46 protein-coding genes (1 of these 46 running past the window's edge) are annotated in these 57,671 nt (G+C 71.6%); 21 read left to right on the top strand and 25 right to left on the bottom strand.

Features of this window, described 5'->3' with window-relative positions; translation table 11 throughout:
• The 4 genes in view from narI to ACFV7R_RS29950 are tightly spaced (at most 1 nt apart) and all read right to left on the bottom strand, a layout consistent with a single transcriptional unit that may run on beyond the window.
• On the bottom strand, window positions 1–45 hold the 5' portion of the coding sequence (gene narI, locus ACFV7R_RS29965) for a respiratory nitrate reductase subunit gamma (RefSeq protein ID WP_385268971.1). Its footprint begins 726 nt before the window's first position; 45 of the gene's 771 nt are visible here — the first part of the coding sequence; its start codon is at window positions 43–45; the stop codon falls past the left edge of the window.
• Window positions 42–833 (bottom strand): nitrate reductase molybdenum cofactor assembly chaperone, encoded by a 792-nt coding sequence (gene narJ / locus ACFV7R_RS29960; RefSeq protein WP_385268969.1) that lies wholly within the window; start codon window positions 831–833, stop codon window positions 42–44. The genes narI and narJ overlap by 4 nt, the downstream gene beginning before the upstream one ends.
• Entirely contained in the window at window positions 830–2,362 is a 1,533-nt protein-coding gene (gene narH, locus ACFV7R_RS29955) for a nitrate reductase subunit beta (RefSeq protein ID WP_385268967.1), read from the bottom strand. Before narH ends, narJ begins: the two co-directional genes overlap by 4 nt.
• Before the next feature lies 1 nt (window position 2,363).
• On the bottom strand, window positions 2,364–6,062 hold the full coding sequence (locus ACFV7R_RS29950; protein ID WP_385268965.1) for a nitrate reductase subunit alpha: 3,699 nt from the start codon (window positions 6,060–6,062) through the stop codon (window positions 2,364–2,366).
• 407 nt (window positions 6,063–6,469) lie between these two features.
• On the opposite strand from ACFV7R_RS29950, the gene ACFV7R_RS29945 reads away from it, so the two are divergent.
• The 7 genes from ACFV7R_RS29945 (at window position 6,470) to ACFV7R_RS29915 (ending at window position 14,880) form a co-directional block, all read left to right on the top strand.
• Window positions 6,470–7,303: a DUF2249 domain-containing protein gene (locus ACFV7R_RS29945; RefSeq protein ID WP_385268963.1), complete on the top strand. Its 834-nt coding sequence runs from the start codon at window positions 6,470–6,472 to the stop codon at window positions 7,301–7,303.
• 96 nt (window positions 7,304–7,399) lie between these two features.
• Window positions 7,400–7,903: a hypothetical protein gene (locus ACFV7R_RS29940; RefSeq protein ID WP_385268961.1), complete on the top strand. Its 504-nt coding sequence runs from the start codon at window positions 7,400–7,402 to the stop codon at window positions 7,901–7,903.
• 296 nt (window positions 7,904–8,199) lie between these two features.
• Window positions 8,200–9,474 (top strand): TIGR04053 family radical SAM/SPASM domain-containing protein, encoded by a 1,275-nt coding sequence (locus ACFV7R_RS29935; protein ID WP_385268959.1) that lies wholly within the window; start codon window positions 8,200–8,202, stop codon window positions 9,472–9,474.
• The gene (locus ACFV7R_RS29930; protein WP_385268957.1) at window positions 9,455–12,076 is read left to right on the top strand and encodes a cupredoxin domain-containing protein; all 2,622 of its coding nucleotides are present in this window, start codon (window positions 9,455–9,457) and stop codon (window positions 12,074–12,076) included. The genes ACFV7R_RS29935 and ACFV7R_RS29930 overlap by 20 nt, the downstream gene beginning before the upstream one ends.
• A complete protein-coding gene (locus ACFV7R_RS29925) occupies window positions 12,076–12,522 on the top strand; it encodes a hypothetical protein (RefSeq protein WP_385268955.1) in 447 nt (148 codons plus the stop codon). The genes ACFV7R_RS29930 and ACFV7R_RS29925 overlap by 1 nt, the downstream gene beginning before the upstream one ends.
• Before the next feature lie 34 nt (window positions 12,523–12,556).
• Window positions 12,557–13,576 (top strand): Acg family FMN-binding oxidoreductase, encoded by a 1,020-nt coding sequence (locus tag ACFV7R_RS29920; RefSeq protein ID WP_385268953.1) that lies wholly within the window; start codon window positions 12,557–12,559, stop codon window positions 13,574–13,576.
• A 302-nt stretch (window positions 13,577–13,878) separates the two neighbouring features.
• A complete protein-coding gene (locus ACFV7R_RS29915; protein ID WP_385268951.1) occupies window positions 13,879–14,880 on the top strand; it encodes an Acg family FMN-binding oxidoreductase in 1,002 nt (333 codons plus the stop codon).
• Window positions 14,881–14,952: 72 nt separating this feature from the next.
• On the opposite strand, the gene ACFV7R_RS29910 is transcribed toward ACFV7R_RS29915, so the two are convergent.
• Window positions 14,953–15,375 (bottom strand): pyridoxamine 5'-phosphate oxidase family protein, encoded by a 423-nt coding sequence (locus ACFV7R_RS29910; protein ID WP_385268949.1) that lies wholly within the window; start codon window positions 15,373–15,375, stop codon window positions 14,953–14,955.
• Between the two features lie 359 nt (window positions 15,376–15,734).
• On the opposite strand from ACFV7R_RS29910, the gene ACFV7R_RS29905 reads away from it, so the two are divergent.
• Entirely contained in the window at window positions 15,735–16,946 is a 1,212-nt protein-coding gene (locus ACFV7R_RS29905; RefSeq protein WP_385269172.1) for an MFS transporter, read from the top strand.
• Between the two features lie 48 nt (window positions 16,947–16,994).
• On the top strand, window positions 16,995–17,468 hold the full coding sequence (locus ACFV7R_RS29900) for a hemerythrin domain-containing protein (RefSeq protein WP_385268947.1): 474 nt from the start codon (window positions 16,995–16,997) through the stop codon (window positions 17,466–17,468).
• Window positions 17,469–17,609: 141 nt separating this feature from the next.
• On the opposite strand, the gene ACFV7R_RS29895 is transcribed toward ACFV7R_RS29900, so the two are convergent.
• From ACFV7R_RS29895 to ACFV7R_RS29860, 8 genes are all read right to left on the bottom strand, one after another.
• Window positions 17,610–19,349 carry a GAF domain-containing protein gene (locus tag ACFV7R_RS29895; RefSeq protein WP_385268945.1) on the bottom strand — a complete coding sequence of 580 codons (1,740 nt, stop codon included), beginning with the start codon at window positions 19,347–19,349 and terminating at the stop codon, window positions 17,610–17,612.
• A gap of 302 nt (window positions 19,350–19,651) precedes the next feature.
• Window positions 19,652–19,870, bottom strand: coding sequence for a hypothetical protein (locus ACFV7R_RS29890; RefSeq protein WP_385268943.1), 219 nt, complete (start codon window positions 19,868–19,870; stop codon window positions 19,652–19,654).
• The gene (locus tag ACFV7R_RS29885; RefSeq protein WP_385268941.1) at window positions 19,834–20,181 is read right to left on the bottom strand and encodes a hypothetical protein; all 348 of its coding nucleotides are present in this window, start codon (window positions 20,179–20,181) and stop codon (window positions 19,834–19,836) included. Before ACFV7R_RS29885 ends, ACFV7R_RS29890 begins: the two co-directional genes overlap by 37 nt.
• A 2-nt stretch (window positions 20,182–20,183) precedes the next feature.
• Entirely contained in the window at window positions 20,184–21,053 is an 870-nt protein-coding gene (locus ACFV7R_RS29880; protein WP_385268939.1) for a universal stress protein, read from the bottom strand.
• Window positions 21,054–21,314: 261 nt separating this feature from the next.
• A complete protein-coding gene (locus ACFV7R_RS29875) occupies window positions 21,315–23,429 on the bottom strand; it encodes a S8 family serine peptidase (RefSeq protein ID WP_385268937.1) in 2,115 nt (704 codons plus the stop codon).
• A 21-nt stretch (window positions 23,430–23,450) separates the two neighbouring features.
• On the bottom strand, window positions 23,451–26,612 hold the full coding sequence (locus ACFV7R_RS29870; RefSeq protein WP_385268935.1) for a hypothetical protein: 3,162 nt from the start codon (window positions 26,610–26,612) through the stop codon (window positions 23,451–23,453).
• Window positions 26,613–26,646: 34 nt separating this feature from the next.
• Complete coding sequence (locus ACFV7R_RS29865) at window positions 26,647–28,230, bottom strand: hypothetical protein (RefSeq protein WP_385268933.1); 1,584 nt, start codon at window positions 28,228–28,230, stop codon at window positions 26,647–26,649.
• Window positions 28,227–29,249, bottom strand: a complete 1,023-nt coding sequence (locus tag ACFV7R_RS29860) for a LamG-like jellyroll fold domain-containing protein (protein ID WP_385268931.1) — start codon at window positions 29,247–29,249, stop codon at window positions 28,227–28,229. Before ACFV7R_RS29860 ends, ACFV7R_RS29865 begins: the two co-directional genes overlap by 4 nt.
• 340 nt (window positions 29,250–29,589) lie before the next feature.
• Between ACFV7R_RS29860 and ACFV7R_RS29855 the strand changes: the two genes are divergently transcribed.
• Complete coding sequence (locus ACFV7R_RS29855; RefSeq protein ID WP_385268929.1) at window positions 29,590–29,799, top strand: hypothetical protein; 210 nt, start codon at window positions 29,590–29,592, stop codon at window positions 29,797–29,799.
• Window positions 29,750–30,571 carry a tyrosine-type recombinase/integrase gene (locus ACFV7R_RS29850; RefSeq protein ID WP_385268927.1) on the top strand — a complete coding sequence of 274 codons (822 nt, stop codon included), beginning with the start codon at window positions 29,750–29,752 and terminating at the stop codon, window positions 30,569–30,571. The genes ACFV7R_RS29855 and ACFV7R_RS29850 overlap by 50 nt, the downstream gene beginning before the upstream one ends.
• Window positions 30,572–30,609: 38 nt before the next feature.
• Here the strand turns inward: ACFV7R_RS29850 and ACFV7R_RS29845 are convergent, their stop codons facing one another.
• Complete coding sequence (locus ACFV7R_RS29845; RefSeq protein ID WP_385268925.1) at window positions 30,610–32,133, bottom strand: aldehyde dehydrogenase family protein; 1,524 nt, start codon at window positions 32,131–32,133, stop codon at window positions 30,610–30,612.
• A 171-nt stretch (window positions 32,134–32,304) separates the two neighbouring features.
• Window positions 32,305–33,573, bottom strand: coding sequence for a GAF domain-containing protein (locus ACFV7R_RS29840; protein WP_385268923.1), 1,269 nt, complete (start codon window positions 33,571–33,573; stop codon window positions 32,305–32,307).
• Window positions 33,574–33,785: 212 nt separating this feature from the next.
• Here ACFV7R_RS29840 and ACFV7R_RS29835 point away from each other — a divergent pair, with 212 nt between their 5' ends.
• Complete coding sequence (locus ACFV7R_RS29835; RefSeq protein WP_385268921.1) at window positions 33,786–34,160, top strand: transglycosylase family protein; 375 nt, start codon at window positions 33,786–33,788, stop codon at window positions 34,158–34,160.
• A gap of 8 nt (window positions 34,161–34,168) precedes the next feature.
• Here ACFV7R_RS29835 and ACFV7R_RS29830 read toward each other — a convergent pair whose 3' ends face one another.
• From ACFV7R_RS29830 to ACFV7R_RS29820, 3 genes are all read right to left on the bottom strand, one after another.
• Window positions 34,169–35,335, bottom strand: a complete 1,167-nt coding sequence (locus tag ACFV7R_RS29830; protein WP_385268919.1) for a glycosyltransferase — start codon at window positions 35,333–35,335, stop codon at window positions 34,169–34,171.
• Window positions 35,336–35,375: 40 nt separating this feature from the next.
• Complete coding sequence (locus tag ACFV7R_RS29825; RefSeq protein ID WP_385268917.1) at window positions 35,376–36,704, bottom strand: nucleotide sugar dehydrogenase; 1,329 nt, start codon at window positions 36,702–36,704, stop codon at window positions 35,376–35,378.
• A 63-nt stretch (window positions 36,705–36,767) separates the two neighbouring features.
• Window positions 36,768–38,216: a glycosyltransferase family 4 protein gene (locus tag ACFV7R_RS29820; protein WP_385268915.1), complete on the bottom strand. Its 1,449-nt coding sequence runs from the start codon at window positions 38,214–38,216 to the stop codon at window positions 36,768–36,770.
• 37 nt (window positions 38,217–38,253) lie between these two features.
• Here ACFV7R_RS29820 and wecB point away from each other — a divergent pair, with 37 nt between their 5' ends.
• Genes wecB through ACFV7R_RS29800 form a run of 4 tightly spaced genes read left to right on the top strand, consistent with a single transcriptional unit; the run spans window position 38,254 to window position 43,949 of the window.
• Window positions 38,254–39,342 carry a non-hydrolyzing UDP-N-acetylglucosamine 2-epimerase gene (wecB, locus tag ACFV7R_RS29815; RefSeq protein WP_385268913.1) on the top strand — a complete coding sequence of 363 codons (1,089 nt, stop codon included), beginning with the start codon at window positions 38,254–38,256 and terminating at the stop codon, window positions 39,340–39,342.
• Complete coding sequence (locus ACFV7R_RS29810) at window positions 39,335–39,964, top strand: class I SAM-dependent methyltransferase (protein WP_385268911.1); 630 nt, start codon at window positions 39,335–39,337, stop codon at window positions 39,962–39,964. Before wecB ends, ACFV7R_RS29810 begins: the two co-directional genes overlap by 8 nt.
• Complete coding sequence (locus ACFV7R_RS29805) at window positions 39,964–41,769, top strand: hypothetical protein (protein WP_385268909.1); 1,806 nt, start codon at window positions 39,964–39,966, stop codon at window positions 41,767–41,769. The genes ACFV7R_RS29810 and ACFV7R_RS29805 overlap by 1 nt, the downstream gene beginning before the upstream one ends.
• On the top strand, window positions 41,766–43,949 hold the full coding sequence (locus tag ACFV7R_RS29800; RefSeq protein ID WP_385268907.1) for a glycosyltransferase: 2,184 nt from the start codon (window positions 41,766–41,768) through the stop codon (window positions 43,947–43,949). The genes ACFV7R_RS29805 and ACFV7R_RS29800 overlap by 4 nt, the downstream gene beginning before the upstream one ends.
• Before the next feature lie 53 nt (window positions 43,950–44,002).
• On the opposite strand, the gene ACFV7R_RS29795 is transcribed toward ACFV7R_RS29800, so the two are convergent.
• Both ACFV7R_RS29795 and ACFV7R_RS29790 read right to left on the bottom strand, forming a co-directional pair.
• Window positions 44,003–44,713, bottom strand: a complete 711-nt coding sequence (locus ACFV7R_RS29795) for a class I SAM-dependent methyltransferase (protein WP_385268905.1) — start codon at window positions 44,711–44,713, stop codon at window positions 44,003–44,005.
• A 135-nt stretch (window positions 44,714–44,848) separates the two neighbouring features.
• On the bottom strand, window positions 44,849–45,286 hold the full coding sequence (locus ACFV7R_RS29790) for a hypothetical protein (RefSeq protein WP_385268903.1): 438 nt from the start codon (window positions 45,284–45,286) through the stop codon (window positions 44,849–44,851).
• Window positions 45,287–45,406: 120 nt separating this feature from the next.
• Here ACFV7R_RS29790 and ACFV7R_RS29785 point away from each other — a divergent pair, with 120 nt between their 5' ends.
• The 3 genes from ACFV7R_RS29785 to ACFV7R_RS29775 all read left to right on the top strand — a co-directional run bounded on the left by ACFV7R_RS29785 (window position 45,407) and on the right by ACFV7R_RS29775 (window position 46,980).
• Window positions 45,407–45,832, top strand: a complete 426-nt coding sequence (locus ACFV7R_RS29785) for a VOC family protein (protein WP_385268901.1) — start codon at window positions 45,407–45,409, stop codon at window positions 45,830–45,832.
• Window positions 45,816–46,265: a hypothetical protein gene (locus ACFV7R_RS29780; RefSeq protein ID WP_385269192.1), complete on the top strand. Its 450-nt coding sequence runs from the start codon at window positions 45,816–45,818 to the stop codon at window positions 46,263–46,265. Before ACFV7R_RS29785 ends, ACFV7R_RS29780 begins: the two co-directional genes overlap by 17 nt.
• A gap of 64 nt (window positions 46,266–46,329) precedes the next feature.
• The gene (locus ACFV7R_RS29775) at window positions 46,330–46,980 is read left to right on the top strand and encodes a DUF4360 domain-containing protein (RefSeq protein WP_129797980.1); all 651 of its coding nucleotides are present in this window, start codon (window positions 46,330–46,332) and stop codon (window positions 46,978–46,980) included.
• 338 nt (window positions 46,981–47,318) lie between these two features.
• On the opposite strand, the gene ACFV7R_RS29770 is transcribed toward ACFV7R_RS29775, so the two are convergent.
• The 3 genes from ACFV7R_RS29770 to ACFV7R_RS29760 are packed head-to-tail and all read right to left on the bottom strand — an operon-like array spanning window position 47,319 to window position 50,498.
• Entirely contained in the window at window positions 47,319–48,581 is a 1,263-nt protein-coding gene (locus ACFV7R_RS29770; RefSeq protein WP_385268899.1) for a sugar ABC transporter permease, read from the bottom strand.
• Window positions 48,582–48,595: 14 nt separating this feature from the next.
• A complete protein-coding gene (locus ACFV7R_RS29765) occupies window positions 48,596–49,378 on the bottom strand; it encodes an ATP-binding cassette domain-containing protein (protein ID WP_385268897.1) in 783 nt (260 codons plus the stop codon).
• Window positions 49,379–49,415: 37 nt separating this feature from the next.
• Complete coding sequence (locus ACFV7R_RS29760) at window positions 49,416–50,498, bottom strand: sugar ABC transporter substrate-binding protein (RefSeq protein ID WP_385268895.1); 1,083 nt, start codon at window positions 50,496–50,498, stop codon at window positions 49,416–49,418.
• Between the two features lie 674 nt (window positions 50,499–51,172).
• Here ACFV7R_RS29760 and ACFV7R_RS29755 point away from each other — a divergent pair.
• Complete coding sequence (locus tag ACFV7R_RS29755; RefSeq protein WP_385268893.1) at window positions 51,173–53,605, top strand: SpoIIE family protein phosphatase; 2,433 nt, start codon at window positions 51,173–51,175, stop codon at window positions 53,603–53,605.
• Window positions 53,602–54,684: a substrate-binding domain-containing protein gene (locus tag ACFV7R_RS29750; RefSeq protein ID WP_385268891.1), complete on the top strand. Its 1,083-nt coding sequence runs from the start codon at window positions 53,602–53,604 to the stop codon at window positions 54,682–54,684. The genes ACFV7R_RS29755 and ACFV7R_RS29750 overlap by 4 nt, the downstream gene beginning before the upstream one ends.
• Window positions 54,685–54,697: 13 nt before the next feature.
• Here ACFV7R_RS29750 and ACFV7R_RS29745 read toward each other — a convergent pair whose 3' ends face one another.
• A complete protein-coding gene (locus ACFV7R_RS29745; protein WP_385268889.1) occupies window positions 54,698–55,714 on the bottom strand; it encodes an MASE1 domain-containing protein in 1,017 nt (338 codons plus the stop codon).
• A gap of 99 nt (window positions 55,715–55,813) precedes the next feature.
• Window positions 55,814–57,091: a PP2C family protein-serine/threonine phosphatase gene (locus tag ACFV7R_RS29740; protein WP_385268887.1), complete on the bottom strand. Its 1,278-nt coding sequence runs from the start codon at window positions 57,089–57,091 to the stop codon at window positions 55,814–55,816.
• Window positions 57,092–57,671 lie beyond the last annotated feature (580 nt).

Genomic DNA, 57,671 nt, shown 5'->3' with positions numbered 1-57,671 from the left:
GAGCAGATCGGCGCCGCCCACCGAGGCGGAGAGCGAGGTGTTCATCGGGGCCCTTCCGTACGGCTGGTCGGGGCGGGTGGCACACGGGTCGGTGGGGCGGGCGTCGGCGGCACGAAGGTGCCCGGAGGGGCGAACTCCCCGTCCCCGTACGTCCCGTAGGGGTCGAGGCCGACCTCCTCGTTCGGCGGGCCCTCGGCGACGAGCTGGGCCACCGCCGCGCGGTCCGCCTCGGTGGGCGGCGGCAGCAGGGTGAGCAGCGCGGCCAGGACGTGCCGGTAGGGGGAGTTGGCGTCGGTCAGGGCACGGTGGATCAACTCAAGACCGCGCCGGTGCTGGCGCAGCGGTGCCTCGCCGCCCCCTGGGCCGGCGAGTGCGGCGAACTCCAGGACGACCGGGAGGTGGTCGGGAAGTTCGCCGCCGTCGGTGTTCCAGCCGGCGGCGCGGTAGCGCTGGTTGAGGGTGAGCAGGGCCATGCCCCGGCGGCGGGTGTCGCCGTGCAGGTAGTAGGTGAGGTACAGGCTGCTCTTGCGGCGCAGGTCGAACATCTCGACGTAGTGCTGCTCCAGTGCCTCCGGTTCCTGGTCGGTGAACCAGGAGACGAAGGCGGTCAGGTGCTCGGCGGCGGGCGAGGGTGGCAGTGCCTCGACGGTCGTGGTCAACACCGGGCGGGCGGTGGCCAGTTCGGCGTCCGGGTACTGCAGCAGCAGCGAGCACAGCCGCAGCAGCAGGGTGCGTGCCTCGGCCTCCTCGGGGGTGAGCCGGGCAGGGCGGCGTACGGCCGCACGGACGCGGGTGCGGACGAGGGCGGGGATCGTTGCGGGCAGGGGGCTCACGACCGACCTCCAGCGGTGCTGCGGCGCAGGGTGGGGATGCCGAGCATCACCCGTCGGCCACCGGCATCCGCTGGGTCGCCGGATGATTCGACCGGGCAGCGGTTCTCCATGGCGGTGAGCGCGGCGGCGTCCTCCTTGTGGGCGGCGGGGACGACGTACCGGTCGGCGTACTTGGCGACGGCGAGGAGCCGGTGCAGGTCCTCCGCCTCGCGTGCGGTGAGGCCGACGGCCTCGAGCGCGGTGTCGTCACCGGGTTCACCGAGGGTGCGGTCGCGCATGTACGAGCGGAGTGCGGTGAGCTTCATCAGCACGCCGGCGACCACGTCCGTGTCCCCGGCGGTGAACAGTTCCGCCAGGTACTCCAGTGGGATACGCAGCCGGGTGACCGTCGCGAAGACGTGGTCGGGGTCGTCCTGGTTGCCGCCCGCCGCGTCGACGGCGTCCAGCACCGGGGACAGCGGAGGCACGTACCAGACCATCGGCATCGTGCGGTACTCCGGGTGCAGCGGCAGGGCGACCTTGTACCGCATGACCAGGTCGTACACGGGGGAGCGACGGGCGGCGTCCAGCCAGTCGTCCGGGATGCCCGACTCGCCTGCTGCGGCGCGCACTTCGGGGTCGTGCGGGTCGAGGAACACCCCGCGCTGGGCGTCCAGCAGGTCCTGCTCGTCAGGGGTGGCCGCGGCCTCGCCGACCTTGTCCGCGTCGTAGAGCAGCAGGCCGAGGTAGCGGAGCCTGCCGACGCAGGTCTCGGAGCAGACGGTGGGCTGACCGGCCTCGATGCGCGGGAAACAGAAGGTGCACTTCTCGGCCTTGCCGGTGGCGTGATTGACGTACACCTTCTTGTACGGGCACGCCGTCACGCACATCCGCCAGCCCCGGCAGCGGTCCTGGTCGACCAGGACGATGCCGTCCTCGACACGCTTGTACATCGCCCCCGACGGGCAGGCCGACACGCAGGCCGGGTTGAGGCAGTGCTCGCACAGGCGGGGCAGGTGGAAGAGGAAGGTCTGCTCGAACTCGAACTTCACCTTCTCGGCCCACTCACCGGTGAGATTCGGGTCACCGCCCGCGTGCTCGGGTGCACCGCCCAGGCCGTCCTCCCAGTTGGCACCCCAGGTGATGGCGGTGGGCTTGCCGGTGAGGACGGAGCGGGGACGGGCGACGGGGATGTCCTTGCCGGCCGGGGCGTTGACCAGGTTGTCGTAGTCGTAGGTGACCGGCTCGTAGTAGTCCTCGATGCTCGGCAGGTCGGGGTTGGAGAAGAGGGACAGCAGGCGCTTGATCCGGCCGCCGGAGCGCAGGACGAGACGTCCGCGCTTGTCGAGCATCCAGCCGCCCTTCCAGTGTTCCTGGTCCTCGTAGCGGCGCGGGTAGCCGACGCCGGGCTTGGTCTCGACGTTGTTGAACCAGGCGTACTCGACGCCGGTGCGGTTGGTCCACGTCTGTTTGCAGGTGACCGAGCAGGTGTGGCAGCCGATGCACTTGTCGAGGTTCATGACCATGGCGATCTGGGCCATCACGCGCATGTCAGTACTCCACTTCCTGGCTGCGGCGGCGGATGACGGTGACCTCGTCGCGCTGGTTGCCGGTGGGTCCGTAGTAGTTGAAGGCGTAGGTGAACTGCGCGTAGCCGCCCGCGAGATGGGTGGGCTTGAGCAGCAGCCGCGTGAGTGAGTTGTGGATGCCGCCGCGCTTGCCGCTGACCTCGGTCTTGGGCACGTTCACGTTGCGGTCCTGGGCGTGGTACATGTACACGGTGCCCTCGGGCATCCGGTGGGTGACCACGGCCCGGGCGGCGACGACGCCGTTGCGGTTGTACGCCTCGATCCACTCGTTGTCCTTGACCCCGATCTTCTCGGCGTCGGCGGTGGACATCCAGATCGTGGGTCCGCCGCGGGACAGGTCGAGCATGTACTTGTTGTCCTGGTAGTTCGAGTGGATGGACCACTTGGAGTGCGGGGTCAGATAGCGGACGGTGACCTCGGCCCGGCCGTTCTCCTCGAGGTGCTCGTCGCCGTAGTGCTTGGGCGTGTTCAACGGAGGCCGGTAGACCGGCAGTTGCTCGCCGAGCTCGGTCATCCAGTCGTGCTGGACGAAGAAGTGCTGGCGTCCGGTGAGGGTGTGCCAGGGCTTCTGGTGTTCGGTGTTGATGACGAAGGGGGAGTAGCGGCGCCCGCCGGTCTCCGAGCCCGACCACTCATAGGAGGTCATCACCGAGCGGGGCTGGGTGCGGGTGTCGGCGAACGTGATCCGCTCCGCCTCGCGTTCGGCGGCGAGCTCGACCAGGCCCTCGCTGCCGGTCTGCCGCTCGAGCTCGCGGAAGCCCTCGGTGGCCAGTCGGCCGTTGGTGGTGCCGGACAGGGCGAGGATCGCTTCGCACATGTCGGTGGCGGTGGCGAGCGAGGGCCGTCCGGCGGCGACTCCGTCGCGCACGGTGCCGTTGCGGCGCCGGAGGTCGTCGATCTCCTGGTTCGGGTGGACGGTGACGCCCTTGGTGGTGGTGCCCAGGGTGTCGAGCAGCGGACCGACGGCGCGCATCTTCTGCGCGATCGCGGCGTAGTCCCGTTCGATGACGACCAGCTTCGGCATGGTCCGCCCGGGGACCGGTTCGCACTCGCCGGCCTTCCAGTCCCGTACGACCCCGCCGGGCTGGGCGAGCTCGTCGGGGGTGTCGTGCAGCAGCGGCACGGCGAGGACGTCGGTACGGGTGCCGAGGTGCTCGGCGGCCAGTTCGCTGAACCGGTCGGCGATGGTCAGGAAGGTGTCGTAGTCGGTACGGGCCTGCCAGGGTGGAGCGATGGCCGGGGTGAAGGCGTGCACGAAGGGATGCATGTCCGTGCTGGACAGGTCGTCCTTCTCGTACCAGGTCGCGGCCGGCAGGACGACGTCGGCGAGCAGGCCGGTGGAGGTCATCCGGAAGTCCATGCAGACCAGCAGGTCGAGCTTGCCCTCGGGCGCCTCCTCCCGCCACACCACGTCCTTCGGCCGGTACTCGGGCGGGGTCTCCTCGGAGCGGACGGCCGCGTCGGTGCCCAGCAGGTGCCGCAGGAAGTACTCGTTGCCCTTGCCGGACGAGCCCAGCAGGTTGGCCCGCCACACGGTCAGCACGCGGGGGAAGTTGGCCGGGTCGTCGGGGTCCTCGGCGGCGAACCGCAGCCGCCCGGACTTCAGTTCGTCGACGATGTGCTCGGCGACCGGACGGCCCGCCGCCGCGGCTTCGTCCGTCAGGTCGAGCGGGTTGCGGTTGAACCCGGGATGACCGGGCGTCCAGCCCAGCCGCACGGCCTGCGCCAGGCAGTCGGCGAACCCCTTGCCCTGGAACCGCCCCTTCCCGAGCGGGGAAGCCAGCTCGTCGGGCCCGAACGCCTCGTAGCGCCACTGGTCGGAGTTCAGGTACCAGTACGACGTGCCGGCCATGTGTCGGGTCGGCCGCTGCCAGTCGAAGGCGAACGACAGGTGCTGCTGCCCGGTGACCGGGCGGACCTTCTCCTGGCCGACGTAGTGCGCCCAGCCGCCGCCGTTGACACCCTGGCAGCCGGTCATCGTCACCAGCGCCAGGAAGGCCCGGTAGATGGTGTCCGAGTGGAACCAGTGGTTGGTGCCGGCGCCCAGCGCGATCATGGACCGGCCGTTGGTGCGCTCCGCGTTGCGGGCGAACTCCCGGGCGATCCGGGCCGCCTGCTCGGCCGGCACCGAGGTGACCGTCTCCTGCCAGGCCGGTGTGTATGGCTGCGCCGCGTCTTCGTACGACGACGGCCAGCTGCCCGGAAGACCCGGCCGCCGCACCCCGTACTGAGCGAGCATCAGATCGAAGACGGTGGTGACGAGACGGCCGCCGATCCGGCGCACCGGCACACCGCGCACCAGAACCGAGCCGCCCTCCGTTGCGCCCTCGTCGAAGCGGGGCAGCGTCACCTCCGCCGTCTCCTCGGCCCGCTCCAGCAGGCTCAACTCAGGAATCGTGTCGCCCAGTTCGAGATTCCAGCGACCCTGTTCCTCCTTCGCCCAGCGGAAGCCGAGCGAGCCGTTCGGGACCACGGGCTCGCCGGTGGCCGAGTCGAGGAGGACGGTCTTGGACTCGGCGTGCTCCGTGTCGTGTCCGAGGTCGGCGGCGGTCAGGAACCCGTCCGGGACGAGACCGCGGTCGTGCTCGCGCAGGGTCACCAGGAACGGGGCGTCGGTGAACTTGCGCAGATAGTCCTGGAAGTACGGCACTTCACGGTCGACGAGGAACTCGCGCAGAATCACGTGTCCCATGGCCATCGCTAGCGCGCCGTCCGTGCCGGGGTGCGGGGCCAGCCACTCGTCGGCGTGCTTGACGTTGTCGGCGTAGTCGGGACTGACCGCGACGACCTTGGTGCCGTTGTAGCGGGTCTCGGTCAGGAAGTGTGCGTCAGGCGTGCGGGTGACGGGGATGTTGGAACCCCACATGACCAGGTAGCCCGCGTTCCACCAGTCCGCGGCCTCCGGCACGTCCGTCTGGTCGCCGAAGACCTGCGGGGAGGCGATCGGCAGGTCGGCGTACCAGTCGTAGAACGACAACAGGGTGCCGCCGATCAGCGAGTGGAACCGCGCACCGGCCGCGAACGACGCCATCGACATCGCCGGGATGGGCGAGAAGCCGGCGACGCGGTCGGGGCCGTACGCCTTGACCGTGTGCACCTGGGCCGCGGCGATCAGCTCGCTGACCTCGTCCCAGTCGGCGCGCACCAGGCCGCCCTTGCCGCGCGCCCGCTTGTAGGCGCGCGCCTTCGCCGGGGCGGAGGTTATCTCGGCCCAGGCTGCCACCGGGTCGCCGAGCCGCTTACGGGCCTCGCGCCACAGCTTCAGCAACGCGCCCCGCACGTACGGGTAGCGCACCCGGCTGGGGGAGTAGGTGTACCAGGAGAACGACGCCCCGCGCGGGCAGCCGCGCGGCTCGTACTCGGGGCAGTCGGCGCCGATCGACGGGTAGTCGGTGGCCTGGTGCTCCCAGGTGATGATGCCGTCCTTGACGTACACCATCCACGAACAGGACCCGGTGCAGTTGACCCCGTGCGTGGAGCGCACCACCTTGTCGTGGGCCCACCGATCCCGGTAGAAGCCCTCCCACTTGCCGTCGTTCTCACCGAACACGGCGCGCCCGTCGGCCGACACCTCGCTGCGGGTCAGCAGTCTGCGAGCGGCCAGCGGCCAGGCTTCTGCACCGCGCGACGCCTGACGCCGTGCGTTCTGATCGTTCTCCATGGCCAGGAACGCTAGGTGGCGCGGACCCTGCTGCACCTGGGGCCGGCGGTCCCTGCCGGTCGGCCTTCCGGCCCAGTCCGGGCGGTCCCCACAGGGCCCAATGGTCCCTGCGCTGGGGCCGGTCGGCCGGGGAGTCGAGGGTGCCCGGAGTTGCATGCTGGGCATTGATCGAACCGCAGATGCCCATCTGTCAGGTATGACCGCATCCCGCGCCCGTTCTGGCGGCCGTTCCCCCGTCCCTGGCCGCGCAGGCGCAGCGCGTACGGCGCGTGTCGCCCGGTTCGGTCGTGCGTCCGGCCGCCCCTCGCGGCCGGACGCGGCCTCCGCATCCCCGCCGTCGGCACCCGGAGTGCCATTCCCCGCCGCATCGGCCGGCCGCGCCGGCCTGACCCGCTGGAGACACCGTCATGAGCGAGCTGACCCTCGCCTCGAACCCCGAGGACGCCACGGCCCTGCAATCAGCCGAGGCACACCACGCCCGACTGGCCGGGGAGCTGGCCGGACGAGTGACGATGCTGCTCACCGCCGTGGACCGCGACCCGAGCGCGGCCGAGAAGATCCACGCCGGTCTCGTGGCCTTCTGCGACCGCTCGCTCCTGCCGCACACCGCAGCCGAGGAAGCCGTGCTCTACCCCACCGCCCACCGCATGCGCGAGGCCCGCCTGCTGACCGAGAGTCTGATCGGCGAACACCGCTGCCTCACCGCGCTCGTCGACGCCCTGCGCGCCGCGCCCGATCCGGCGGACGCGGTGGCCGACGCCCGGGCCCTGCAGGTGCTCTTCGAGGAGCACCTGGCCAAGGAGAACGGCCTCGTGCTGCCGCTCCTCGCCATGACGCCCGACGTGAGCCTGGCGGAGCTGCTCGCGGACATGCACCACCGGCTCGCGAACGACTCGCCCACCAAGGGCGCCCCAGAAGATCAGCACAACGAGGAAGGGCACGACATGTACGAAGGGCAGATCGAGGAGACCGGCGGCTGCGGCGGACTGTGCGGCTGCGGCGGTGCGGAGGAGACGAACGAACCCGAACTGGACGTCAGGGACGTTCCGCACGCCCTGCGTCACGCCACGGTCTTCGGGGCGCTCGATGCCGTCCCGGCAGGCACCGCGATGGTACTGGTCGCCCATCACGACCCGCTGCCGCTGCTCGCGCAGATCGAGCAGCGCACCCCGGGGGTGTTCTCGGTGGAGTACCTGGAACGCGGCCCCGAAACCTGGCGGTTGCGCCTCAGCCACCGCTGACCCGACGCCATTCACCCCGCGGCGGCGTGCACATCGCTCCACCCGGCGTGCCGCACCGCCGTACCCCGCAAACCAAGGAAAGAAGGAAGACACGTCATGGACGGATCGCACCGTCGGGCCGGCGCCCTGCTCGGGACGGTCGGTAGAGCCCTGGTGGTCGCCGGACCGGTCATGCTGCTGCGCGGCCGCAGCGCCAGGAAGGAGATCCGCACCGAACTGGCGGCCCAGAAGATCACTTTCCCCGATCACGGGCTGCCCGCCGAACTCGCTGCCCACACCGGCCGTCGTGTGGAAACCGGCCCCGAGGCGCACGCCTACGCCGAGTTCATCAAGGGCAACCTCGCCCATGCCACCGGCGGTCGCACCTACGCCGAGATCACCGCGGAACTGCATGCCGCCGGAGGCGACGACGAGAAGCTCGCCAAACTGCGCCAGACCGCGTTCATGGGCCAGTCCCTGCGCGCCTCGCTGATGTCCGCCTACCAGGCTTGGCACCTCACGACCCTGGTCACGGGCCTGGGCGCCGCACTCACCGGGGTGGGAGCCGCGCTGGTGGCCACCGCGGACGCCCTGACACCCCGCTCCTCTCACCACTCCTGACCCTGGCGCGTCCCCGACGGCCCGTCCGGCCCTCGCACGAAGAGGGACTTTCGGCCCCGTTGGAGAAGACCATCGGCCGCCGCGCCGACCGCCGCCGCCGGTGGATGCTGACGGCGACCGATCCGGAGGTATCCCGTGTACGACCCCATCGACCGCGCCCGAGGCCGATTCCACCGCTGTCGCTCGCGGTGGGTGCCGCGCACGGTCCGGCCCGGTCATCGTCCGGCCGCCCGCCTCGTCTGCCCTGACTCCAGGGCGGCCGGACACACCCTCAGGGCGCTGGGAAGGGCCGTGCGATGAGCGCTCCCGCCCATGTCATCCGCCGCCAGCGGCACAACGCGGGGGAACGGCCGTTCATCGTCATCTGGGAGTCCACCCGGGCCTGCCCGCTCGCCTGCCTGCACTGCCGGGCCGAGGCCGTGCCCGAACGGGACCCGGGGGAGCTGGACACCGCTGCGGCCAAGGACCTCCTGCGCCAGGTGGCCGCCTTCGGGCAGCCCGCCCCGCTGTTCGTGATCACCGGCGGCGACCCGTTCCAGCGCCCCGACCTGACCGACCTCATCGCTTACGGCCAGGAGGCCGACGTCCGCGTCGCCGTCTCCCCCTCCGGCACGCCGACGCTCACCGAGCAGCGGCTGCGGGAGCTGCACGCGGCCGGGACGGTCGGCCTCTCGCTCAGCCTGGACGGGTCAACCGCCGAACTCCACGACGGCTTCCGCGGGGTGCCCGGTGTGTTCCGCTGGACCCTGGACGCCTGGGACGCCGCCCGCGCCCTCGGCATGAAGGTGCAGATCAACACCACGGTCGCCCGGCACAACCTGCACGACCTCCCCGACATCGTCCGCCTCGTCGCCGAGCACGGCGCGATGCTGTGGAGCGCCTTCTTCCTGGTGCCGACCGGCCGCGGCCGGAGCCTGGGCGCACTGACCCCCGGCGAGGTGGAGGACGTCCTCAACTTCGTCTACGACGTGGGCCTGACCGTGCCCGCCAAGACCACCGAGGCCCACCACTTCCGCCGCGTCGCCCTGCAGCGCCAGATCCTCGCCGACACCGGCGACGACCACGTCGCGATGCTCGGGCTCGGCCCGCTGTACCGGGAACTGCGCAAGCGGGCCGCCGAGTTGGGCCTGGACGCAGGAGCGCGCCGGGTACGGCGCCCACCCCTGGACGTCAACGCCGGCCGCGGTTTCGTCTTCGTCTCGCACACCGGCACCGTGCACCCCAGCGGGTTCCTCCCGCTGGGCGCGGGAAGCGTGCGCGAGACACCGCTGACCGAGATCTACCGCTCCTCGGAGCTGTTCACCGGCCTGCGGGACGCCGACCGGCTGGGCGGCCGGTGCGGGGCGTGCGAGTTCCGCCGGGTCTGCGGCGGCTCGCGGTCCCGCGCCTACGGGGTCACCGGCGACCCCTACGCCGAGGAGCCGTGGTGCGGCTACCGGCCCGGATCCTTCCCGTACCAGCGGCAACTGGCCGCGCTGCTGTCCGGCGGCGCCGGCGCGGAAGTGCCCGTTCGTCCTCGTCCGACCGCCGCCCCGGGCGGCAAGGAGCACCGTGTACAGCAAGAACGATGACCCGGCCGCGGGCGGTGGCCGCCCGCCCAGCAGGTTCAAGGCGTCCGGACTGCGCAGCCGGCACCTGGCCGCCCATGTCCTGGTCGCGGCCTGGGTGGCGCTCGCGCTGCTGGCGGCGAGCGCCCAGCAGACGCTGCCCGCGGCACGCTGGCTGGCCATCCACCTGTTCCTGCTGGGTGCCGCCACCACCGCCATCGTGGTGTGGAGCGAGCACTTCGCCGTCGCCATGCTCCACGCCCCGCTGCCCGACCGGCGCTGGAGCAACACCCGGCTGGCCGGCGTCAACGTCGGCGCCCTGGGCGTCCTCACCGGCATATGGACCGACCTGCACGTCCTGACCGGCGTCGGCTGCGGGCTGCTGATCACCGCGGTCGGCGCGCACCTGGTCGTCCTCGTCCGCATGGGCCGGGGCGCGCTGGGCGGACGGCTCGCCCCGATCGCCGACTACTACCGGGCCGCCGCGGCGGCACTGATCATCGGCGCGGTACTCGGCTGGCTGCTGGCCACCGGCAAGGCCGGCCCGCACCACTACAGCGGGCTGAAGCAGGCCCACGTGCACGTCACCCTCCTCGGCTGGATCGGACTGCCCGTCCTGGGCACGCTGTTCATGCTCTGGCCCACCGTGCTGGGCGTACGCATGGCCGAGCACACCACCCGGCTGGCGCGCTGGGTGCTGGTGCTGGCCGCGGGCGGCCTGCTGACCGCCGTCGCCGGACTGTCGGCCGACTGGCGCCCCGCCGCCGTACTGGGCATCGCCCTCTACGCGGCCGGTGTCGCCGTCGCGGCGCACCTGTTCGCCCGTACGCTGCGCCGACGGCCCGCGATCTCGGCGGCCGCCGCGTGGATGCTGGCCGCAGCCATGGGATGGCTGCTGGTCGGCGTGGTCGTGGACCTGGTGCTCCTGGCTGCACGGCCGCTCGCCGAAGTACGGGACGACTTCGGGTCCCTGGTCCCGGTACTGCTCGTCGGGCTCGTCGCGCAGGTCCTCATCGGGGCGCTCACCTACCTGCTGCCCATCGTGCTCGCCGGCGGTCCCAAGGAACGGGCTTCGCTGCGGGCGGTGCTGGAGGGGGGCTGGGTGCCGCGGCTGGTCGTGCTCAACCTGGGCGTGACCCTGTTGGCGCTGCCGCTTCCCGGCTCCGTCGGCTCGGCGGGCATGCTGCTGGTCGGGGCGGCCGGGGTCGCGTTCCTCGCTCTGGTGGTGCGTGTGCTGGTGCGCAGCGGGCGGGGGCTGTTCACGGACGGGGACGAGGCCGGTGTCTCGCGGCGGCCCGTCCTGTGGGGTACCGCCGCGGGGGTCGTACTGACCGTGCTGGCCGTGCTCGTGGCCAACAGCGGCGGGGACACGAGCAGCCAGGCGAGCGGTGCCGGGACGGCGGGCGCGGGCGCCGGGACCACCCGCACGGTCGCCGTCACCCTGGCCGACATGCGCATCCGCCCGGCCCGGATCGAGGTGGCCGCGGGTACCTCGATCCGGCTGGAGGTCACCAACACCGACGCCCAGCGCCACGACCTGAAGGTCGAGGACGGCCCTGCCACACCGATGCTCGCCAAGGGGCAGACCCGCGTACTCGACCTCGGACAGGTCACCAGGAGCCGCGAGGCGTGGTGCACCCTGCCGGGCCACAAGGCGGCCGGGATGACGATGGACATCGTCGTTACCGGCGACACCAGCGAGACCAGCGGCGCCAGTGCGCACGACGGCCACTCCGCGACCACGACCACACGCGGCCCGGACCTCTCCGCCGACTTCTCCTCGGGCTGGCAGCCACGCGATGCCGACCTGGCTCCCGCGCCCGGCGGGACGGTGCACAAGGTCGAGCTGCGCGCCGCGCACACCACGGTCGAAGTGGCTCCGGGAGTGAAGCAGCAGATGTGGACCTTCGGCGGGTCCGCACCCGGCCCCACCCTCCACGGCAAGGTCGGCGATGTCTTCGAGGTCACCCTCGTCAACGACGACGAAGGCATGGGCCACGGCATCGACTTCCACGCCGGCTCCCTCGCCCCCGACAAGCCCATGCGCACCCTCCAGCCCGGCGAGCGCCTGGTCCACCGGTTCCGCGCAGAGAAGGCCGGAGCGTGGCTGTACCACTGCAGCACCGCACCGATGCTCCAGCACATCGGCAACGGCATGTACGGCGCCGTCGTCATCGACCCGCCCGGGCTGAAGAAGGTCGACCACGAATACGTGCTGGTCTCCTCCGCGCTCTACCTCGGCACGCCGGGCAGCACCGCCCAGGTGGCGAAGACGACCAACGGCACCCCGGACGCCTGGGCGTTCAACGGCATCGCCTCCCAGTACGCCGAGCGGCCCCTGAAGATGAAGGCCGGTGAGCGGGCCCGCTTCTGGGTCATCGCCGCCGGGCCGTCCGACGGCATCGCCTTCCACATCGTCGGCACTGTCTTCGACACCGTGTACAAGGAGGGCGCCTACCTGCTCAAGCCCGACCAGCCCGGCGGCTCGCAGGTGCTGGACCTGGCCACGGCGCAGGGCGGCTTCGTGGAGACGACGTTCCCCGAGGCCGGCCACTACTCCTTCGTCGACCACGACATGCGCCACGCCGAAGCCGGCGCGCACGGCACCGTTGAGGTGAGTGACTGATGGACACCGTCGGCCTGTGGTCCCTGGTGCGGTTCGTGCACGTGGCCGGCGCCGCCCTGTGGGTCGGCGGGCAACTCGCCCTGTCCCTGGTGATCCTGCCGCTGGCCCGTCGCATGCTGGCACCGGAGGCAAAGGACCGCTTCACCGCCGCGGCGGGCCGCCGCTTCGGGATGCTGACCGGAGCGGTGTTCCTGCCGGCGCAGCTGGGCACGGGCTGGGCCCTGGCCTGGCACAAGGGCGTCACCTGGGCCTCCCTCACCGAACCCGGCTACGGCCGCACCCTCGCGGCCAAACTCGCCCTGTTCGTCCTGGTGATGCTCGCCGCGGCCGGTCACGGCATCGCCCACGCCAAAGGCCGCGCCGAACTCGCCCGCATCCTGGCGGTGGTCTCCCTCGTCGGCTCCCTCGGCGTCGTCCTGCTGGCCACCGCCCTGCCCGCCACCTGATGCGCGGCCACGACGAAGAGAAAGAGGAGGCATCATGCGCACCCAAGCACGGCTGGACGCCGCCACCGTGGAGCCGCTCCTGGCGGCGGCGGTGGCAGCCCCGTCGATCCACAACACCCAGCCCTGGCGCTTCCGCCTCGACCACGACAGCCAGGCTCTGGAGGTCCATTCGGCGCCGGAGCGCACCCTGCCGCTGACCGACCCGATGCACCGCGCCCAGTATCTGTCCGTGGGCGCCGCCGTCTTCAACCTCCGCCTCGCCGCCGTCCATCAGGGCCGGCGGCCGGAGGTGAGGCTGCTGCCCGATCCTCGCGAACCAGGATTGCTGGCCACCGTACGACTGACCGGCCCGCTCGGCGCCGACGACCAGCCCTCGGATCCCGGTCTCCACGAAGCCATCGCGCGGCGCCGCACCAGCCGGAGGCCGTTCACCGGCCGACCCGTTCCCGAGCCGATCGTGGCGGAGATGACGGCAGCCGCCCACGCCGCCGGCGCACGCCTGCACATACCGGACATCGCCGGAACACGGCGCCTGCTACGCCTGACCACCCAAGCCGAGGCACGCAACCACGCCCACCCCGACCGCACCGCCGAAACCCGCACCTGGCTCACCGCCCCGGGAGCAGACACCCCCTACGGCATCCCCGTCACCGCCCTCGGCCCGCCCGACGCGGCCCGGCGGATGCCGATGCGGGACTTCACCGGCGGGATCCCCGCCTTCCGCCTACCCGCCCTGTGGTTCGAACGCCACGTCCAGGTGGCCCTGCTGTGGACCCCCCACGACCGGCGGGACGACTGGTTGCGCGCGGGCCAGGCCCTGCAGTACGTCCTGCTCACGGCGACCGCGCACGGCCTGCGCACCTCACTCCTGCACCAGGCCATGGAATGGCCCGACCTGCGAGCAGCGACGGCCCTCCCGCGACACAAGCGGTGCCATCCGCAGATGCTGATCCGGTTCGGCTACGGACCGGACGGCGGCCGCACTCCGCGAGCACCCGGGTACTGCGCTGCCCGTCCCGCAGCACCGTCTGCGACCGATGCCGAAGCGAGTTGACCACGCGGTCTTCGCGGTGCTCCGCAGAAAAGGAACACGACGCGCTGGCCGCGTCGGCCCGCCGCAATGCGGATGGGCCTCCTTCCCGGGCCGTTCGGCCCTGCAAGGAACGGCACGGCTCGGACGTCGCCGATCCCACGCCACCAGCAGACGCAGGACGGCACCCGCGGACTCCTTCTGCGTCGACCTGCCCGCCGACCGAGGCCGCAAGGCCCGCAGCGGAGGGCCGGGCAACCCTCCCCCCGAACGGGACTGCGGGGCAGGGTTGACGCAACGGAGGAGAACCTGGCGAAGGAGCCGCGATGCAGACCCGGGAAGTCGACGCCCCAGCCGTTCAGGCCCTGCTGGCCGCGGCGGTGGCGGCGCCGTCGATCCACAACCCACAGCCCTGGCGGTTCGGCCTGCACCCGGACAGCAGGTCGATCCAGGTCCGCATCGACCGGGGGCGAGGGCTGCCGATAACCGATCCCCAACCGCGCGCCCAGTACCTGTCGGTGGGCGCGGCCGTCTTCAACATCCGGGTGGCCGCAGAGCACTTGGGCTGGAAGCCCACGGTCCGGCTGCGTCCCTCCGCGGACGATCCGGACCTGCTGGCCACGGTGCAACTGACCGCGACCGGCACGGACGGGCAGCCGTCCTTGCGGGATCTGTACGGGGCGGTCGAGCGGCGCCGCACCAGCCGGATGCCCTTCACGGGCCGCCCTGTGCCGGACTCCATCGTGACCGGGATGATCAGCTCGGCTCGGGCCGAAGGCGCGCACCTGGAGGTCCCCGGCATCATGGCGGCCCGGCGTCTGCTGCGCCTGACGGCGGCGGCCGAGGCCCGCAACGCCGGCCACCCGGCCCGCACGGCCGAGGTGCGTGCCTGGATCACCGCCCCGGGGGCGGACGCCGCCTACGGCATCCCCCTCACGGCCCTGGGGCCGCAGGATGCGTCCGGGCGGATACCGGTGCGGGACTTCACCGGCGCGCTGCCCGCGGCACGGCTGCCCGCCCTGCGCTTCGAACGCCATGCTCAGGTGGCCCTGCTGTGGACGTCCCACGACGGGCGGGAGGACTGGCTGCGGGCGGGGCAGGCTCTGGAGCGCGTGCTGCTGACGGCGACCGTGCACGGGGTGCGGACCTCGATGCTGCACCAGGCGGTGGAGTGGCCGGACCTGCGGGAGGCGATGGCCGGATCGAGGCAGCGGTGCAGCCCACAGCTGCTGATCCGTTTCGGGTACGGCCCGGACGGCGCGCGTACGCCCCGCGCCTCCGCAAACGGGGAGTCGGGTGACCAAGGGGTTATCGGGCGGGCGGAGTGACTTTGCGCCCTCGGCCCGGGCCCCTGCCTGCGCCGGAGGTGTCAAGACTCCGCGGTGGCCGGAGGCGGAGCCTCACTGCGTGCCGGGCGCTCCCCTGAGTTCGCGTCCGGTGACCATCTCGGACTCGATCCGTACGAACACCGACTCCCGCAGGGGCATCCAGGAACTCGGGCCGGTCTGCGTCAGGCGCTCGTGCTCGGCGGGATCGGTCACCACGGTGGCCCGTCCGGTGACGACCACGCTCCAGCCGGACCGGGTCGCCGCGTCGAACTCGTCCGTCTCGAAGGCGACCACGACGCCGTCGATGGCATCGACGAGATCCGAGGCCGGCGAGGTGCACAGCAGGACCGAGGCGTCCGGGCCCAGGGAGAAGTTGATGGGGAGGACCGCGGGCAGTGCCTGTCGGGTGTACACCACGCGACCGACCGGCACCTTGGCCAGCAGGCGCAGGCACTCCTGTCGGTCGAGTGCGCGAAAGCCGTCTGTCTGGAACATCAGTCCATCGTCCCCCGCCGGCGATGGGTGGGGTAGGGCCGACCGGCCCTACCCCCTCCGTGACAGCGGCTGCATGCGGCGGTCTCGGGTACGCGCGGCCGTGGGAGGGACGGACGGGTCCGCACCCGGGGCCTGTCCGGCCCCCTGCAGGGACTGATGGCCCATGCCGCCGGCGAACCCGGCCGCGGACAGTGGTCACGGGACGCCGTCGGACAGGCAAAGGGCCTGCCGCGCGCATGCGATCCCGGTGGCGCCGTACCACCATGCAGAGGAAAGGGACGGACAACATGGTCCAGCCGTTGAAGTCGAAAGGTGACGGCTCACCGTCAGGTGCTCCGGTGTCCGGCCGGGCATGGCTGATGCTGGCCCTGGCCACGATCGGTTTCGCCGTGAACTTCTGGGCGTGGGCGCTGCTGAGCCCGCTGGGCCCGCGGTTCAAGGACAACCTCGACCTGTCGTCGTTCGAGCAGTCGCTGCTGGTGGCGGTGCCCGTCGTGGTCGGCTCGCTGGGCCGCATCCCGGTGGGCGCGCTGACCGACCGGTTCGGCGGACGGGTCATGTTCCCGATCGTGTCCGCGGCCACCATCGTCCCGGTCCTTTACCTCGGCCTGGCCGGACACTCCTCGCTCGCCGCCCTCCTGATCGGCGGCTTCTTCCTCGGCATCGGTGGCACCGCCTTCGCCGTCGGCGTGCCCCTCGTCAACGCCTGGTTCCCGCCCGAGCGGCGCGGCCTGGCCATCGGCGTCTTCGGCGCGGGCATGGGCGGCACCGCGATCAGCGCGCTGACCACCGTGAAGCTGGTGGACGCGAACACCATGGCGACCCCGTTCCTGATCACCGCCGCGGTACTCGCCGTATACGCCGTGGCCGCCGCGCTGCTGCTGCGCGACGCACCCGGACGCACCGTGCCCACCGAGCCGCTGGGACGCCGACTGGCCGCCACCGCCCGCCTCGGCATCACCTGGCAGGCGTCCGCCCTGTACGCGGTGGCCTTCGGCGGCTACGTGGCCTTCTCCGTGTACCTGCCCACCTACCTCAAGACCGGCTACGGCCTCACCCAGGCGGACGCCGCGAACCGGATGGCCGGGTTCGTGCTGCTCGCGGTGGCGATGCGCCCGATCGGCGGCTGGCTGTCGGACCGGCTGGGCCCGGTCCGGGTGCTGGCCGGCTCGCTGGCCGTGGTCGTCGCCGGAGCGGTGGTGCAGTCGTTCACCCCGGCCCTGGCCCCGGTGGGCACGATCGCCTTCCTTTCCATGGCCGCCGCGCTCGGCGCAGGCAGCGGGGCGACCTTCGCCCTGGTGGCCCTGCTGACCCCCGCCAACCAGGTCGGCTCGGTCACCGGCGTCGTCGGCGCCGCGGGCGGCCTGGGCGGCTTCCTCCCGCCGCTGGTGATGGGCTCCCTGTACGGGCAGTACGGCACGTACGCCGCCGGCCTCGCACTGCTCGCGATCGTGGCCGCAGCGGCACTGGCCTACACCCTCACCGGTGTCCGCACCGCCGTCCACGGCGGCGACCGGGCTCCGCGTACCGGGCACGGGCGCCGGCACCGCACCGCGCACACCACTGTGTGAGAACACGCAGCTGAGAACGACGGACCGAAGAAGTAAGGAGCATCACCGGTGTGCGAGTACTGCGGCTGCCAGGCACTGGAGACCATCGACGAGCTGACCCAGGAGCACGAGAGAGTGGTGACGCTCATCAGCCACGTACGCGACGCCCGGCGCGACGGCGCGATCGCCCGGATGGCTGAGCTCGTGCGCGAGATCGCCTCCGTGCTGGGCCCGCACACCCAGGTGGAGGAGCACGGACTGTTCCCCGCGATGGCCGAGAAGTTCCCGGAGCAGATCGCCGCGCTGGAGGCCGAGCACCGCCGCATCGAGTCGGTTCTGGCCGAGGCGGACGGACCGTTCCTCACCGACCCGGGCTGGCCCGACCGGCTGATCGACACCCTCGACCTGCTGCGCGAGCACATCCTCAAGGAGCAGGACGGTGTCTTCCCGGCAGCGCTCGCCACCCTCGGCACCGAGGAGTGGGAAGCGGTGGAGAAGGTGCGCGCAGAGGCAGGCAGCGCCCTGTCCCGGCCGGCTGCCTGACCGCTCCCTCACGGCCCACCGCCGGACAGACCCGGCGGTGGGCCGCCCGTGCGCCGCACATCGGCCGGCCGGACTGCCCCATTGGTCGGCTTCGACTCCGAAGACGCCGGCACCAGCGCCCTGACTGCCCCACCATGGGGCTCAGGCTTCGCCCTGTGCGGGGAGGGGCACTGTCCATTCCACGATGGTGCCGGTGGGCTCGTTCGGCGTGAGGGTGAAGCTGCCGCCCAGGTCGGTGGCGCGCAGGCGGAGGTTGTCCAGGCCGCTGCGGCGGGTGACGGCCGGATCGATGCCCCTGCCGTTGTCGGCGACGCGCAGGTGGAGCCGCGTGCCGTCCGTCTCGGCGGTGACCTCGACGGAGGTGGCGTGTGCGTGCCGGGCGGCGTTCGAGAGCGTCTCGCGCACCACCGCCAGCAGCTGCTCGGCATGACCGGCGGGGACGTCGGTGTCCAGCAGGCCGGTCATGCGCAGGGCGGGAGTGAAGCCGAGTACGGCGGCCGCCTGGTCGGTCTCGGCCAGCAGTTTCCCGCGCAGACCGCCGCGGCCGTCGGCACGGTCGCGCTCGCGCAGTGCGTAGATCGTGCCGCGCACGGTCTTGATGGTGTCGTCGAGGTCGTCGACGACCCGCTGCACACGCTCGGCCACCTGGGGCCGGTCGGCGATGCGGCCCAGTACCGAGTTCAGCGTCAGCCCGGAGGCGAACAGCCGCTGGATGGCCAGATCGTGCAGGTCGCGGGCGATGCGGTCGCGGTCGGACAGGACCATGAGGTGCTCGGCCTCGCGCCGGTGCTCGGCGATCTCCAGCGCGAGTGCGGCCTGGTCGGCGAACCCGCTGATCATGCTCATGGTGGCCTCGGAGAACTCCGTGCCGCCGACCAGGTTGGCGACCTGCAGAACCCCGCGCACGTCCTCGCCACCGCCCAGCGGGAGCAGGAATCCCGGCCCCAGGCCGATCTTGGCCGCGGAGCCGCCCCCGGCCTGCGGCTCCTCCGACAGGGCAGTGCTCGTGATCCGCTCGTTGGACTGGTAGACCTTCGCGGCCAGCGTGGCCGTCGGCAGGACCAGCCCGCGCACCAGCTCGGCGCCTTCGCCCTCGGCAGCCTCGATCACCAGTTCGTCGCCGCCGTCGAGCGGTACCGCCAGCGTCACCAGATCGGCGCCCGACAGTGCCCTGACGGTGGCGGCGATCTGGTGCAGGACCCGGTCCGGGTCGGTGCCCGACAGCAGGCTGCGGGTCAGGTCGCTGCTCGCCGCCAGCCACTGCTCGCGGCGCCGGGAGTCCTCGTACAGGCGGGCGTTGTCGATCGCGACGCCGGCCGCCGCCGCGAGCGTGCGCAGCACCGCCTCGTCATCGTCGTCGAACTCCGCCCCGCCCCGCTTGTCGGTCAGGTAAAGGTTGCCGAAGACCTGGTCGCGCACGCGCACCGGCGCCCCGAGGAACGTGGTCATCGGCGGATGCCCCTCGGGGAAGCCCACCGAGTCGGGATGACGGCCCAGGGCGGACAGGCGCAGCGGCTCCGGTTCGCGGATCAGCAGCCCGAGGATGCCCTTGCCCTCGGGATAGTGACCGATCGCCTCGATGGTGCTCTCATCCACGCCGACCGTGATGAACTGCCGGATCTTCCCCTCTTCGCCGAGCACTCCCAGGGCCCCGTACTGGGCGTCCACCAGGGTGACGGCGGACTCGGTGATCCGGCGCAGCACCACGTCGAGATCCAGCTCGGTGCCTATGGAGAGGACCGCGTCCAGCAGCGTGTGCACCCGGTCCCGGGTCGCGCGGACCTGCTCCACCTGGGCCTGCAGACCCTCCAGCAGCTCGTCCAGCCGCAACTGGGGCGCCGCCCGGACGCCCTTCCGCCCCTGTGCCGGACTCTCCGCCATCCTCACTCCCTCCGGAAAAGGTGCCGCTGGCACCTCCCCATCATGCCCGAACGGCCCTGTCGGCACCCGAACGCCAGTGTTGAACGCGACCGTCCCGGCAGCCAGACCCTATGGCCCTGCGGCGCCTGTGACGGCAGCGCTGTACGAGCCGAGCCGTCGCCGTAGCCATGCCACCCACTGTCGGTTGACACCGACTCCGCGAAACGGGCATGCCGGCTTCAAGCGCTCTCCAGGTCTTCTGGGAGGGCAGCCGTGGACGACGTGCAGGGCATTCCCCTGCCACCAGCTGGTCGCACGGGCGGTCAGTTCGCGGTACCCGTGTCCGGCGCGTGGCCGAGCCGTGACCGTGCGGCACGCCAGGCGTGTTCGGCCAGGAGCACGGTGGAGGCGGTGGCCAGGCAGACGGCCCACTGCGCGCGAGTGATGGCCATCAGGCGGCGGATGTTGAGGATGCGTTCGCCGGGCGGGCGCGGCGGGCGGTGCATCACGTTGCTTCGTAGCGGGTCGATGCCCAGGGCCATGGCTGGTGGTCCGGCCATGATGATGTTGACCCAGAGAAGCTGGATCGCTGACATGGGGAGGGCAGCCCGGCCGGCACGGTGGCGAGCAGGGTGAGGATGGCGCCGGTGTTGGTGGACAGCTGGAAGCGGACGGACGTGACGATGTTGTCGTAGAGGGCGACGGCCGCCGAGGTCAGGCCCGCCGCCGGGTCTACGTCGAGCAGGCAGGCCACCTCGGTGGCCTGCCGCCGGTATGCGTCGGTCACCGGCTGCGGCGGCGGTGCGGAGGGAGGGGCGGAGGCCCGGGCGGGAGTGGTGGTCTGCTGAGGCACGGTCACTCCTTGCCGCGGACGACGGTGACGGGGCAGTGGGCGTGGTGCAGCAGTGCCTGGCTGACCGAGCCGAGCAGCAGGCCGGTGAAGCCGCCGCGGCCCCGGGCTCCGGCCACCACCAGCTGGGCGCTCCGGGTGGCGTCGATCAGCGTGCTGCGGATCCGGGAGCGCACCAGGCGCCGCTCCACGGCGACCTGGGGGTAAGCCTCCTGGCAGGAGACCACCGCCTGGTCCAGAAGGCGCTGTTCGGCCTCGCGGAGCCGGTCGGTGTCGGCCACGACGGCGGTCAGCGGGTCGCCGGGGCCTTCGTAGGCCCGTTCGCTCCAGGTGTTCCACACATGCAGCGCCACCAGCGGCGCCTCGCGCAGGGCGGCCTCGGCGAACGCGAACTCCACCGCAGCCTCACCGGCCGGGGAACCGTCCACGGCCAGCAGCACCGGACCGGCCGGATCGGGACGGCCTCGCACCACCATCAGCGGGCAGTGGCCGTGGGCGGCCAGATGCACCGCCGTCGAGCCCAGCAGCAACCCGGAGAAACCGGACAGGCCCCGGCTGCCCATCACCGCCAGCGCGGCCGAACGCGACTCGATCTCCAGCACCTGGAGCGCCTCACCAGCCACCACCGAGCGCGCGATCTCGATGCCCGGCGCAGCCGCGTGCGCCCGTCGCTCCGCCTCGGCCAGTCTCCCGTGCACCATCGGCTCCAGGCCATGGTCGGCCGGACTCCACGGTGGCGCACCGGACGGCACAGGCGCGGACGGACGTCCGAAGGCGTGCACGATCCGCAGCGGCGCCCCCCGAAGACGTGCCTCACGGGCCGCGACGTCGACCGCGTCGAGGCTCGAGGCGGAACCATCCACTCCTACGATCACCGGTGCACTCACTGCGCTCTCCCATCCCTGAGGCCGCCGACACGGGCCCCTCGGTCCCAGCCTCGGCTCGGCGGCCCGCCACAGCCAGGGGCCCACAAGGCCGCCTTCGGGGCCGCTCGGCCCTGCCGCACCCGTCGAGAGGTCAGAACACTGGTGATCCCTCCAACGGACCAGGTCGGGGCACCGGTGCTCGGGTGCCCGTCGGCGCGTGCCGCATACCCGGGTACGGCGGACCGCGGGCTCGGGTCCGCACAGATCGGTTCACGGCGCCGCCCGGGTCACCCCCGGCTGCACGCAGTCCACCGACTCCAGCTCCCACACGTCGTACGCCACCCGGACGTGCACCGCGTGCAGGCCGTCGTGCCAGGCGTGTACCACCGCGTCCAGGGACCGCCCGCCCAGGCCGCCCGGGCGCTGCACCGTGAACCCGCTGTGGCCGTTGTCCCGTGACTCGGCCGGTGAGCCTGTCGGCACCAGGGCCCCGTCCCGACGCACGTACTCCAGTCCCCGTACCGCGGCCACCGTGCACCCCTCCGGCAGCTCCCGGCCTGTGTTCACGGCCCGGTCCACCCGCTTGCCCAGGAAGAAGGACGCCTGCTCGGAGACCAGCTGATCCGAGTAGAGCGTGCGCAGCCGCACGCCGGCGGCGTGCACCCGCAGCGTCGCGGTCAGTGTCGAACCGTCGCACGAGTTCGTCACCGTCACGGTGTGCAGCCGGGAACTGCCGGACGGGCCGGCTTTCGCCGTGATCTCCTGCGAGGTCTCGCCGGTGTCCCAGAGGTACGTGAAGAACGGCTCGTAGCCGTTCATCGTCGCCGACAGCCGGTAGCGGGCACCGGGTGCGACCCGTTCCGGCCCCTGGACCGCCGCCCGCCGCGCCCCGCCCGCCGCGACATACGCGTCCGGGATACCCCAGCCGACTTCCGCACTGCGTCCCGCAGTCGCCCCCTCGCCCTCGATGCCGGCCAGGGACGCGGACGCGGCGAGCCGCCCGATCAGCTCCTGCCGGGACAGCTGCGGGATCCGCGCCCAGGCCAGCGCGGCGATCCCGGCCACCAGCGCGGCTGCCGAGGAACTGCCGCCCAGGGTGGTCAGCGGGGTCGCCGTGTTCCCCTGCGCGGGCGTCGCCCCCGGCCCGTTGACCGCGGCGAGATCGACGGCCGGACCGTAGGAGACGAGCTCCGAGAGGTACGACAGGCCGGCCTGCTTGCGGTACCGGTGCCGGGCGTCCGGGCGGAAGTCGACCAGGGTGACGGCGAGGGTCTCCCGGGTCATCGTCGCCGGGAACGTCACCCACGGCACATTGGTCCCGGCGGAGGCGACGAACAGCACCTCCGGGTGCGACGGGTCGTCGTGGACGCGGGTGATGTGATCGCGCACGTAGTCCGAGGCGTAGGGCATGCCGAGCGCCAGAGTGATCACTCGGGCGCCCGCCGCCACCGCCATGTCGATGCCGCGCACCAGGTCGAAGACGCTGGTCCCGGCATGCACGACGCCGTTGCCGACCTTCACCGACACCAGGTCCGCGCCCCACGCCACGCCCGCGTACCCGGCACCCGAGGCGGCCGGGCCCGCGGCGGGCGCGGTGGCGAGACCGGCCATCCGGGTGCCGTGCGAGCAGGTGACGGTCGGATCGCCGGTCGCATCCAGGCGCCGGACGGGGGAGCGGGTTCCCGGCGGGAGCACGAACGTCGCCGGATCCAGCTGCGGGGCGTCCGCGAACAGCCCGGTGTCGACGATGCCGATGGTCACCCCGCCGCCGGGCGCGCAGATCACCCCCGCGGGGTCCCGGAACAGTCCCCAGGCGTCCTGGATCCCCATGTGCCGGAAGCTCCACGCGACCCGGCTCTCCGGCTGCTTCCCCGGCTCCGGGCTGAACAGCTCGTCGGCCGGGTTCAGGGCGTAGACCGGGAGCGCGCAGCCGATGCCGTCGAGGATGTTCAGCGGCTCCACGTAGTCGACGAAGGACAGCGCACGCAGCTCGGACAGGGTGCGCAGATCGGGGAGTTCGACCCGGAGTGCCGGGTACGGACGGTCGTCGAGCAGCCGGGGGGCGGGCCGGTCGTCGTCGGCCCGGCGGACCCCGTCCAGGGCGAGGACCGCGGAGACCGCCCGGTCCCATGTGTCCCCGCCGACCAGGGAGCGGCCGCGCAGCACGCCGCGCGGCGCGCCCGGCTCCTTGAGACCGACCACCGCGAGGGGACGGTCCGCGGCGGACCGGGTCAACTCCTCCCAGAGGAGTTCGTCGGGCAGTCCGCGGTAGGAGAGGGTCGTCAGGTCCTCGGTACGCGGGGGAGGCGCGCCGTCGTGGTCGGCGCATTCGCCGGTGAGGTCGTCCACCGGGTCAGGGCGGCGGGAGGAGGAGTCGTCGGTCATGGTCGTCACCTCGGACGGCGGTCACGGATGCGGGTCGGGGTGCGGGGGTGGTGGGGGCTGCGGGTACAGGCGTTGCCGGCCGTCGATCTTCCCCGGGGTGTTGCCGAAGTAGGCGTCGCCGAAAGTGCCGGTGAGCCAGAACCCGAGGCGTTCGACGGCGCGCAGAAACCAGAAGCCGGTGTCCTCGTCCGGGACTTCGTAGTCCGGCACCGGCGGGATACCCGAGCCGGTGAACACCCAGGCTCCCGTGTACTCCTTCAGCTGGAGCTCGGCCTTCTTCTTCCAGGGGACATCGGCGTACGGGCGCGGGCCCTGCGGCAGCAGCGCGGCGTACTGGTCCAGGTCGAGGTCGGCGGTGAGACCGGCGGCCTCGACGCCGATGCCCGAGTCCCTGTCCGGGGCGTTCCAGTCGGATGTGTCCAGAGTCCAGAGGGTGAACCGGTGCAGCGCCCCGTCGACGGGCAGCAGCCGCACCACAGTCGCGGTGGCGAGGGACCACTGGTCGCGGCCGTCCGGATAGCTCGCGGTGGTGCCGTCCACCCGCGTGAGACGGCCCGGCCAGAACGACGCGTACACCAGACGCTGTACTTCGAGGGGCTCGTCGATCTCCACAGACTGTCCGGTGGCGGGCAACCAGCCGTCGGGCCGGGTCCACATCACCTGGCGTTGCGGTGTGGAGCGGCGCACCCGGGACGCCTCCCTGAGGACGATCCCGGTGCGCCGGGGGAGCTCCACCAGGTCGGCGGAGACCACGCCGGTCCCGACCGGCTCGCCGTTCCAGCGCGTCTGATCGGTGAGCATCCACAGCCAGCCACGCCCGCTGCCACCGATCCGGGTCAGCGCATACGCGACGGACGTGCCGTCGTACGACTGCCGCAGCACGACCTTGTCGGGCGCGTCGGCGAGGACCACTCGGGCGCGCGGCGCGTACGGGGGGTCGTCCTCGGGCAGCCGCTCCGGGACGATCACCCGGTGGTCCTCCGCGTAGCGCAGGCTCCGCCGGGGGCGGCCCGGGTCGAGGGAGACGTCCGCGGCGAGCGCACCCTGGCCGGGGCCGACGGGAGCGGGTAGCGCCGCCTCCAGGACGCCCTCCAGACGGGCCGCGAGCGCGTCGGTGACGGACGGGTCGGGCACGGTGCCGGTGCGGGTCGACCGGCGGCTGGTCAGGCGCAGGAGCTGAGAGTGGATGCGGGTGGCCGTGCGCCGTGCGGCGGACTGCGCCGCGCTCACCGACAGCGAGACGCCCTTGCGGGCGGCCGGGACGGCGAGACCACCGGCGCGCATCTGCATGCTCAGCGCGACCACGGTGTAGCGGTCGCCGGGATCCGGTGGCAACGGGAAGGGCAGGGTGGTCAGTTCACCACTCCCGACCGCCGTGATCTGCCGCGTTTCGCTCTGGTTGACGCCGGTGTCGTAGCGCACGCTCATCCCCGCCAGTTCCGGCGGAAAACCGCGCCCGGCCTGGTCCTTGAGCACCGAGGGTGTCGACCCGGCCGCGGCGGTGCCGTTCTCGAGCGGGAGCCGCGGCACCATGCCGACGTGCCCGCGTACGTCGGCATGGAGCATCAGACGCCCGGCCAGCCGCCCGAAACCGGCGAGTCCGCCACCGCTGCCGGTGGCCCGCCGGTCCACGGCAAGCGCCAGGGCGGTGTGCGGGGTGACCGAGAACCGCTGCGGCGACGTGGACCCGTCCCACTCGGCGGCCAGCCGGGGCGGGGTGGCCGGTGTCCACACCTCGGTGCGCGCGGTGTCGTTCTCGTGCCGCACCCGTAGATGCCGCAGCCGGCCGGTGAGCTGGGCCCGGACCGTCCCCGCGGCCGGGTCGACGCCGGTCAGGTCGACCTCGGCCGCGAGGGTTCCGGACCGGGTGTCCGGCTGGTCCGGATCCAGGCCGGAGGCGCGCACATCGAGGGTGAGGCGCCCGCCCGTCCAGACGGACGTCCGCAGGGAACGCGGGGCCACGCCCGCTCCGGTGGCCAGCGGGTCCGCCAGAGTGAGCGAGGCCCGCAGCAAGGTCGTGTCGTCGCGGGCCTCCCGGTTCACGCGCAGCGCGCCCAGCGCGTCCACCGCCAGCCAGGCCTCCCGGCCCTCGGTGAACTCGGCCACCAGCGCCTGCCCCGGCACGGGTGGCTCCGGCTGGAAGGCGACCGGACGCACCCCGGGCAGCAGCAGCGTGTTCAGCCGCAGCAGCGCGGGACCGGGATCGCCCTGTGCCGGACCCACCTCGACCCGGAGCGGATCACCGGCCCAGGCAGCCCGTACCGCCCGCTCCAGCGTCAGCTCCGCGGAGGCACTGGCGAACGGTGCAGGCAGGGGCAGCCCGGTGGCCCGCACGTCCGCGGTGAGCGGCGCGCCGGGAGTGACCATCAGCGATCCGTCGGCCAGGTTCGCATCCAGCCGCTGCGGCATGGCCTCCGTGGTGAACCGCACCTGCCGCAGGGTGCCCGCGGACCGCAGCTCCGCCTCGGCCGCGAGGACGAGGGGGCGCGGTGCGCCGTATCCCACCCGGACGACGGCCCCGCCCGTGCGCACCGTCACCCGGAGCGGATCCGCATCGGTCAGGGTGAACCGCTCGCCGCCACTGCCTCCCAACTGCAGGTGACCACCGGTGAGTTCGGTCGCCTCCTCGGCGCGGGCGGTGCGGATGTCGATGCTGCCGAGCAGTTGCCGAGCCTTCCTGACGGCGACCGGTCCGGTGGTCAGCCCGCCGTGCACCTGCAGAGGGGCGGGCGCGTCGGTCGCCTCCAGACTCACGACGAACTCGGTCTCCGGGCCGTCGGTGCGCCGCTGCACGGAGAGCCGCACTGTTTCCGGCGCTCTTTCCCCGTCCGGCCCCTGGAAGCCGACGTACGCGAACTGCATGCTCGCGGGCGGCGTCCCGGCCGGAGCCACGCCCTCGTCGACGCCGACGTACAGGCGGGCCGAGAGCCCGCGGAGCGCAGGGTCGAGCCGGGTGAAGGTGAGGGTGACGGTGTCAGGCGGCAGCGCCAGATTGGGCACGAACTGCACGTTGAGGTCGGGCAGTCCGGATCCGCGGGTCCGCAGCAGATTCGGTGACACCGGGCCGACCAGGAACAGTCGGCGTTCGTCCCCGACGGTGGTCTCCACGTAGCAGCGGTTCACCAACCGCTGGAGGTCGCCGACGACGTCGCCCACCCACTCGGTGAAGTCCTGCCATGCCATGGTCTCCCCCTGTCCTCGCCTGCCGGCCCGGCCGTCAGCTGCCGGGCCGCCGCACCAGGTCCTGCGCCCAGGCCCGGGCCAGGCCCACCGTGTTCCAGTAGCCGAGCGAGCGGCCGAAACGGTCCACCCGCTGCATCCCGGACGTCCAGGCCGTGGCGTTCGGTGCCACCCGCACGCCCCACAGCCCGGAGAAGTCCCACCAGTACGGGTATTCGACGTCCGGCGGCGGGGCACCGGGGGCGTCGTCGTCCGGCCAGGAGGTCCGCTGCGGGTCCCTGGGCAGCGCGTTGACCACCCGCAGCAGCGACGTCGCCGGGTCGTCGATCCGCCGCCCGTCCTTCAGGACCGCGCCGGGGCCCTCGGCCCCCGAGGGCGAGGCGATCGGCCCGGCGCCGTCCCCGGCCGGCGTGCTCACGTCGGCCGGAGGCCCGTTGGGGCCGTTCAGCGGCTCACCCCGGAGCACTTCGCTGAACAGGGAGATCAGCCATCCGAGGAGAGCCAGCGGCATGTTCAGCAGGAGCCCCATCACCAGCAGCTGCTCCGAGCCGGGGAAGTTGCCCTGCCCCGGATCCTCCGTGTCCAGGCGGGTGACGGCCGCCGCGCCCCCGCCGACCGGCGGCTGTCCGGTACCGGCCGGGTCGTCCGGCGCTGCGAAGAGCAGCCGGTGCTGCCCCCGCGACACGTACAGCCGCGGGCCGCTGCCATCGCGGACCACCTGGTCCCACGGCCTGCAGGAGTCCGGCGTGGTGGCCGAGGTGCGGTCGCGGGAGAGCGAGACCGCGAGCGGCGGCTCCACGACATCGAACTCGGAAGGGTCTCCGGAGGCGGCCGGCGTGCCCTCGAAGAACACCGTCGCGGCCACCCACTGCCCTTCCCGCAACCGGTCACCGGGGTTGCCCGTGCCGGGCCGGCCGGCCGCGCCCCGTGGATCGTCCTGCAGCGGGAAGAACAGGTGGTACGTGAGCGCCAGGACCCGGCTCAGGGAGTCCCGGTCCGGGCCCTGCGCGAAGTCCCGGAGCGCGGCGTCGGCCCGCTCCACCCGGTCGTCCGCCCGCCCGTAGTCCCCGCACCACGCGGCCTCGGCGTACACCGTCGGCGTGGTCGGCTGCTCCACCCACAGCACGGGGCGGTTGGGCAGGGACTCGAACTCCTCCCAGCGCTGACCCGGATCCATAGCGGCCGCCAGCTCCGAGAACGCCGCCACCAGGTACTCCGCGTCCCCCTCGGTACAGGCCGCATCCCGCCACCCGCCGAACGTGAGGAACAGATCCGGCGACGCCTTCGGGCCCCGGTACGCGGAGTTCCCGATCGAGTCCGCGTCGGCGCCGCGCCGTCCCAGCGGCGCCCCCGACGCGGAACGGCCCCCGCGCAGTACCCCCGGCGGCCGCCCGTCCATGATCGCGGTCCCGCGCCGGTGCGGCCCGCCCGGCACCTCCGGGACCACGCCCAGGTCCCGCACTGCGGTCTGCCCCGGCAGCGGCACCCACGGCGCCGCGGACACATGCGACAGATACGACTCGACCAGCGCGGGGAAGACCCGCTCCCCGCTGCTGAACAACAGGACCGGCTGGTACGTCCGGGCCAGCAGCCGTACGTGCTCATCGCTCGCCGCGGTCACGGCCGGCCGTCCGTCCGGCCGCCGGGCAGGTCGGGCACCCGCAGCTGCTCCGGGAGCCGCACCTCGTCCCAGGGGCCGCCCGGCAGCGCATCCGGGCGCGGATCGTCGTCCGGCGGCGGCCGGAGCCCGTCCAGACAGAGCGCCCGCAGTACCGCGTCGCGCTGCGCCGCCCCGAACCCCACGGATTGCGCGATCTCCTCCGACCGCTGTTCCCAGGCGTCCTGTGCACCGGGCGGGGAGTTTTCGGCGACGAACAACCGTAAACGATCCAGAGCGCCCGGCATTTTCCTGCGATCGCGACGCACGACAGCCTCCCACAATTCTCCGGCCAGCCGCTCCAATTCGCGCACGGTCTCCTCCCTGCCATTGCCCACCGCAAGGAAGAATTCCAGCGTCGCCGCCTGTGCGGCCCGCGCCGCCGTAATCACCGAATCGCCGATCTCATTCCTCTCCGCCAGAGTGGCGAGTACTTTTCCCAGCGGTGTCCGGTCCCGTCCGCAACAACGGTCGGTGATCTGCTGCACCGTGTGCACCGGGTCGTTCCGCCAGAGCTGCAGCTCCCCGATGTCGCCGCGGAAGATGTACTCGGGGGCGTCCGGCCACCGCCCGATCGCCACTCCGAACCCGCCGACGGGCCGTACGGGCCCCGGCACGTCGTGCCGCACCGCCACCACCCGGCCGTCGACGCTCAGCGCCAAGGTGCTCAGCCCGTTGTGCTCCAGTGCCGCCTCGTGCCACTGTCCTGCGGTGATCTGCCCGTCGACGTGGGCCCCGCTCCAGGTACCGGTCCTGTCGAGCACCGTCCCGGTGAGTCGCCCCTCGCCCTCCAGCATCAGCGCGAAACTGAGATGCCCCTCGACCAGGTTCCGGCGCGCTTTGTCCCACGGATCGGACCGGAACCGCACCCGCACCCGCACTGAGTCCAGCTGTCGCAGCGACGGGGACGACGGCACGGTGATGCCGCTGTCGCGCGCCGCGAACCGGTAACTCCCGGCCGTGTCCCCCGAACCGGCGGCCACCGCATGGGGAATTCCGTGATTTCCCTTTCCCGAGACATCGAAAGTGCTGCCGCCGATGTATGTGTGATGAAGTATGAGCTGCTGCATATGGGCCGCACTTTCGGACGTCCGCCGAAATGCCTCGAAGAACGTCAGTCGGAGCCGAAACACCCGAAGTGTCTGCGGAGATCCTCGTGAGCGCACTCCGGGTAAGTCAAGGAAGCACAGGGGAAACAGGTATTTTCTACGTCACTGCTACGCGCGAGCGCCCTGGACACCGTAGATTCCCTCGGCCGGGATGGGGCCATGACCTCCGACACCGCGACCAGCGCCACCGACCCCCGTCGACGTCGCCTATCGCATGCTCGGCCGCCGCGCCGAAGCCGAGGACGTTGTCCAGGAGGTGCGGATCCGCTGGTCCGCGACCGGCCGCGAGGACATCGCCGAACCCCGCGCCTACCCGTTCCGAGGCAGTCGGCCCCGGGGATGGAACCGATGGGGCGGCCGCTGCCGCGAAGATCGTGAAGCGAAAGAAGGCTGCGGTCAACGAGGTGTTCGGTGTGGCCGTTGAACGCGGATACTTCGCGCAGAACCCGCTGAGCGGTCTTCGCTGGACGGCGCCGGAAGTCCCCGACGAAGTCGCTCCCGACTGCGTGCCGAACCCGGCTCAGGTCGCCCGACTGCTTGCCGCAGTCAGAGCCCTACCCGGCCGTGGCCCTCATCTGTACGCCTTCTTCGGCTGCATGTACTACGCCGCCCCGCGCCCAGCCGAGGTCATCCATCTGCGGAAGTCCCAGTGCCGTCTGCCGGCGAGGGGCTGGGGTCTTCTGAACCTGAAGGGCGGCGTCGTGGCTGCCGGTAAGGAATGGATGGATGACGGCGCCGTCCACGAGATTCACTCCCTGAAACGGCGGGCAGCCAAGGCGACGCGCCCGGTGCCGATTCCTCCAGTGCTCGTCCGCAGGTTGCGCGGACACATACGAAACTTCGGCGTTGCCCCCGACGGACGCCTGTTCCGCAATGCGGCGGGGAACCACATCGATGCCTTGGCGTACGGCATCACCTGGGGACGAGCCCGTGAGGCTGTTCTTACGCTTGAAGAGCATGCCCTCGAGCTGGCGAAGCGTCCCTACGACCTGCGCCACGCCGGCATCTCGTTCTGGTTGGCCTCCGGCGTCGACCCCGCGGAGTGTGCGCGCCGGGCCGGGCAGAGCATCCAGGTCCTCTTCCGCTACTACGCCAAGTTCCTGGCTGAAGCGCGGAACCACGCCGACACCTTGATCGAAGACTCCATGCGGCGATGGGAGGAAGCGACGGACGATGGCGATGCGGAGGGCGCCTGACGGGCATCTGCCCAGGTCAGGCGCCCTTTCTCCTGTCTCTAGAAGAAGCCCAGCTTCTTCGGTGAATACGACACCAGCAGGTTCTTCGTCTGCTGATAGTGGTCGAGCATCATCTTGTGCGTCTCCCGGCCGATCCCGGACTGCTTGTACCCGCCGAACGCGGCGTGCGCGGGGTAGGCGTGGTAGCAGTTGGTCCAGACGCGGCCTGCCTGGATGGCCCGGCCCGCGCGGTAGGCCGTGTTGATGTCGCGGGTCCACACGCCCGCCCCGAGGCCGTACGACGTGTCGTTGGCGATCTTGATCGCATCGTCGAAGTCGTCGAACGAGGCCACCGACACGACGGGCCCGAAGATCTCCTCCTGGAAGACCCGCATACGGTTGTCGCCTTCGAAGATGGTCGGCTGCACGTAGTAGCCGCCCTTCAAGTCGCCGTCGTACTCCGCGCGTTCACCGCCCGTGAGCACCCTGGCGCCTTCCTGCCGGCCGATGTCGATGTAGGAGAGGATCTTCGCCAGCTGGTCACCGGACGCCTGGGCGCCGATCATCGTGTCGGTGTCGAGCGGGTGCCCGGGCTTGATCAGCTCTGTGCGGGCGACCGCCGCGGCCAGGAAGTCCGGGTAGTTGCCGCGCTGGATCAGGCCGCGGGACGGGCATGTGCACACCTCGCCCTGGTTCAGCGCGAACATCGTGAACCCTTCGAGGGCCTTGTCGCGCAACTCGTCGTCCTTCTCCCACACGTCGTCGAAGAAGATGTTCGGCGACTTGCCGCCCAGCTCCAGCGTGACCGGCTTCAGGTTCTCCGCCGCGTACTGCATGATCAGCCGTCCCGTGGACGTCTCGCCGGTGAAGGCGACCTTCGCCACCCGGGGACTGGACGCGAGCGGTTTTCCGGCCTCGGGGCCGAAGCCGTTGACGATGTTCAGCACGCCCGGTGGGAGGAGGTCGGCGACCAGGCTCAGCCAGTAGTGGATGGAGACCGGGGTCTGCTCGGCGGGCTTGAGGATGACCGCGTTGCCTGCGGCGAGGGCGGGCGCGAGCTTCCACGCCGCCATCAGAATGGGGAAGTTCCACGGGATGATCTGCGCGACCACGCCCAGCGGCTCGTGGAAGTGGTAGGCGACCGTGTCGTCGTCGACCTCGCTGAGCGAGCCCTCCTGAGCGCGCACGGCGCCGGCGAAGTAGCGGAAGTGGTCGATGGCCAGCGGGATGTCGGCCGCGAGGGTCTCCCGTACGGGCTTGCCGTTCTCCCAGCTCTCCGCGACTGCCAGCGGCTCCAGGTGGGCCTCCATGCGGTCGGCGATCTTCAGCAGGATGTCGGACCGCTCGGTCGCCGACAGCCGGCCCCAGCCGGGCGAGGCTGCATGCGCCGCGTCGAGCGCCGCCTCGACGTCCTCCGCGGTGCCGCGCGCCACCTCGGTGAACGGTTGCCCGTTCACCGGACTGGGGTTCTCGAAGTACTGACCCTTGACCGGGGGTACGTACTCTCCGCCGATGAAGTGGTCGTAGCGCGACTGGTAGGAGACGATCGCGCCCTCGCTTCCGGGCGCCGCGTAACGGGTCATGCTGGACTGGCCTCCTTCAGCAGCGCTGCCCGCCGTTGGGCAGCTCTGCGCCGGAGGCTAGGACGGCGGACGTTGCATCCACGTTGCGGTTGTGCTGCGTGGAGCGTTGCTCACGACCGGCACCGGGGGCGCAGATCCGCGAAGAGGAACCCCGAGGCTGTCTGCCGGTTTCTAGGATGGTTCCCAGTCGTTGGGCGCTGCCAGCTCCGATTCAAGTGCGGACACGCGGGCCCGGACCGCCGCAGTCGGGCGGGCCGTGGCCAGCGCCCGCCACACGTCGAGGTCGTCCTCGCCCCAGGGCGCGTGGGCCCAGTCGGCCAGCAGGTCGGGATCGCGGCGGGCGATCAGTGCCGCGCGCAGGCCGTCGGCGAGACGTCGCCTGTGCCGCACCACCGCCGGCGCCTGAGAGGCGGGGAGGAGCGGACCTGCATAGGCTGTCAGGGCGTGGGTGACTGCGCCGGCCGCCAGCCGACGTTCGACGACGGCGACGTCCGATTCGAGGGGTGTCGTGATCCGGTACGGGCGTGACGCCAGCAGTTCGGGGCCGAGCACCTGACGTAGCCGGGCGAGTTCGGCGCGCAGCGTCACCGGCGTCACGGACTCGTCCGCGTACAGGGCGCAGAGCAGCTCCTGGCCGGTCAGGCCTTCCGGGTGGCGGGAGAGCAGGACGAGGATCTCGCTGTGCCGACGGCTGAGCCGGATCCTCCGGCCGCCTGTCGTCAACAGCGCCTCGTCGCGGCCCAGTACGGCCAGTTCGGGCCCGCGGGCGCCGGGCCGTTCCGGGGCGAGCAGCGCCAGATGGGACTCCGCCGCTCGTGCCACGGCCTGGACGAAGCCCAGGCTGTGCGGGTGCGCGAGGCCGTCCCCGCCGGTGATGTCCACGGCGCCGAGCACTCGCCCCGTGCGCGGGTCGTGCACGGGGGCGGCCGCGCAGGTCCACGGCTGCACGCGCCGGATGAAGTGCTCGGCTGCGAACACCTGTACCGGACGGTTCATGGCGACCGCCGTGCCCGGCGCGTTCGTTCCGACGGCGCTCTCCGCCCATCGCGCACCCGGCACGAAGTTCATCTGCCCCGCCTGTCTCCGGGTCGATTCATGGCCCTCGACCCACAGCAGCCTGCCGTGTACGTCGCACACCGCGAGGAGATGCCGACCATCGGAGGCGAATGCTCCCATGAGCTCCCGGAACAGCGGCATCACGCGTGCCAGAGGATGCTCGGCCCGGTAGGCACCGAGGTCACTGTCCGTCAGCTCGATGCTCGCGGTGCCGTCCGGCCTGACGCCGGCCCGCACCGAGCGGCGCCATGAGTCGGCCACTACGCCACGCACCGGCCGCGGCACCGTACCAGCCTCGGTGAAAGTCTCGTGGGCCCGTTGCAGTATGCGGACGCGCTCGGCAGGGTCGGCCCCTGGTTCCAGGGCCACCCACGGATCGGTCAACGTGGCCTCCCACACAGGACGACGGGCTGGGGACATCGTCGCTCGGAGGGTGTGTGCCGACAACCGTTTCGACCGTGGTCTCCGAAGGGGCGTGTGGTCCGGCCCGGCCACGTCGGCGTGGTGAGTCTGCCGACGTCCCGGCTGAGGCCGTCTGGCGTACGAACCCGTGTCGCAGGTCGGGACTCTCCGTCACGTGGTGCGACAGTCTGCATATGATCTCATCGCGAAACGCTGAACTGATCAACGCTCGCAGCTGCCGCCGCCCCAGGGCGGGCACCGCACTCGTCGTTGTGACGGCCGCCGTTTTACTGGGCATCACCACCGGAGCGGAGGCCGTGCCGTCCATTCGGTCCGGGGCCGACTGGGACGCCATCGCCGCGTGTGAGTCCGGGGGCAACTGGAAGGCTAACACCGGAAACGGCCATTACGGCGGCCTGCAGTTCAGGCAGTCCAGTTGGGTCGCGGCCGGCGGTCTGAAGTACGCCCCGCGTGCCGATCTGGCCACTCGCAAAGAGCAGATCATTGTGGCCAAACGCCTGGCGGCCCTGCAGGGAATGTCGGCGTGGACCTGCGCGTATGCCGGGTGACGACGCTGTCAGGCGGGACGAGCCGTGCCCCCCGCGGAGACCGCAGGCGGGCGTGTGTCCCGGTCGGCGGTCGCCTCCTTCGCCCATGTCTCCAGTCGGCCCGTGAACTCGGCTGCCCGCTCGGCCCAGTCGAGCTCGGCCAGCGCCGCTGCGCGGCCGCGTTCGGCGGTGCCCAGGCGCAGCTGCGTGTCCGCGCGCAGCCGCCGTACCGCGTCCGCGGTCGCCGCCGGGTTCTCGTACGGGACGAGGAGGCCGCAGCGGTGCCGCAGCACCAGGCCGGCCGCCAGGGGAATCGGTGTGGTCACGACGGGGACACCGTGGGCCATGTACTCGACGACCTTGGTGGGCCGTGAGTGACGGTAGTTGGGCTGGTCGTGCAGGAGGGACAGACCGGCCAGGGCGCCGGAGAGCAGGGCGAGGGCACGGTCGTTGGGCAGGTAGCCGTGCCAGCGCAGGACGCCGTCGCGGTCGGCCTCGGTGAGCGCGCCCCGCACGTCGTGGTCGGCCGCCCCCATCACCTCGACCCGTATGTCCGGACCGAGCAGCCTGGCCGTCTCGATGAGGTCGAGCGCGCCGCGCGCCCGGGACAGATGCCCCAGATAGACGACTCGGTCCGTGCCGGGCGGCTCCGGCGGCTCGGGCGGTACGGTCGCGAGGTTCGGCACCACGGGATGGGGCCGGCGGAAACGCGCCTGGTAGGCGTCCTCGGCGAGCAGCAGCCGCACGTGCCGTTCGGCCAGACGCTCCGCCGTCCGTACCGCCAGCTTCAGCGGCGGCCGCAGAGCCGTCGGCACCCAGCGCTTCATCGCCAGTGCCGCCGCAGTGTCCTCGTGCACGTCCCACACGGTCACCGGGGCCCGGCCGCCGCGCCGCCACCGGCGCAGTGTGCCGGGCAGGGCGAGCAGCAGCTCCGGGTCGTGCAACAGCACCACGTCCGCCTCCGGTCCGCGCTCGGCCAGCAGGGCACGCGCCGCGCGCAGCGCCGCCCGGCGGTCGCGTCCGGCGGCTCGGGGGAGGTCCACGCCCTCGACATCCGGGCGCGGTTCCACCCCGCGGGCGGTGAACGGCGCGGCGTACACGACCCGGTGGCCGCGCTCCGTCAGGGCGGCGATCTCCCGGTGCAGTATCCGCGCATCCTCGGGATGGTGGACGACGGTGACCACGAGTATCCGCATCAGAGCAGCACCTTTCGGCTCCGCGTTCGAACAGGGCCCGCTACAGCACCTCGACCCCGGGCCGGAATATCCGCCCCCGGGTGTCGAACAGCAGGCGGGCCGCGTCGGAGAGGGCGGGCAGGTCGTAGGAGGAGTGGTCCTGGAGGAGGATCGTCAGGTCGTGGTCGCGCAGGGCGGCCATCAGGTCGTCGACGCGGGGGACGGGCACGTCGTCGACGCACCACTCGCGGACATGGGGGTCGTGGAACGAGACCTCGGCCTCCCGCTGCCGCAACAGCCGGGCCACCGGCACGGCCGGGGTCTCCCGCTGGTCGGCGACGTCGGGCTTGTAGGTGACCCCGAGCAGCAGCACGCGGGAGCCGTGCAGGGGACGGCCGGCGGTGTTGAGGAGGTCCTGGGCGCGGCGTACGACGTATTCCGGCATCCGCCGGTTGATCTCCTGGGCCAGTTCGACGAACCGGAACTCGTAGCCGAGCGAGGAACGCACCTTGTACGACAGGTAGTTCGGGTCGATGGGAATGCAGTGCCCGCCGACTCCGGCGCCCGGCCGGAACGCCTGGAAGCCGAACGGCTTGGTGCTCGCGCAGCGGATCGCGTCCCACAGGTCGACGCCCAGCTCATGGCTGATGACGGCGAGTTCGTTGACCAGGGCGATGTTCACGTGCCGGTAGGTGTTCTCCAGCAGCTTGGCCATCTCGGCCTCGCGGGTGCCCTTCGCCTGGACGACCGTGTCGACGAGCTTGCCGTAGAAGGCGGCCGCGCGTGCCGCGCACGACGGGGTGCAGCCGCCGACCACCTTGGGTGTGTCGCGCAGCCCGTGCCCGGTGTTGCCGGGGTCGATGCGCTCCGGTGAGAAGGCGAGGGCGAAGTCCGCTCCGGCCCGCAGCCCGGACTCCTGCTCCAGCAGCGGTCGTACGACTTCTTCGGTGGTGCCCGGATAGGTGGTGGACTCCAGTACGACGAGCTGTCCGGGCCGCAGCCGGCCCGCCACCGCGTGGACGGCGGCCGTGACGGCGCTGAGATCGGGCCCGCCGTCCCCGTTGAGCGGGGTCGGCACGCAGATCACCACGGTCTGGGCGCGGGTGAGACAGCCGTCGTCGGTGGACGCGGTGAAGCCGGCCGCCAGCATCCGGCGGACGTCGTCGTCGGACACGTCGTCGATGTGGGAGCGTCCGGCGTTGAGCCCCGCCACCACGCCGGGGTCCCGGTCGAGCCCCACGACTCTCAGGCCGACCGTCGCCGCCTCCCGCGCGAGCGGCAGCCCGACGTAGCCGAGCCCGATCACCGCGAGTTCGACGGCGCCGGCCTGTGGAACTTCCCCGAGCTGTTCGCTCTCGTCCCCGAGCGGTTCGGTCTGGTCGACCTGCATAGGTGTTCTCCTCGCCCCGTGGCGGACACGGATCTGAGGTCGTGGTCGGGCCGGGCTCGCGCCTCAGAGGCAGCCGAGGGCGCGGTACGCCTCGCGGGTCGTCGAGGCGACCCGCGTCCAGGTGCGGTCGCGCGCGACGATCTCGCGTGCGGCCGTACCCCATTCGGGCCGTTTTTCACTGTAAAGGAGGAATTCGATTGCCTCTGCCCAGGCCTGAGGGGATCCGCCTGAGATGAGCTGTCCGGTTACTCCCGGCTTGACGAGCTCTCTGAGTGCCGGGAGATCGCTGGCAGCCACCGGCAGACCGCTCGCCATCGCCTCGACCGGCTTGAGCGGCGTCACCAGCCGGCAGACGCGCTCATCGGTGCGCGGCACCGCGAACACGTCCAACACCGCGTGGAAATCCCGTACTTGGGCATGCGGCACCCGACCGGTGAACAGGGCCGTCCCGTCGGCGAGACCGAGCCGGCCGGCCAGCCGCTGCAGCGCCGCGCGCTCCGGCCCGTCGCCCACGATCAGCAGCCGCAGCGGCACCCCGCGACGCCTCAGCTCGGCACCCGCATGGAGCAATGTGCCGATTCCCTCGTGTGGAGTAAGACTGCTGACCGTGCCGACGACGAGGTCGTCCGGCGCGATGCCGAGCCGGGCCCGCAGCGGCGCCCCGTCCGGCAGCGGGGCCAGGAACTCCTCGTCCACCGCGTTCGGCACGATCAGGACCCGCTCCTCGGGCACCCCGCGCGCCACGATCTCCGCCTTCATCGCCGCGCCCAGCGTCAGCACCACGTCCGCCTCGCGCATGCAGTGCGTCTCCAGGTCGCGCCTGGCCCGGTACGTCGGGTCGTCGCAGGTCCGCCCCGGCGCCTGCGTCAGCCAGGTGTCCTCCAGGAAGCCACGCACCTCGTAGACCACCGGCAGCCCGTAGGCCTCGCGCAGGGCGAGTGCCACCCGCCCGTTGCCGTGGTCGGTGGCCGGGTGCAGCACGGCGGGCCTCAGCCGCTCCACCAGCCGGCCCGCCAGCTCGGCGTTGCGGGCCAGCACCGCCGCCTGCCCGTACGGCAGCCAGGGCGGCAGCAGCCGGTGCTGCGGCACGCCGCCCACCGTCTGCAGCGGGCGGGCGTCCAGCACCCCCTGCGCCACCGGGAACCCGATCCGTGTCACCACGTGCGGATCGAGTCCGGCCGCCCGCTGCGCCTCGGCGATCTTCTGGGTGCGCACGGTGTAGCCGGCGTGCTTGAACGGCAACCCGTTGGTCACCAGATGAAGCACCCGACCCGGCACGGGCCGGACCGTGCGGGCGGTCGGGGCGGGCACCCGTCCCCCGGACGGAGCAGCGGTCGGCCCCGCCGTCCGGGCGCGGTCGGCGAGCCGCCGTTCGAGCGGCCGTACCCGGCGCCGCACGGGCGGCGGCAGCAGCCGTACCCCGAGCAGCGCCGCCCGGGCGGGGTCGTGGCGCAGTTCGCCCCAGGCCACGGATGCGGCCAGACTGAGCGCACGGGGGACATAGCAGGACATGCCGTCACGGTAGGCGGAAGAGCGGAGAACGTACGACATGAACGGCCGCGTACTCCACGTCGTCGGCACCCGGCCGAACTTCGTCAAGGCCGCACCGGTTGTCGCCGCGCTGCGCACGGCGGGCTGCGACCAGGTCCTCGTGCACACCGGTCAGCACTACGACGAACGGATGTCGGACATCTTCTTCCGGCAACTCGGCCTGCCCGAGCCGGACACCGACCTCGGCGTCGGCTCCGGCAGCCACGCCGGGCAGACGGCCGACCTGCTCATCGCCCTGGAGGGCGAGCTGTCCGCGCGGGATCCCGCCCTCGTGATCGTGTACGGAGACGTCAACTCGACGCTCGCCGCCGCCCTCGTCGCCGCCAAGCTGGGGATGCCCGTCGCCCATGTGGAGGCCGGCCTGCGCAGCTTCGACATGACCATGCCGGAGGAGATCAACCGGCGTCTGGTCGACCAGCTGGCCGAGCTGTTGTTCGCCACCAGTCCCGAGGCGGTCGGCCATCTCGCCCGGGAGGGCGTCGACCCCGGGCGCGTCCATCTCGTCGGCAACCCCATGATCGACACCCTGCTCACCCATCTGGACCGCTTCGACCCGGCCGCCGCCCGTGCCGCGTACCCGCTGCCCGAGACCTACGGCGTGGTCACGCTGCACCGTCCCGCCAACGTCGACGACCCCGAGGCGGCCAAGGCGGCCGCCCGCGCCCTGACCGAGGCGGCCCGGCTCGTCGACCTCGCCGTGCCGCTGCACCCGCGCGGCCGGGCGGCACTCGCCGCCGCGGGCCTCGACGGCGCACCCGGCGTCCACATCCTCGAACCGCTCGGCTACGTCGAGTTCATGAGTCTCGTACGAGGAGCCACCGCCGTGATCACCGACTCGGGCGGCGTACAGGAGGAAACCACCGTCCTGGGCGTGCCGTGCCTGACCCTGCGCACCACGACGGAGCGCCCGGTCACGGTGACCCACGGCACCAACCGGCTCGTCGGACACCGCGAGCTGGTGCCCGCCCTGCGCAAGGTGCTGGACGGCGGGCAGCCGGCACCCGAAGAGGGCCCCCCGCTCTGGGACGGACGGGCGGGCGCCAGGATCGCCGCCGTCGTCACCCGCTGGCTGGACCACCATGTCTGAACGCACGCACACCTACTGGGACACCCGCCACCGCGACCACGACGACCTCGCATCCGGCGGGCACATCGGCCTGGACCGGGCGGGCAACGAGATCTTCTACGCGCTGCGGCTCGGCACCCTGCTCCCCCTGATCGGCGACCTGGCCGACGAGTCGGCCCCACTGTTCGTGCTCGACGCGGGCTGCGGCAAGGGACACTTCGCCCGCGCCCTGGCCCGGTGCGGCCACCGCGTCGACGCCTTCGACGCCAGTGAGGAGGCCGTCGCACACGCCCGCGCCGAGGGCGGCGGTCCGCGCTACGCCGTCGCCACCCTGGACGAGTGGCGCAGCCCCTGGCCGTACGACGTCGTGCTCTGCATCGACGTCCTCTTCCACGTCCTCGACGACCAGGACTGGGCGGCCGGCCTGCGCAACCTCGCCTCCCTGGTCCGGATCACCGGACGGCTGATCCTCACCGACGAGGACATCCGGACACGCAGACCCCGCGGCGACTACATCCTGCACCGCCCGACCGCCGAATACGCCGACGAGCTCCAACGCCTCGGCCTGCGGCACACCCGGTTCACCCCGTACGGCTTCCGCGAGAACGAGGTCGGCTTCCACGTCTTCACAAGGACCCGCTGATGCGCCTGACCGATCTGCTCCACCCCCACCTCGACGGCGTCACCACCGTCGTGGACGCGACCGACGGCGGGCTCAACCTGGAGCCCTACCTCCACCTCCCCGACGGTGTCGCCCTGCACCACGGCGAACAGGCCGTGGGCGAAGGGGAGCTGGTCCTTCTGTCCTACGGCCCCGACCCCGCGCTGCACGGCACCGAGGCCGACTGTCTCGCCGTACTGCAACGCATGCGCCCCGGAGCCCGCGGCCTGATCGTCCTCGGCCACCGAGGGCCCGAACTGCCCTACCACCGGCTCCTCGACGCCCTGGTGACCCACCACTGCCAGGTACTGCGCGCCGCACCGCTGGACTACGTGCACCTGCACGCGGGCGCGGTGTTCGCCCGCACCGACGAACTCCTGCCACCCCACGACTGGTTCGGCCGTCCCGTCCCGTCGGAAGGCTTCGCCACCGCGCTGCGGATCGCCGACGAGTACATCCTCGCCGACCTGGTCTCACGGTCACTGCGGGCCCGGGTGCTGGACCTGGAACGCACCCTCGAGGAGGCGGAAGGCGCCCGGGGCCCCGCCCACCAGGACGGGCTCGCCGAGCGCCTCGCCGCCGCCGTACGGGAGAAGGAGCAGCTGGCGGCCACGCTGCGCGGCAGCCGGGAACGCATCGGCGTCCTCGAGGCGCGCGTGGCCATGCTCGAGGGCTCGACCTCGCTACGGGTGGGCAGGGCGCTGGTGTCCGCGGCGCGGTCGCCCCGACGCGGGGCGGCACGGCTGCCACGGGAGCTGTACGGGCTGTGGCGGGGGCGGGCCCGCACACGCCCCGCGCCCCCGCACACCGCACCGCAGGCGGCCGCGCGGGAGGCGGCACCGGACGGGAGGCTCCACCTCGCCCACCGCGCCTTCGCCTCCACACCCCGCGACCGGTTGGTGATCGCCGGAGTGCTCACCGACTCCACCGCCGCGGACTTCGCGGCGGACGCCGTGGTCAACCGGGCACTGCCGCACGACGGGCGGCTGATCGTGCAGCGCACCGACCCGGACGCCCTGGTCGTCCAGCTCAGCGCCTGCACGGGCGACGGGCCCTGGTCGCTCACGGGCACCGGACTCGCCCCCGACCTGGACCGGAAACTGGCCGGACTGCTCACCGAGGCAAGGGCGGCCGGCCGCTCCTGCGTACTGTGGCGGGACGGCCCGGCATCGGCGGCCCCCGGGCTCACGCGGCTCGCCTGGGACACCGTCCTCGACACCGACACCGGTGTGCGGCTCGCGAGCCTCGACCCGGTAGCGGACGGCAGACAGCGACTGCGCGAGGTGTTCCGGACGGACAGCACCCGAGTGCGCCTGTCGGAGCTGGCGCGACGGGTCGGCGCCCCCGCAGATCCGCTGGCCGAACGCCGCATCTGTGTGCTGGCCGCCCCACAGGACCGGGCCGACGTCGCCCGGCTCGCCGCCCAGGTGCTCGGCCAGGTGCACCGGCCGGCCGAGGTCGTCGTACCCGATCCCACCGGACTCGACGAACTCACCGCCGCCGGTGTGACCGTACGCACCGGCGAGCCCCTCGCGCCGTGGGTGGCCGACTGGACGGACCCGGCCGAGGACCGCCCCGACACCCTGCTGCTCGACCTGATGTGCGCCCAGGAGTACTCCGGCGCCGACGCCGTGGGCAGCACACTCGCCGCCGACGACTACACCTTCGTACCCGAACTGCGCCCGCTGCTGGTGCGCCGGTCGCTGCTGACGTCCGGTGTGCCGCCCGAGCTGTGGGCGCGTCAGGGGCACCCTCTGTTCGCCTGGTGCGGGAAGGAGCCGACATGAGCCGGACGCTGAACGCGATCGTCTACGGCGACGTCGACCTCAATCTCATCGACGGCTCCGCGGTCTGGGCCCAGTCGACGGTGCAGGCACTGTCGCGGGCGGGCTGCGAGACGAGGCTCGTCCTCAAGGCGCCCGTGCGCACCGAGCGGTTGATCGACCCGCTGGCCGGGCTGCCCGGGGTCACCGTGGTCCGCCCGTACGAGGAACGGCTGCTGCCCGGGCAGGCCGACCGGCCGCTGTCCCCCGTGCAGGCATCGCAGGTACTCGCCGGTCTCGACGAGAGCGAGCCCTGCGACCTGCTGGTGCTGCGCGGCCGCAGACTGGTCGCGCGCGTGGTCGCGGACGGCCGTTTCGAGGGACGGATCTGGGCCTACCTCACCGACATCCCGCAGTCGGCCGCCGAGATGACCGAGGAGACCCGCGCGGAGCTCGCCCGCATCGCCGACGCCTCCCAGCGACTGCTCTGCCAGACCGAGGAGTTGCGCTGCCTCCTGGAGACCTGGGTGCCCGAGGCCTGCGGCAAGTGCGTGCTCAGCTCGCCCGCCGTGCCCGAGCCCGGCTTCCCGGTGCCGGAGCACGAGCGCCCGCACGACCCCTTCCGGCTCGTCTACACCGGCAAGTTCGCACCCCTGTGGAACACCCTGCCCATGACACGTCTGCCGTCCCTGCTCGCCGAACGGGGCGTCCGGGCGGAGCTGCACACCGTCGGGGACAAGATCCACGACGACCGTGCCCACCCCGGCTTCCGGACCGCCATGACGCGGGCGCTGGACGGCACGCCGGGCGTCCAGCACCACGGAGGGCAGCCCCGCGAGGAGGCCATGCGTATCGCCGCCGACTGCGACCTCGGCCTCGGCTGGCGCGAGCCGGTCCTCGACGCGAGCCTCGAACTGTCCACCAAAGTCCTGGAGTTCGGCGCCCTCGGACTGCCCGTCGTCCTCAACCGCACGCCCGCCCACGAGGCGCTGCTCGGCGCCGACTACCCGCTCTACGTGCCCGGGCGCGCCGGACTCGACGACGCCGTCGAGGCGATCGCCCGTGCCGTGCGCGAGCCGGAGGTCAGGCGTCTTGCCGCCGAACGCTGCCGGGACGCGGCCGCGCGGTACACGCTCCAGGCCGCAGCCGACCGCTGGCGCACCCAGCTCGACCGGGCCTTCCCTGCGGCGCCGCCCGCGGTGGCCGCCCGGCCGCGGCCGCTGCGGCTCGGCGTCGCGGGCCACGACCTGAAGTTCCTCACCCGGCTCCTCGACCATTTCCGCGCGCTGCCCGGCCTCGACGTACGTATCGACGCCTGGCCGGCGCTGGCCCGTCACGATCCGGCCGCGAGCCGGGAACTCGCCGACTGGGCCGATGCGGTGGTCGTCGAGTGGTGCGGTCCGGCCGCCGTCTGGTACAGCCGCCACAAGCGGCAGGGCAGCCGGCTCATCGTCCGGCTGCACCGCTTCGAACTCGACGCCGCCTGGCCGCGGCAGGTCGACATCGACGCGGTCGACAAGGTGATCTGCGTCAGCTCGTACTACGCCCGCCGCACCCTGGAGCACACGGGCTGGCCGGAGTCGAAGGTCACGGTCGTCCCGAACTGGGTGGACACCGACCAGCTCGACCGCCCCAAGGCGCCCGGCGCCCGCTTCCGACTCGGCATGATCGGCATCGCGCCCCGCCGTAAACGCCTCGACCTCGGCCTCGACGTCCTCGAGGCGCTGCGCGCCCGGGACCGCCGCTGGCATCTCTCGGTCAAGTCCAAGCCGCCCTGGGAGTACTGGTGGATCTGGAACAAGCCCGAGGAACGCGCCCACTACGACGCCGTACTGCGCCGTATGCAGACCTCACCGCTGCTGGACGGGGCGGTGGTCTTCGACGAGTTCGGGGCGGATGTGGCGAGCTGGCTGAGACGCGTCGGAAATGTGCTGTCCACCAGCGACGACGAGAGCTTCCACCTCGCCCCGGCCGAGGGCATGGCCTCCGCCGCCGTCCCCGCCCTGCTGCCGTGGCCGGGTGCGGACGAGATCTACGACCGGCGGTGGATCCACCAGGACCCGGAGGCGATGGCGAACGCGCTCGCCGCGCTGGGGGAGGACGGCTGGCGGGACGCCGGGGAGCTGGCCCGTACACAGGTGCGGGAGGAGTTCTCACTGGAGCGGGTCGCCCTGGACTGGACGGAACTGCTGGTGTCCCACTGACGGCAGCCGCAGTTGCCGCGGCCCCGTACGCGACCGCGTGAGCCAGGCCGGCCTCACCGGGGTTTTGCGACCCGGAACGCGAACTGGCCGCAGAAAGTGAGCTTGCGCAGGTTCACCAGGGCCGTCCGCCGCCTGGTGTGCACCGCCCAACTGTCGATCTCGGCGTTGAGCGGGGACTCCTCGTTCCAGTACCGCCCGTACTCCGCCTTCCGCTCGCCGTGGTAGGTCCGCATGATCAGCGTCACCCCGTCCAGGGACGGCCGGATCTCCTCCAGGGCGAGCCCGGACTCCTCGAGCAGCACCCGGAATCCGTACGGCGTGTAGTTCCACAGGCTGAAGGAGTGGTACGGCTCGAACTGCGACGTGCTGCCGATGAACAGCCCGCCCGGCCGCAGCACCCGGCCGACCTCCGCCAGCAGGTCCCGCGGGTGCGAGACGTGCTCGAAGACCTGGTGCGAGTAGATCAGCGGCACGCTGTCCGAGGAGAACGGCAGATGGACGCCGTCGAAGTGGACCACGGGGCCGCCGCCGGGCCGACGCTGCGAGGCTTCCGGAGAGTCGCGGATGTCGACTCCCACCCACCGCACCTTCGGATCGTGTCTCCTGAACAGTGCGGCAGACGTGCCCCGCCCGCACCCCAGATCGACCACCTGGTCCGGCGCGCCCGGCGAGCTCATGACCTCGTCGAGGTAGTAGCGCGAAGTGACCTGGCGGGCGTGGTCGTCGGGGATGCAGTCGTGCATGAGGTCCCACAGGGTCGCCATGCCCAGAGGCTAGGGACGTGCCGCACCCGCGGACCAGGATCCGGCCGGTGGTTCGCGGCAACCGCCACCCATAAGGCGTGACGGCCATGCTGCCGCCGCCCGGCAAGCAGCTGGTCTGCGGCGGATCGCCCGGCGTCAGGCGGCGGCCGGGTCGTCGACCTCGGCGGGGATGCGCTGCCTTTCGTGGCGGAGGGCCGCACCCGTCGCGACGGCACCGAGACCCTCCCACAGGCCCACGCCCAGGAAGGCGGTCGGCGCTCGGTCGCTGATCACAGCGAGGGTGAAGACTGTGCAGGTGAGCAGGCGGAAGGGGACAGTCCAGCGGAAGAACGCCGTCCAGTCGGAGAGCGAGGCCAGCACGTAGTACACGCCCATGTTGAGCGCCGCCATGGAGGAGGCGGTGAGGAAGGCCGGCGTGTGGTCCGCCTCCGCGCGCGTACCCGCTACGGGTGTAAGGCCCATGAGGGTGAGCAGGGCGTCCGGGGCGATCAGCCCCACCGCGCCCATGGCGGCGGCGAGAACACCGAAGACGGCTATGGTCCAGCCGGGGAGGGAGCGGGGAAGAAGGTGCACGAAGTCCTCCGTGTGCCAAGGGAAGTTGACGCCTGAAGCACCCTTGCACACCCACGTCGTCCTTCGACCGTGGTCGGGTCGGTCAGGCCCTCGGCCACCGAACCACGGCACACTGAAGACATGAACGCAGACGACCGGAGCCTGCTGGCCCGGGCACGCGTGGCGACCAGACTTCCCGCCCAGAACCTGGACCGGGCTCGCCGGTTCTACGCCCAGCGGCTCGGCCTCGAGCCCGTCGACGAACGGCCCGGTGGACTGCTGTACCGGTGCGGCGGCGTGGACTTCGTGGTGTTCCAGTCGACGGGTGCCTCTCCCGGAACCTTCACCCAGATGGCATGGGAGGTCGACGACATCGACACCCTCGTGCCGGAGCTCGAACGGCGCGGCGTGGTGTTCGAAGAGGTCGACGTACCCGGGTTGCGCACGAGGGACGGGATCGCCGAGGTCGAAGGCAACTATCCGAGCAAGGGCGCACGTGGTGAACGGGCAGCCTGGTTCCGGGACAGCGAGGGGAACCTGCTGGGAATCGGTGAGCCGGTCGTCTGACAGGACCGCCGACCCGCCTCGCCGGCAGCATGCGGACCTGGCCCGGCTCTTCGCGTCGCTGGATCACCTCAGCGGGGGACGCGCCGGATGGAACATCGTCACCACCGGAGCGCCGCAGGCCACTGCGGCCGACCGCACCTCCACGGTCCTGACCTGGTACGACGCCACGGCCGAGACCATCGCGGTGGCCGGAGCACCAACCCAGGTCACCAACAGCCGCACCTGGGGCATCGCCTGGCTCACGGCGGGCTACCGGGGCGGCTGCCAGTCCGTCTCGGTGCCCCGCCGTTCGGCCGCGGTCATCAGCACCACCGACACGGCGTGCCTGCGGAATGGCCGGACATCGCTCTGGCCCCCCGATGCCTGGGTGCGTACGCTGCGAGCGCTCCCGGCATGCACAGGTTGTCCACAGTTTCTCCTTGGATGGAATTGACATGTGCATGCCTGCAAACTGCATGGTCGCCACCCCCCGCACGGAAGTACCAGAAGGGAGAACCATGGCTGCTGGGCTGCTCCTGAGCAGTGCGATCGCCGCTCTGTTCGCCACCGCGGTACCCGCACAGGACCCGTCGTCCGGGTTCGTCGACCCGCCCCCGGACCGGATCGTCATCAAGATCGCCACGGTGAACGGCTCCGGCTGCCCGCAGGGCACCGCCGCCGTCGCCGTCTCCGCGGACAACACGGCCTTCACGGTGACATACAGCGAATACCTCGCTCAGGTCGGCGGCAATGCCGACCCCACGGCGTTCCGCAAGAACTGCCAGCTCAACCTGGTCGTGCATGTGCCGCAGGGCTTCACGTACGCCATCGCCAGCGCTGATTACCGGGGCTTCGCCTCGCTCCAGCCCGGTGCCAGTGGCGTTCAGCGGGCCTCGTACTACTTCCAGGGCTCCTCGGACACGGTCTTCAAGAACCACCCCTTCAGTGGCCCCTACAGCGACAACTGGCAGGCCACCGACACCACCGACTGGGCCCAGCTGGTCTGGGCGCCGTGCGGTGTGCAGCGCAACTTCAACATCAACACCGAGCTGCGGGTCAGCGCCGGCACCTCCGACCCCGCCAGGAGCAGCTTCATGACGATGGACTCGACCGACGGGGACATCAGCACCGTGTATCACCTGGCGTGGAAGGAGTGCCCCAACTCCTGATGCCGCCTCCCCGGTGGGCGGCAAGCGCCGCCCACCGGGGCTCGATCCCAGGCCCCCGAGTGCCTGCCTCACCCGATCGGCGGCATCACCGCGCGCTGCGGGCACGCCCGCACTAGCGTGGATCCCGGACGCGCCGCAGAACTTCGAGCGGCGGGCCATGCGTTGGTGGTCCAAGGCAAGACGTCCCGCTCCCCGCGGGAAGATGCAGGTGCAAGGCCTGCCCAACGCTCGACTGACGACCCCGGCTCCTGCATCTGTGCAGGGGCCGGGGCTGTTTCGGTGGTCGGGGGAGGGGCCGCAGCCCTGATGTGCGCAGCGTGTGCCGGGGACCGGACGGATCAGGCCCGCCCATGCGCTTCCTGCGAGCGTCGTGACAGGGCGTCGAGGACGACCGCGGCGAAGAGCACCCCGCCCGTGATCATGAACTGGACGGCAGTGTGGATGTCCGTGATCGCCATGCCCGAGGCGATCGACTGGATGACCAGCATGCCGAGCACCGCGGACCAGGTCGTGCCGCGTCCTCCGAACAGGCTGGTGCCACCGATGACGGCGGCTGCGATGGCATTGAGCAGCAGGACACTCGAACCTGAGCTCTGGCTCACCGAGGTGATGCGGGAGGCCAGGAACAGGCCGCCGATCGCGGCCATGGTGCCTGAAACCGCGAGCACTGCCGTCTGCACCCGCGTCACCCTGAGGCTGGCGCGGCGGGCCGCCTCGACGCCGCCGCCGAGTGCGTAGACCTGCCGCCCGTAGTGCGTGTGGCGGAGAACGATGTCGAGGCCGGCCACCACCACGAGGAAGACCAGCAGGGCGAGCGGCAGACCCTGGAACTGGTTGAGCAGATACGCGGCGGCGAACGCGATCACGGCCACTGCTCCCGTGCGCACCGCGATTCCCCGCAGTGAACGGTGCGGCATGCCGACGGCCTTGCGGCGGCGCATGTCCTGGTAGGGCATGAGGAAGACGAGGCCCGCGCCGACCGCCGCCGCCGCGTAGGCGGCGGCGTCGTTGGTGAAGTAGTAGCTGGTCAGCTTGGCGACGAGCCCGTTCTCGTCGAGGTTGACGGTGCCGCTGGTCCCGAGGATGTAGAGCATGAGGCCGTTCCAGGTGAGCAGCCCCGCGAGTGTGACGACGAAGGCCGGCACCCGGGTCCTGGCGAAGGAGAAGCCCTGGACGGTGCCCGCCGCGGTACCTGCCAGCACCGCGAGGATGAGGGCGAGCCATTCGGGCACGCCGTTGTTCACGTTCAGAACGGCGAAGACAGCCGCCGCGAGGCCGCTGATCGAGCCGACCGACAGGTCGAGCTGACCGAGCAGCAGCACGAAGACGATGCCGACCGCGATCAGACCCGTACCCACGATGTCCACGCTGAGATTGGACAGGTTCCGGGGAGAGAGGAAGTTCTGGTTGAGGGACTGGAAGACGATCCAGACTGCGGCAAGGACCAGGACGACGGGGAGCGAGCCCAGTTCACCGGCGCTCAGTTTGCGCCGGAGGGCGGCCACCCAGCCCTGCACGGCACGGGCGACGGCCCGCCCGGCGTGCGGAGGCGGGGCCTCGGCGGTGGGTGCGGCGGGGGCGGCCCGCGTGTTGTCCGCCATGGTGCGCAGTCCTTTCACCACACCGCGTCCCGGGTGGCCGGCCGGCGGGGCACGTTCTCGGTGGCACCGGTGATGGAGGAGATGATCTGTTCCTGGGACGCGGTGTTCACGTCGAAGAAGCCGTTGTTGCGACCGAGCCGCAGTACGGCTGCTCGGTCCGCGAGGGCTTTGACATCGCCCAGGTTGTGGCTGATGAGCAGTACGCCCACGCCGCTGTCCCGCAGTTGGTCGACGAGGTCCAGCACCTCGGTGGTCTGCTCGAATCCCAGAGTTGCCGTGGGTTCGTCCAGGAGGAGGACGCGTGGGTCGCCGAGGAGTGAGCGAGCGATGGCGACCGTCTGGCGTTGGCCGCTGGACAGTGAGACGACGGGGGCGCGCAGATCGGGGACGTTCCTGGTCAGGCGTTCCAACAGACGCCTGGTGCGGCGCTCCATCTCCATCTCGTCGAGGAATCCGAACCTGCGGATCTCCCGTCCGAGGAACACATTGCCGACGACGTCGAGGTTCCCGCACAGCGCCAGGTCCTGGTAGACGGTGGCGATGCCGAGGTCCCGGGCGTCGTGGGGGCGCCTGATGTGGACCGTCCCGCCCTCCCACTTGATCACGCCCCGGTCCGCCGGGGCGACGCCGGAGATCACTTTGACCAGGGTGGACTTACCGGCCCCGTTGTCGCCGAGGAGAGCGACGACCTGGCCGGCGTGAATCTCCAGCTCGATGTCCGTGAGGACCTCGACGACACCGAAGCGCTTGCACACCCCATGCAGTGCCAGCAAGGGGGGAGCCGGCACGGAAACCATCTCCTTCCGGAGCCCGGACCAGGTCGGAACCGGCGCGTCAGGTCAGCCCTGCCTTGTTGCAGGCGGCCGTGAGTTGGGGGGTGCAGATCTGCTGGACGGTGTACACGCCGTCCTTCACCACGGTGTCCTTGATGTTGCCGGCGGTCACGGACACCGGGGTGAGCATGACGGCCGGAACCGTCTTCCCACTGCTCGTCCTCACCGTGTCCTTGGCAACCCGGTCCAGGCTTTCACCGCGGGCCGCGGCCACGGCCATGGTGGCACCGGCGGAGGCCTCGGGGCCGAAGGGCTTGTAGACGGTCATGTACTGATCGCCGCTGACGATGCGCCGCAACGCTGCGAGTTCGGCGTCCTGCCCGGTGACGGGCGGCAGCGGGGTGACCTTGTTGCTTTTGAGGGCGGAGATGCTGCCGGCGGCGAGGCTGTCGTTGGCGGCATAGACCCCGTCGATGTTCTCGGCGCCGAGGGCGGAGATGGCGCCGGACATGTTCGTGTTCGCCGCCTCCGTCCTCCACTGGTGTGTGTCGTACGCCTTGCCGATCCTCACCCTTTTGTCGAGCACGGACAGTGCGCCCTGCTTGAACGAGATCGCGTTGGGGTCGCTGGAATCGCCGTTCATCATGACGATCTGGCCGCCGTCCGCCCTGTCGCCCATGGCTGTCAGCAGTGCCGTGCCCTGGAGCCTGCCGACCTCCTCACCGTCGAAGGTGACGTAACCCGAGATCGGGCCCTCCACAAGGCGGTCGTAGGCGATCACCGCGATGTCCGCGTCGTCGGCCTTCCTGACCGCCGAGCCCAGCGAGGTGGCATCGACAGCCACGAGCAACATCGCGTCCACGCCCTCGGTGATCATGGCGTCCACCTGTTGCTGCTGAGTGGCCACATCGTTCTTGGCGTTGGCGGACTCGACCGTGCAGTCGCCGCACAACTCCTTGATCTTCATCTCTATCAAGGGCCTGTCGTGCATCTCCCAGCGGGCCGTGGCGGCGTCCGGCAGCAGCACACCGATCGTCGGCGCGTTCGCGTCGCCGTCCCCGGCGCCCGGCCCGCATGCCGCAAGAGCAAGGGCCGCCGAGACGGCGGTCAGGGTGATGGCCGCGTCCCGTGTCCAGGCCTTCATGTGAGAGACCTCCAACGGGTTCCCGGTGCCGCGCCATGCCGTGCGCGTAGGGCATCGACGCATGTGCATCGCGGCGTCAAGGCTTCGTCCGCAACTCGGCCGGGCCGCACGGTGAAGGGCCCGACGGGACAGGCCTCGCCGGGTCGGAGCGCCACGTCGGCACGGAACGGCCCGGGCGGTCGCAAAGCGACGTCGGCCACCCCGGCGGGGTGGGGCCTCGGCCCGACCGGCCCGGCACCGGCGGCTACCTCTTCGAGCATGACGACATCGGCCTCCTCGTCATGCCACGTGTACGTGGGACGCACCACGTGGAAGTGGCGAGACGGCCACGTCGTCAGTGTGACACCGGCCGCGGTGATCTGCGAACGCAGGGAAACGGCCGTCGATACTCGGCGCAGGCCGCTTTGGACACCCGGCTGTACTGCCGGGCTGGGACCGGTGACCCGGGCGGCCAGGCCTGCGACGATGGCAGTCAAGACAATCTGTCCGGTTGGTCCGCATATGCGATTCTGGAACGTGACTGCCCCGAGCTTGTCGGCATCTGCGGCATGGACGGGAGGTAGGTGGCGGACATGCCTCATGACGGCTCTGCCCGGGTCGGCGCCACTGAGCTGCGGGCATCCGGGACCGGCGCCGCAGGCACAGGTTCTCCGCCGCCGGAGCCGGCGGCCGCCATGAGCGATCGGGCCCTGACGTTCGCCGCAGCGGGGCTGGCAGCGGTCTATGTGCCCGCTACCGGGAGCGAAGAGCTGCGGTTGGTGGAAACAGCCGGATGCGCCCCTTCCCGTTACCGGCTGCCGGAGTCTTTGCCCCTGTCCGGTGACTCACCTGCGGCGCACGCCTTCCGAACCGACCGGCCTGTGTGGCTGAACTCCGCCGAACTCGCCTCCTGCTCCGAAGGCGGGCCGACACCGCGGCCGTCGGAGGCGTCGCTCGGCGCGCTGCCGCTCCGGACGGGAAGCACGCGACTGGGCTGCCTCGTCGTCCTGGGGAGTTCCGCCGGCGGCTTCGATACCGAGCAACGGCGATTCCTGGAGCGCTACGCCGACGCCGTCGTCGGCGTGCTCCAGGCCGGGACCGACCGCGCCACGCCGTCGTCGCTGCTCAGTCCCGCCCTGCGGAGTCTGCGCGTCGGCTCCTTCGTCCTGGTGCCGGACACGGGCCTGATCGAGGCGGACGAGACCCTGCTGGAGCTGGTCGGCATCGCGCCGGACGACTTCGACGGCAAGGCGGAGACCCTGCTCGCGCATGCCCTCCCGGAGGACATGCACGCGCTGATGTCGGTCCTGGAGCCGTCCACCCAGCCGTCCGTTCGGCGGGAGCTGGAGTTCCGGGTCCGCTGCTCCACGGGTGAAATCCGCTGGCTGAGCCTGAGCAGCCGGATGGTGGCGGGCACGGACGACCGGCCGGAGCAGGTGCTGGGAGTGGTGACGGCGACCTCGGCCCAGCGGCGGGGCGACGACGACGTGTCCAGGATCCAGTGGCTGACTGCCGCACTCGACGATGCGGCAACGGTTCGTGACGTCAGCGGAGTGATGGTCACCGCGCTGCGCGAGCCGCTGGGCGCCGACCGGGTGGCGCTCGCCGACTTGCAGGACGACCGGCTCATGGTCACCGTGCTCGACCCGCCGCAGCCCGCCGCCTGGCCGGAGATATGGCGTCCCCAGTGGCGTTCGGAGTGGCCCGACGCACCGGTCAGCGCGCTGCCCACCCTTCAGCTGGCCCTGCGGGACGGACGCGTGGATCTGTGGCCCGCCGGGACAGCCTTCGAACCCGGACTCGCAGGGATCGGCACCGGAGGTCTGGCCGTCCTGCCGCTCCCGGCCAAGGGCCGGGTCGCAGGCGTGTGCCTGGTCGGCTGGGACCGGCCGCACGAGTTCGTCCCCGAGGAGCGGTCCCTGCTCACCGCCACCGCGGCGCTCGTCGGGCAGGCCCTCAAGCGTGCGCACGAGCACGACGCCGAGCAGGAACTCGCGACGATGCTGCAGCGCAGCCTGCTGCCCCGACGCCTCCCCCAGCTGCCCGGGGGGACGGCCGTGGCCCGCTATCTGCCCGCCAGGCGGGGGCTGCAGGTGGGCGGTGACTGGTACGACGTCATCGACCTCTCCGGGGAACGCGTGGCGCTGGTCATCGGCGACGTGCAAGGACACAGCGCCGGAGCCGCGACGATCATGGGCCAGATGCGTACCGCGGTCCGGGCCTACGCGGTGGAGGGCCACCCGCCCGACGTGGTCGTCTCCCACGCCAACCGCCTGCTCGTCGGCATGGAGACCGACCTGTTCGCCACCTGCTGCTATGCCGAACTGGACATGGAGGAAGGCAACGTCCTGTTCGTCCGGGCCGGGCACCTCCCACCGCTGATACGCCATCCCGACGGCCGTACAGAGGAGGTGCACGTCGAGGGCGGGCCCCCGCTGGGCATCATCGCGGAGGCGGAGTACCCCATGACCGCCTGCGCACTGGCCCCCGGCACGGTGCTCGCCCTGGTCACCGACGGCCTGGTCGAGGCCGCTGACCTGCCCCTGGACGAGGGTCTGGAGCGGACGCGCACCGCGCTCGGTGCGGCCGATCCTGCGGATCCGGGGAGGATGGCCGACGAACTGCTCGGCGACATCGGCCCTCGTGAGGACGACGTGGCGCTGTTGCTGCTGCGCTACGACGGCATGAAGACCCGGCCGATACGGGCCGGCTGGGCGGTGTGGCGGCTGCCCGACGCGGTGATGCACGCCCGCCGTTTCACCGCGCGCACACTGCGTCGGTGGAAGGTCGGCGAAGGAGCCGATGTGGTCCTGCTGGTCGTGTCCGAACTGGTCACCAACGCCCTGGTGCACACCGCCGGTCCGGTCCACCTCGACCTGATGCTCCGCGGGGACCGGGTGCGCGTCAGCGTGAGCGATGCCTCGCCCCGTGCACCCGCCAAGCCGGTGATCGTGGACTGGGAGTCGACCGGTGGCCGAGGCCTGCTTCTCGTCGAGGCGATGTCGGAGTCCTTCGGCTCGGTGCCGGTGGCCGGCGGCAAGCAGGTGCGGAGCGAGATCGTTGTGCCCCGGCCCGAGCCGGCTCCCTCGGACTCCGGCCTCCCGACGGAACGAGGAGGTCTGCCATGAGCACCCGTGCGGGGCGTGCCGTCGCGGCGCTCGTCGCGGGACTCATGACGATGTCCCTGGCCGCCTGCGGAGGACAGGGCGAGGCGGGCACGGACAGTTTCAGTGTCGGCCTGCTGCTCCCGAGCCGAGCGGTCCCCCGCTGGGAGCACGCCGACAAGCCGCTGATCGAGCAGCGACTGAAGCAGCTGTGTCCCCGCTGCACCATGGAGTACGCCAACGCCGAGAACGACGCGACACGGCAGCGGCAACAGATGATGTCCATGATCACCAAGGGGGTCAGGGTCATGATCCTCGATGCCGCCGACACCAGGGCGCTCCGCTCGTCGATCCAGGAGGCGCACGAGGCGGGCGTCCAGGTCATCGCCTATGACCGGCTCGCCGAGGGCCCGATCTCGGGCTATGTCAGCTTCGACGGCGGGCAGGTCGGCAGGCTCCAGGGCGAGGCGCTTCTGACGGCCATGGGCGGCAGGGCGGACGGCGGGAGCGTCGTCATGATGAACGGTGATCCGACCAGCCCCAATGCGGCGTGGTTCAGGCGGGGCGCGCTGTCCGTACTCAAGGACATGGTCAAGATCGGCAGGTCGTACGACACGGTGGACTGGAGCACGGACATCGCTCACGCCAACATGGCCGCAGCCATCGCAGCTCTGGGCCCGGACCGCATCGGCGGCGTCCTGGCGGCCAACGACACGATAGCCGCGGGCGTCATCTCCGCGCTCAAGAAGGCCGGTGTCAAGGACCTTCCGCCCGTCACCGGTCAGGACGCCGACCTCGCCGCCGTGCAACGCATCGTCAAGGGCGAGCAGTACATGACGGTGTACAAACCCTTCAGGGCGGAAGCCGCAGCCGCCGCCGCCATGGCCGTCGCCCTGGGGCGTGGCGAGGGACTCCACGAAGTCGCCACGACGACGACCGACAGCCCCACCATGAAGCACATCCCGTCCGTCCTGCTCTCTCCGCGCGCCGTGACGGTCGGCACCATCAAGCAGACACTCGTCAAGGACGGCGTGTACACCATCGACCAGATCTGCACCCGGGAGATCCGGCCCGCCTGTGAGCGGGCCGGGCTCGTCCCGTAGGAAGACCCACTGATCACGCCGGTCGTGGGGTCCGTCCGCCCTTCTTTTCCTTCTCGCCCTCGCCGTCGGGGAGCGTCGGGCGGCGGCGGCCGGCGGCGATCTCCGCCACCAGGTCGGCGAGCTGCGCACAGGCCCGCTCGATCTCCTTGTGGGCCTGGTTGCGCTCGCTGACCGCGGCCCCGAGCAGCAGCGCGGTCAGTGAGGCAGAACCGTTGAACGCCTGCAGGGTGATCATGTTGGTGAGCAGGTCGTGATCGGCGAACGGGCCCGATCCTCGGGCAGCGGCGATGATCGCAAAGGTCGACACGGCCAGTGCACACGGCGCGGCCCCGGCCAGCTGGAAGCGGAAGGCCGCCCAGATCAGCAACGGGAAGCCGAGGAAGAGCAGCGGCGTGCTGTTGATCTCCAGGAAGCCGACGCAGGCAGCGGCTGCCACAAGCAGCAGTCCCTCCGCCCAACGGGACGGCCGCACGTTCTTCGGCCAGTGTGCCGAGCGGAGAACAAGCAGGACCGGCGCGACCACCAGGACACCCATCGCGTCGCCGGTCCACCAGACCGACCATGTCGGCCAGAACTCGTCGGCGCTCAGCACACCGGTGAGGAACAGGGTCCCGCTGCCTGTCGTCGCGCTGATGAGCATCCCGGTGAACGCACCGAGAAAGATCAGTGCCAGCGCGTCCCGCAAACGGTCCATTTCGATCCGGAACCCCGTACGGCGGAGCAGCATGTACGAGCCGACGGGCGCGAGAGTATTGCCCGCCACGATCGCGAGCACGGCCGGGATCGACGGCCCGAGCGAGATGTTGACCAGGAATGCGCCGAGTGCGATGCCGGGCCAGATCCGCGGGCCGCGGAGGAGCAGGCCCGCCAGGGCGACGCCGGTCGGCGGCCACAGCGGGGTGACCTGGCCGCGCACCAGCTGCTGGAACAGTCCCAGTTCGGCCGAGCCGTAATACAGACCGGCAACGACGCAGATCTCCAGGGCAGTCACGCCACCGCGCCGGAGCCGTTCATGCCGCGCGACAGTCATGGGGCGACCTCCGCATCAGCACCCCCCGAAGTCCATCATCCGTCGGATCCCCCGGCTCCTCCACGGCACCGTTGAGCCATGGGGCCGGCAGACTCGGGCTCAGGCTTGCGGGGTGCGCAGGGCGAGCACGGCCATGTCGTCGTGACCGTCGCTGGGATGGTGGTCGGCCAGTGCTTGAACGAACTCCTCCAGGGGCAGGGCGGCATACCCGGTGGCTAGCCGGGCGAGCTCGTTCAGACTCTCGTCGATGGGGTGGTCAGGATGTTCGATCAGCCCGTCGGTGAAGAAGACCACGGTGGCGTCCTGAGGCAGGAAGTGCGCGTGGTCGGGGCGGGGCTGCTCGAGGTCGACCCCGAGCGGCAGCCCGGGCTCGGCAAAGAGATATTCCGCTCCGCGCTCAGGGGTGATCAGCAGCGGTGGGACGTGCCCCGCGGTGCTCCAGTGGAGTCGCCAACCCGGTGGCTCGGGTTCGATGCGCGCCAGGGTGGTGGTCGTGACGGGATTGTGTGTGATGGCCTGCAGAGTGCGGTCGAGCTGGGCAAGGACCGCGCCCGGCGGATTGCCCCGGTCGAACAGCAGAGCGCGCAGCATGTTGCGCGTGGAGGCCATGGCGGCCGCGGCGTGCAGATCGTGACCCACCACGTCACCGATGACGACGGCCACCACGTTCTCGGGCAGCGGGACGGCGTCGTACCAGTCCCCGCCGAGCCGACTGGGCTCGGCAGCGGGCCGGTAGACGGCAGCGGCGGTGAAAGGCCGCAGGTCGGGCAGCGTCGGCAGCAGAAGCCGCTGGAACTGCTCGGCTCCGTGCCGAACCCGTTCGAACAGGCGGACGTTCTCGATCGCGATGGCGGCGGCGCTGGCCAGGGCAACGACGACGTTCTCGTCGTGGACGTCGAAGGGCCGTCCGTCGAGCCGCTCGGAGAGGTAGAGGTCACCGTAGATCTCGCCGCGAACGCTGATGGCGACCCCGAGCAGGGTGCGCAGGTGCGGGTGGCCGGGCGGGAACCCGACGGAGGACGGATGAGCCGAGATGTTGTCGACCCGCAGGGGTTCGGGGTGGCGGATCAGATGCCCGAGAACACCCAGACCGCGAGGAAAGTCGGTCCCGGCCAGATCAGCGCGTTCCTGCTCGGACAGGCCGGCGGTGATGAACTGCTCCACGCGCTCTCCGGACTCGTCCAGTACGCCCAGTGCCCCGTAACGGGCGCCGACCAGGTCCATGGCGGTGGTCACGATGCGGTGCAGCACCGCAGGCAGTTCCACCTCCCGGCTGATGGCCACCACGGCATCCAGCAGGCCCTGCAGCCGGTCCATTGCGGCGAGCAGGGAGCGCAGTTCGTCGTCGATCCGTCCCAACTCCGAACGCAGACGCACATGCAGGTCGGGGACGTGCGGCGGCCTCGATTGTTTTCGTTCCTTCTCTCCGGCCATCATGAGCGCCTGGTGGCGTGATGTTCTGTCTCGGCCATCTCCGGCTCGTGGCAATCGGTGCCAGTCGCGGTGAGCGGGGCGTTGGCGGCCACTGCGGTGGCCGCCCTGCAGGAGGTGCCGGACTCGGGGGGTGCGCTCCGCTCCAAGAGCTCCTCACTCGAGCGGTACATTCCGTCCTCCCGACACATGATCCTGATCACTCGAGGCCACAGCGTGACACGACCGAACGGGCAAACTGCCATTGCTCAGCAGCGGCAGGATCCGGTCGGCGTCGACGTGGCCGAGCGAATGTGGACACGTATTCCATGGTGCACCGAAGGTCCTCGACCTGGGAGGACGAAACCCTCGCAGAGGCCCTCGCACGAAAGGCCTTCGAGGTCGGCGCCGTCGGTCGGCTGTACACGCCGCCGGGGAAGAGAGTCTAGGGTCAATGCCGTTGCATTACGGGCCTGTGGGTTGGGGTCTTGTGATGAGGATGGCTTGGGTGCCGGTGCGGGTGGGCTGGGGCCAGGCACGGTGTTCA

Source organism: Streptomyces sp. NPDC059866 (assembly GCF_042731325.1).
GTDB lineage: Bacteria > Actinomycetota > Actinomycetes > Streptomycetales > Streptomycetaceae > Streptomyces > Streptomyces flavusporus.
This window is presented reverse-complemented; position numbering and strand designations above follow the sequence as displayed.

Bases quoted from the DNA above. Each gene is read 5' to 3' on its own strand.
- wecB (WP_385268913.1), top strand. From the start codon at position 38,254: ATGAACGGCCGCGTACTCCACGTCGTCGGCACCCGGCCGAACTTCGTC.
- ACFV7R_RS29745 (WP_385268889.1), bottom strand. From the start codon at position 55,714: ATGACTGTCGCGCGGCATGAACGGCTCCGGCGCGGTGGCGTGACTGCC.
- ACFV7R_RS29870 (WP_385268935.1), bottom strand. From the start codon at position 26,612: ATGGCATGGCAGGACTTCACCGAGTGGGTGGGCGACGTCGTCGGCGAC.
- ACFV7R_RS29785 (WP_385268901.1), top strand. From the start codon at position 45,407: ATGAACGCAGACGACCGGAGCCTGCTGGCCCGGGCACGCGTGGCGACC.
- ACFV7R_RS29820 (WP_385268915.1), bottom strand. From the start codon at position 38,216: ATGTCCTGCTATGTCCCCCGTGCGCTCAGTCTGGCCGCATCCGTGGCC.
- ACFV7R_RS29910 (WP_385268949.1), bottom strand. From the start codon at position 15,375: ATGTTCCAGACAGACGGCTTTCGCGCACTCGACCGACAGGAGTGCCTG.
- ACFV7R_RS29875 (WP_385268937.1), bottom strand. From the start codon at position 23,429: ATGACCGACGACTCCTCCTCCCGCCGCCCTGACCCGGTGGACGACCTC.
- ACFV7R_RS29750 (WP_385268891.1), top strand. From the start codon at position 53,602: ATGAGCACCCGTGCGGGGCGTGCCGTCGCGGCGCTCGTCGCGGGACTC.
- ACFV7R_RS29915 (WP_385268951.1), top strand. From the start codon at position 13,879: ATGCAGACCCGGGAAGTCGACGCCCCAGCCGTTCAGGCCCTGCTGGCC.
- ACFV7R_RS29940 (WP_385268961.1), top strand. From the start codon at position 7,400: ATGGACGGATCGCACCGTCGGGCCGGCGCCCTGCTCGGGACGGTCGGT.
- ACFV7R_RS29905 (WP_385269172.1), top strand. From the start codon at position 15,735: ATGCTGGCCCTGGCCACGATCGGTTTCGCCGTGAACTTCTGGGCGTGG.
- ACFV7R_RS29950 (WP_385268965.1), bottom strand. From the start codon at position 6,062: ATGGAGAACGATCAGAACGCACGGCGTCAGGCGTCGCGCGGTGCAGAA.
- narH (WP_385268967.1), bottom strand. From the start codon at position 2,362: ATGCGCGTGATGGCCCAGATCGCCATGGTCATGAACCTCGACAAGTGC.
- ACFV7R_RS29845 (WP_385268925.1), bottom strand. From the start codon at position 32,133: ATGACCCGTTACGCGGCGCCCGGAAGCGAGGGCGCGATCGTCTCCTAC.
- ACFV7R_RS29890 (WP_385268943.1), bottom strand. From the start codon at position 19,870: ATGGCCCTGGGCATCGACCCGCTACGAAGCAACGTGATGCACCGCCCG.
- ACFV7R_RS29805 (WP_385268909.1), top strand. From the start codon at position 39,964: ATGCGCCTGACCGATCTGCTCCACCCCCACCTCGACGGCGTCACCACC.
- ACFV7R_RS29895 (WP_385268945.1), bottom strand. From the start codon at position 19,349: ATGGCGGAGAGTCCGGCACAGGGGCGGAAGGGCGTCCGGGCGGCGCCC.
- ACFV7R_RS29770 (WP_385268899.1), bottom strand. From the start codon at position 48,581: ATGGCGGACAACACGCGGGCCGCCCCCGCCGCACCCACCGCCGAGGCC.
- ACFV7R_RS29800 (WP_385268907.1), top strand. From the start codon at position 41,766: ATGAGCCGGACGCTGAACGCGATCGTCTACGGCGACGTCGACCTCAAT.
- ACFV7R_RS29855 (WP_385268929.1), top strand. From the start codon at position 29,590: ATGCTCGGCCGCCGCGCCGAAGCCGAGGACGTTGTCCAGGAGGTGCGG.
- ACFV7R_RS29945 (WP_385268963.1), top strand. From the start codon at position 6,470: ATGAGCGAGCTGACCCTCGCCTCGAACCCCGAGGACGCCACGGCCCTG.
- ACFV7R_RS29830 (WP_385268919.1), bottom strand. From the start codon at position 35,335: ATGCGGATACTCGTGGTCACCGTCGTCCACCATCCCGAGGATGCGCGG.
- ACFV7R_RS29760 (WP_385268895.1), bottom strand. From the start codon at position 50,498: ATGAAGGCCTGGACACGGGACGCGGCCATCACCCTGACCGCCGTCTCG.
- ACFV7R_RS29810 (WP_385268911.1), top strand. From the start codon at position 39,335: ATGTCTGAACGCACGCACACCTACTGGGACACCCGCCACCGCGACCAC.
- ACFV7R_RS29925 (WP_385268955.1), top strand. From the start codon at position 12,076: ATGGACACCGTCGGCCTGTGGTCCCTGGTGCGGTTCGTGCACGTGGCC.
- ACFV7R_RS29775 (WP_129797980.1), top strand. From the start codon at position 46,330: ATGGCTGCTGGGCTGCTCCTGAGCAGTGCGATCGCCGCTCTGTTCGCC.
- ACFV7R_RS29765 (WP_385268897.1), bottom strand. From the start codon at position 49,378: ATGGTTTCCGTGCCGGCTCCCCCCTTGCTGGCACTGCATGGGGTGTGC.
- ACFV7R_RS29835 (WP_385268921.1), top strand. From the start codon at position 33,786: ATGATCTCATCGCGAAACGCTGAACTGATCAACGCTCGCAGCTGCCGC.
- ACFV7R_RS29935 (WP_385268959.1), top strand. From the start codon at position 8,200: ATGAGCGCTCCCGCCCATGTCATCCGCCGCCAGCGGCACAACGCGGGG.
- ACFV7R_RS29825 (WP_385268917.1), bottom strand. From the start codon at position 36,704: ATGCAGGTCGACCAGACCGAACCGCTCGGGGACGAGAGCGAACAGCTC.
- ACFV7R_RS29755 (WP_385268893.1), top strand. From the start codon at position 51,173: ATGAGCGATCGGGCCCTGACGTTCGCCGCAGCGGGGCTGGCAGCGGTC.
- ACFV7R_RS29795 (WP_385268905.1), bottom strand. From the start codon at position 44,713: ATGGCGACCCTGTGGGACCTCATGCACGACTGCATCCCCGACGACCAC.
- ACFV7R_RS29920 (WP_385268953.1), top strand. From the start codon at position 12,557: ATGCGCACCCAAGCACGGCTGGACGCCGCCACCGTGGAGCCGCTCCTG.